The following is a 55,609-nucleotide window of genomic DNA, read 5'->3' as shown; positions in this document are numbered from 1 at the left end:
GTCGCGAGTCTGGTTTCCCTTTGAATCCAATATCTCCGACTACCTGCCCGTCTTTTGTCATGACGTGCCAACTTCCCCAGTACAGCATCAATGGATCTGACGCGAGTAACGTCAAGTGATGCTGTACTTCAGGTCCGTTCTCGTATTGCTGTTGTTGTAAACGCGTTACGTCTGTCGCTGTGCATGGATAAATCGTCAATCGTTCTGTTTGAAGGGTTACCATCGCTTTCTCTCCTTTTCCGTTACGTCTGCCACCACTGTTGTAGATAACGTTGAACATACCAACAGACGATAAAAAAAACTCGTTGCACTAACAATACTGTAAAACACTGGAATCCCTAAGCGAATGAGCCAATACAAGACAGCTAGCAATAAAAATGTCGCCGGTAACCCGAGTAACACACTCTTTAAAAATGTACTAAGCTCGGTCCGTTCACTTCCTTGTTTGACGAGCCAGGCAAAGCTGATCAGACTAACGACCGGCAACGCGGACAATACGCCACCTAGTGACGGTGAACGACGGGCAACTTCCGTGACGAGACCGATGACCACTGTGCTTGACAATACCTTAACGAGAAAAGCAATCATCTGCAGCCTCCCGCAATAATCGAAACGCCTGTTCAATCGTCTGTTGGTCTGTTTTTGACATCGTAGCAAGCACTCGATTCAACCGTTCAGGATCAAGTTCTGTGTGACGCCGAACGATGGTATCTCCATCGTTTGTTAAATCGATCGTTACTTGACGTTGATCTTCCGGATTCCGTTTTTTTCGAAATAACCTAATTTCTCCAACTTTTTGACGTGCTCGGACGTCGTATTATGTGAGAGGCGAAATGCCTCGGCAATCTCCTTGATCGTCGGATTCGTCGCAAATTGAATTTGTTGGAGAATACGTACACTCTGGTGAGATAGGTTTTCTTTGAACCGTGACTGTAGTCGGTTGTAAATTTTTTTCAAAATCAGATGAAATCATGATGCTCCCCCTTATATCGCATAACCCGAATATATCGAAATTACGATATATAACTAGAAAAAGAGGTGTGTTTCATGAAAAAAGTTTTAGCTACTACAATGTTAATTGTTCTTTGTCTCAGTGGATGCCAGGAAGAGACGACGATTACAACGACAGACCTCATCGCGGCTGAAGCCATCGAACAAAATCAAGATGTGATCCGCTTAAATGACCGTGTTTATCGACTCGATCAATTAGTAACTGTCTCGGATCTCTCCTTAACACCTGGTCCACGTATCAAAAAAATGCGATCCGAAACGATACTCAAGGACGGCATGGCGAATCGACTTAAGAGCGGTACGGTCATCTATCAAGAAAAAGATGATACGATGTTTTTATATGTGCAGCGAAACAAGACCTGGTATCGCTATCAATCAATTCCTGAAGGATGAGGAGGAAAACAGATGCAGTATCCAACGACATTTGGCACGAAAAATGGCTACATCCACAATCCAACTTCCGCTGAAGCAATTCCTGTCCGTTATCGTACCGTGATTCGCGACGTCGTCGCCTATGTACAAACCTTATCCGCGTTTCATGGCGTGTACTTGTATGGCAGCGTTGCAAAAGGAACGGCTCGTCCCTTTGAATCCGATCTCGATTTTACACTGATTTTGACAGAACCGTTGACGGAAGAAGAACACATGCAGTTAGATGAACGGACAGAACATTGGCTGACGAACTATCCATTTGTCACCAAAATCGATTATGACATCGGTCTGCTTGGCGACGTCATACGGGATGACGAAGCACTTCGCTGGGGCGTCTGGTTGAAGTCCGTCAACTTATTTTTGGCAGGCGAAAATCTCCAAAGTCGATTTCTGTTCCTTCGTCCGACACGCGCTCTTGGTTTCGCGTTAAACGGTGGGTTATGCGAACAGTTGAAAACGGATTTATTTCTCCTAGAAACATGTCAGATCACTCTGCTTGATTCGGATTCAATCGTGAAACGGATTGTTCGGAGCGCCTATCACCTCATCTTAGAGAAAGATCAAAGCTTCGTGCATGACCTAGAGACACTCCGACCGATCCTGTTTCATTATTTTCCTGACGAACCGCGCTTTTTGTCATTGTTCGCCGCATACGATACACACCAAATCGTCTCGCTAGAGGATATCCACTACTTTCTAGACTGGTTTACGTCTCGAATGCCGGACGAATCAATCCTTTAATCGAAACAGACCAGTCCACAGTCCAGCCTGACCAAATAATGCCTCTGGATTGTCGACGGGTTTCATTTCTGTTAGTTCGATGACGTTGAATGCATCGAATATGGAGAGTAATCGCTCTTTCGTATAGCCAAGTCCACCTTGGAGACTATTTTCCTGACAGACTTCCCAGTCCGTCAACGTCGATCCGCCAAGCGGTCCGCTCGCAATAAAACAGGTCAGCCCAAAATATCCTCCTGGTCGTAGCATCTCTTTCAGTCGCGTCACGTAGGTCAAACGTTGATGTGGCGCCATATGGTGAAAACAGCCTGAATCGTAAATGAAATCATATGTATTCTGTTCTGTCGTCTCTAGAAAATCTTGCTTTCGAAACGCAACATGCGCTCTAGTCTGTTGTGCTTGTTCCGTTGCCCATTCTAACGCGGTTGCTGAAAGATCCAGTCCAGTCACTGAGAAATCGTGTGTTGCGAGATAGATCGCATTTCGCCCCGGTCCTGTACCGAGATCGAGTGTGTCTCCCGGCGAGATCCAACCCTGTTCGACGTAGCGAACTAAGTTCTCGTCCGGAATGTTCTAAAAAAAACAGGACCGGTTTCGACCGATTTTCATAGAACTTGTCCCAAAACGGTTCTGGTTCACGCAATCGTGCGTCGAGCATCTTTAAAATATCCTCCATCGTATCAATCGTCTGTGTTTCTGTCATTGATTATTTCCCCCTCTTTTCTTCTATAATATTGTATTCGTTTTCCCTCCCTGATTCCCCTGTATTTCCTGGATGAGAATGCGCTATTTTTCTTACCTTACGATATTGTTAGTATGTTCGCGAAATCGCTCATGCTACACTAGCCTTTAATTGAAACAACCATTCAAAAGGGAGATATTTTGCATGCGTCAACATCCGACTTCCACTTCTACCTTAGCAACGGATGAGAAGATCATCCGCTTGATTCAAGGTCTTCATCAAATGCACCATTCACCTATGAAAGCTACCCATTATCAAAAGTTAGCGGCTCAACTTCCTTACCCATCACTTGAAGAAATCAATGCACGATTCGGCTCGTGGGCACACCTTTTAGAGAAAGCTGGCATCGTCAAGGCTTCTCACTTATCGACGAAAGACCGGATGACGTTGAATCGCCCGCCTGCGGTCAAACGAACGAAACGGTGGTCGATCGAAGAAAGCGTCGCCTTTTATGTCGCACAAAAAGGAACGAACATGACGATTCGCGCCTACACGGAATTACGGGATTTACATTCAGAGATGTTAAGTGCGAATACGATCATTCGTCGGTTCGGTACGTGGAAAAATGCTTTAGCACACTTCGACCTCACCTCGAACGGTTTCTTCACTGATCAAGACTGCCTAGAAGCACTTAAACAAGCGGCAGAAACTCATGGACCGCTACTGACGAGTCAACAGTATGCTAAGTGGGCACGTGCACACCAAGCACCTTCACTGACATTACTGATTGAACGTTTTTCAAGTTGGCGTGAAGCTTTGCGTCGTCTCGACATCGAATAAAAAGGATCGTGCCCGCTGATTGATTCGACGGGACACGATCCTTTTTGATTATTGTTTTGGCAATCGTAAGAGCTCATGATCCGCTCCTTCAGCGCATTGACGTAACGTATAGACCGACTGTTCCTTCTCGCTTGTCTTGACGAGTCGCTTACAGACTTCGTTTTTACGATCATCGTCTGTTGTACCGAACTGATCACGCGATGAATCGGACGTGTATTGATACGACTTACCATCATACTTGACATCATACAACACCGTGTCTCCTTCAGTCGTAAACGACGTGATTTGAATCTGATCCGATTTGCCTTGCGTTGACTTCTTTAAAAAGGACTCGAATCGGTCGCTGTTCGTAATACCATTCTGGACGATGATGTCACCATTCTCCTTTGCCTCTTCCATCGTGTACTTTCCGCAACCAGCTAAACAAAGCATACATACCACAAGACAGAGCTTCCACATCCCTTACCGACTCCTTCTCACTATTTCGCTAATAGACGATCAAGGCGATACAGTTGCGACGTAAAGCCCTCCTTCATCCCCATACCAAGTACTTCTTGCACAGCTGCTTCCGTTTCGTAGGTCGATTCAAAGACAATCAAGGTCGTTTCTCCATGGTCAATGAATGTCGTGACATTTTCACTACCTGGTAAATTTTCAGAGATAGCTCCTGACGCGTCGGAGAAGTAATCGGCATGACTATAGGTGTTTGGGGCATCGATATGTCTAAAAATTGCTTTCCCCCACGACTCCATACCATAAAAATCACCTTGTGTCGGATCGACACACCGCATGCAATAATGCCAAACGCCGTCCGGTTGAAATTCGAACGTCTTGATTGTCGTCTCCCAGCCTTCTGGTCCCCACCAGGCTTCGAGTTGCTCTTTTTCCGTGAAGGCGGCAAAGACGCTATCTCGCGGCGCCTCACAAACCCATTCCATTCGTAGCACCTTACCATCAATCGATGTCTTCAGTTCCTCTTTCATTCGTCTCGTCTCCCCTCGCGGATGATTGCATCCGCTGCAAATGTTCATCTAGACGATACATGCGTGCTTCCATCTGAGCCATTGTGTTACTCCACGTGACAAGTTCTCGAAAAGCTTCTGGACGAAGGCTATACAAGCGACGATTCGCCTGTCGCTCGACAGTGATTAGTTCTGCGTCAAGCAACAGCTTTAAGTGCTTCGAGGTTTGCGGTTGGCGTAAGTGTAGTTGATCGGCTAACTCATTGACGGAGCGAGGACCATTTCGTAATGCTTCGATGAGTTGTAATCGTATTGGGTCGCCGAGTGCTGAAAATCGTGCGGACATCCGCTCGTTCATATCCGTTCACCTCTTTATTTTATATATTCCCAATTCAGAATATTCCAAACCAAGAATATAAAAAGTGCAAAATGATTGTCAGACGCGTTCAAATAACGTACGTTCTAGACAACCTGTATGAAAAGAGCGTGAACCAATGAAGACCGAATGGATGGAAGCATTTCTCGTCACTGCAGAAACCGGAAGCCTGACGAAAGCAAGTGAAGTACTGCATATGACGCAACCGGCATTAAGTAAACAAATCAAGAGTCTTGAGAGTGCGCTCGAAGTCTCGCTGTTGCATCGATCAGCACATGGTGTCACGTTGACGTCTGCAGGCGAAATCGTCTTTGAAGAGAGTCGTGAACTGCTTGACCGGATCGATCAGATGAAACGACGAATCGGTACGATCGACGAACGGACGACCCTGACGCTCGGATCATGGCCAAGCGTCGCGATGACGTATCTCCCCCGTCACGTCTCGCGTCAAGCGACGGCCCCGGATCTCAAGTTGAAGACGGCGCATACGACGATCGATTTGATGCAAGGTCTTGAAGAACGCCGATATGATGCTGTCTTACTCGACGATCGTCACCATGTCCATCCGTATCATACGACGCATTTGTATACGGAGAATTTTTTGCTTTACGTGCATCAAGACGATGAACGATTTATAGGCTGTACGTCTGTGGCGTTTGAGCAAATTCGTGACGCCTCTTTCTTATCGCTTCCGATCGATTGCGATTCGACGAACATCCTAAAGGACGCGTTCATCGAGCGAGGTGCCGTCTATCAAGCAGAAAACGAGATGGAATTCGGATCGAGCGTCCTCGGTTTCATCCGTGCAGGACTTGGTATCGCTCTATTGCCGGAGATTTTTCAAGACGGACTGTCACCTGAAATCAAGACGTTACCGGTCGACGGGCTTGATGTCGTCCGCAAATTGTCACTCGTCTCACGAGACGCCTCCCATCATGCGATCCTGCTTGATTTACTCGGTCAGTCGCGCTGAAGGTGCACTTGTAGTTCATGTCTTAGATCATCGACCTGATCTTGTGAAATCTCTGAATCCGGTGTCTCACCGTACCGGACGAGATGATAGATCGATGGATCGAGCGTGACATCAATCCGCTGTAACCATTCGCCGACCGTCTCTTCAGAGCGGCGGCGTTTTTGTCGTGTCAGTTTTCGATCGAACGTTTGTAACAGACGGCGAATCTCTGACTCTGATTTTTCACTAACAAGTGTTTGTCGTATCGAACGATTTGGGGAAAACACTGGCGGCGGCTCCATTAAATCGTCGATTACATTCTCTCGTCTGCGTCGTTTTTGCAAACGCTTCAAGAAGTAACGTACACTGAAGAGGACGATCAGTAGTATGACAAGACCGACGACACCGTAAAAGGTAACAACTCCTAATGCATCCTTATCCGCAAATCCCCCGCTTTGAATGTCGATTTTTTGTTTGGTCGGTTTCCCTTCTTCTTTTCCGCTTCCATCAAACATAAATCTGGCTTGATAGGTTGCCGGATCATAAAAGAAATAACGATAGACTTCCGTACCGACCAGTTGAATCGCAGCAAGGCTTACGAGTGCTATACATAATGTCACAACTAACCCACGCTTCATCCTATCCCTCCTTTTCAATATTTTACCATCTATACTGTACCACGAAGTGATTTTTCTTTCTTTTCAGTCAATTTTTCATTAGAGTAAGTAGTGACTCTCATTTAAAGGACGTGACATCATGTATCTTCCAAGTTTTTCGTTGACCGATCAGACATTTCTTATCACAGGAGCTGGTCGAGGCATTGGACGCGCGCTCGCCATCGGGATGGCAGAAGCAGGTGCGAACATCATTCTCGTCGCCCGGACAGAAAGGGACTTGAAGGAGACGGCACAAGAAATCGAACGACTCGGTCGAACGGCTTACATCTTCCCGTGCGACATCACTGATCGGAAACAAGTCGTCGAGACGGTAGCTCGTGCCTACGAACAAGTACCGCAGATTGATGGGCTCGTCAACAATGCCGGAATGAACATTCGCTCGAAGGCACTCGATGTAACAGAAGACGAGTGGGAAACGATCCAACAGACGAATCTGAAATCCGCCTTCTTTTTCGCTCAAGAAATTGGGAAACGGATGCAGGAAACAGGTGGAAGCATTCTGAACATCGCCTCGGTTGCTGGTCACGTCGCCTTACGGACCGGCGTCGTGTATGCGACGACGAAAGCGGCAATGATTCAGATGACGAAAGTACTGGCGCTTGAATGGGGACCACAAAACATTCGTGTCAATGCGATCGGACCGTGGTATTTTAAAACACCGCTGACGGAACCCTTACTAAAAGATCCTACATACCTGCAGGACATCGTTGACGTGACACCGCTCGGTCGGGTCGGTGAATTAGAAGAACTGGTTGGACCAACTGTCTTCTTATCGTCTGCTGCAGCCCGTTACGTGACCGGGCAAACGCTTTATGTCGATGGTGGAATGACGATTAAAGGCTTTTAAAGACAGAAGAAGACGGATGCGCATCTGCCCATCCGTCTTCTCGTATCTGAAAGGAGTTTCATCATGTCAAAACGGATTGCACTCGTCGCTGGCGCCTCCCGTGGTGCCGGACGTGGCATCGCTTATGCCTTGGGTGACGCTGAAACGATTGTCTACGTCACCGGGCGGAGTACGAACGAACAGACAACGGACAACCGTAGAGAGACGATCGAAGAGACAGTTGCTGGTGTCACAGCACGCGGAGGACTTGGCATCCCCGTCGTTTGTGACCATACGAATCAAACGGACATCAATCGTCTGATTCAGCAGATTCAACACCAACATGGTCGAATCGATCTCCTCGTCAACTGCGTGTTCGGTGGTTCGGAAAGCCACTTGCCGTCTGGAACCGGACGACGGTTTTGGGAGCGACCACCAGAACATTGGGACGCGATGATGTCTGCCGGACCAAAAGCGTATTTGTGGACGATTCGGGCTGCGATGCCATTGCTACAACAAAGTCCAGCCGCGCTCGTCATCAATCTGACGTCATTCGCTCCAGATCAAGTGGCAGGAAACCTCTATTATGATTTGGCGATGCAAACGATTAATCGAATGACACACGTCATGGCGCAGGAGTTAGCTCAGACGACCATTTCTGTCATCGCGCTCTGCCCCGGTTTCATGCGAACGAAACGGGTCGTCGATGCTGGATTCGCGAGTGCCGCGACAGAATCGACGACCTATATCGGACGAGCCGTTGCAGCGCTGATGGCGGATGACGCCGTTAGCCGTTATTCTGGACAAGCCATCTTCGTTGCCGATCTCGCGAAGACGTATCAATTTACAGATCAGGACGGGACGCATCCACTACCGTTTTAATTGCTTTACTCGATGGATTAACTAGTTTTCAATCACTCACTTCCGTTCCGGTCGCGCTGGATCAAAGACCTTTTTCGCATCAAAGAATGGATCGAGGACACTCGTCTTTCCAGCAACGGCTTGACGTAAACGAATCCCATCAACGTTGATTCGAGCTTGGCGGAAGTAGTCGGGTCCAACTTGTTTCCACGCATGTTGACTCGCATCCACATTGAAGAAATAACGGAACCCACTATCGATAAGCAAACGATATTTCTCACCCGAATAATCGTGCCAATCCCCGACATCACTGCCGTACGGATAAATCAATTGCGTCGTTTTTCCGATCAGCGGTGCAACGTCCTGTTTGTAGCGTTTAAGATCAGCGCGAATCGTCGTGACTGATTCTTTCCCGACCCAAATATGTCCGTACGTATGACTCGCGAACTGCCAGCCGTCTTGTTTTAACGCGACAGCGGTCTGTTTCGCTTGTTTTCGAGCCGTTTCAACCTGTTTAATATGTCCGTATTGATTGTAAGAAGAACGATACCCGAGTACCCCGTTGTAACCTGTGATACCGAGCAACCCTTTTGCTCCTTTATAGGAAAAGTCAGGATGAGACTGGACGAACGCATCGACGAGCGGTACAAGATCATAAGCACCATCCGGCTTTCCGACCATCTCGTTGACGATTTTACCATCCTTCACTTTCAAATTCTTCGCAAATCCATCCCCTTCCATGTATTCATAATAATTGACGTCGTCCTGAGAAAGAACGAGCGGTTGTTTTCCTTTTGGTAAACGGACGGGTGTCTCGACGATCTTGCCGTTCATCTCTTTTGCTAAATCCGTCGGTCGAATGAGTACGTAATCGTTTTTGTATAACGCATCTAAGATTCGTTCGAACTCCTGTTGCGTCACCATGTAATCATCGTATCCTGCTTCCTTCCGGTCGCCGTCAAATGCTCGTTTTGGATCGGCAATCAATGAATGGAAAAAGAGATGCGGCACAGGTTTCGTCACAGGCAGGAGCGCCTGCTTTTTCTGTTCGTATTCTTTCGTTCTTTGTATCGTCTCTTTTGTGCGTACAGGTTTTAATACCTTGATTGCTCGCTCATAATCGTACTGGGCAGCGTAACGCCCGGCACGCTGTATCGTCTTTTCTATGTATGCTTGCTGAGTAGCTTGCCTTTTTTGTTCAGTTTCTCGTGGTTTTTCAGACTTTTTCTCGGCGACTTCGCTTCCCCCACATCCACTTAGTAGAAGGCTCATCGTCATACCGCCAATGATCCAGTTCCGTTTCATTTCTTTCGACCCCTTTATCAATTTTGACATTTTGATTCCCCATATATTGTATCTGTTCCCGATTATTCAGTCGATTAACTATTATGTTGAGTCATTCCGTTTCGTTATGACAGTCCATCCAAAGCGGAACTTCCGTTCACTCGTCTTGAGGTGTTTAATAAAGAACGTAACGAAATTCACGGAGGTGCAACAAGATGATTGAAAAGAACTTAATTAATGGTGAATGGTATGACACAACAGAAACGATTCCGGTATACGACCCAGCAACGAAAACGTTGCTCGGACATGTTCCGGCAAGTTCAGCGGAAGACGCACAACGTTCCGTTGATGCAGCGAGCGAAGCATTCGTGAAGTGGTCAAACGAAACCGCAGACATACGTGCGAATTTAGTCGACGCATGGTATCGCTTGATCAATGAACACCGCGAGGAACTCGCCCGAATCATGACGACGGAACAAGGGAAACCGTATGTCGAAGCGCTCGGTGAAGTCGATTACGGCAATCAATATGTCCGTTGGTACGCTGAAGAAGCACGTCGGATTTACGGTGAAACGATTCCGGCTTCCGTTCCAGGAAAGCGACTGTTCGTCGAAAAAGAACCGGTTGGTGTCGTTGCAGCAATCACACCGTGGAACTTCCCGGCAGCGATGATCACACGTAAACTCGCACCGGCTCTTGCAGCGGGTTGTACGATCGTCCTTAAACCATCGGAAGAGACACCGTTTACGGCACTTCGCCTCGTTGAACTAGCAGAAGAAGCAGGTATCCCCAAAGGTGTCATCAACGTGCTAACAGGTGATGCAGCAACCATTAGTGGCGTCTGGCAAGCAGATTCCCGTGTTCGCAAAATCACGTTCACAGGTTCAACAGCCGTCGGGAAATTGATCATGCGCCAAGCAGCCGATACGATGAAAAAATTGTCACTTGAACTCGGTGGTCACGCACCTTTCATCGTCACTGAAAACGCAGATCTCGACAAAGCCGTCGAAGGTGCGATGCGCTCGAAATTCCGCAACGGTGGTCAAGCGTGTGTCGCAACGAATCGTTTCTACGTGCAAGCATCGGTTCTTGACGCATTCACAGAAAAGTTCACAGCTGCCGTCAAACAATTACAAGTCGGGAACGGCATGGACGCTGATTCGACAGTCGGTCCATTGATTAATGCGAAAGCCGTCGCGAAAGTCAAAGCACACATCGATGACGCTGTCGCAAAAGGGGCAACAATTTTGACAGGTGGTACGATTGACGAAACAGTCGGCTATTTCGTTACACCAACGGTACTTGCCAATGTCACGGAAGACATGCTCTGCATGCAGGAAGAAACGTTTGGTCCGCTCGCACCGATCTCTATTTTTGAGACACTCTATGAAGTCATCGAACGGGCGAACAACACACCATACGGACTTGCAGCTTACGCGTTCTCAGAACGCATCGATGAAGCGTTGCTACTCGGAAAACGACTCGAATACGGAATCGTTGGTCTGAACGATGGCGCACCATCTGCTGCACAAGCTCCATTTGGTGGCTATAAAGAGAGTGGTCTTGGCCGCGAAGGTGGCGTCTACGGCATCGAAGATTATCTCGAGGTCAAATACTTGTCACTCGGTTAATCGATTAAAAATTTCGCTTGAAACAAACGATCTTTGCTCATAGGTCACCCCTCATTTCTATATCGAAATGAGGGTTTTTGTACGGCTGATGCTTGCATACGACATTTAAGGTATGATTGACATCGAACAATTTTAGGGGAAAGGAGCTACGGAAAAATGGATGTCATCACTTTCGGGCAGAAAGAACAGAATCAACACTACATCACGAGATCTGCTGTTTATGCGGTCATGTGCGATCCTCAAACAGATAAAATCGCCGTCATTCAAAAAAAGGACGGCAAGTTGTTTCTTCCGGGTGGCGGTATTGAGGCCAATGAGACGCCAGAAGAATGTTTAAAAAGAGAGGTACTTGAAGAAACGGGAATGGACGTCAATATCGGTGATTTCATCGGACGAGCCAATCAATATTTCTATTCACAAAATGAAACGACATATTATTTGAACGAAGGGCAGTTCTATCGTTGTGATGCTGGAGAGGAAGTACAAAGTCCAATCGAGGATGATCATGTCTTACAATGGATCGATCCGGCTGATGCAATCGATCATCTATTTCATGAACATCAAAGATGGACTGTTCAGAATGCACTAAAGAAAAAATATAAAAGTGTGCAAAAAAAGTAAAATCAGGGACTATCAATTGGCTGTAAATTCATGATTGCTCCGTAGTATTGAGATGCTGTACAAAACGTAATGAACGCACATAATTCACTGATTTCTGGAATAGTAAATGTTTCATTCATGAGTAAAAATATTGAATCAGGGATATTTCCTTTCACCTTTAAAAAAAGATCTGCAAATCCAGTTGCTAAAATCATTTTTTCATCCATCATTTTTTTCTTCGGCTTTCCTTTTGCCTTGCAATATGCACATCCATTTGATTGCGCTAATGTTCTTCTAACTTGTTCTTTCACATCCGAACTTAAGGCTCCCTCTTCAATCAAATCTTTTTCTAGCCTTGTCCAACTGGATAAGATTTTAGGATTATGACCTAATAATTTTTGAAATGGTGTTTCTCCTATTTGGGATAAAGGTATTTTTGTCATTTTATTCACTCCTTCTACAATAATTTTATATAATGATTAAAAATTATCACATTTCATTTAAAACAAATATTGAACTAATACTTTATATCCAACAACTTATTTTGAAGGAGGATTTACATTTGAAAATCGATATGATTGATCGACAAATATTAAATGAACTGGCTCAAGATAGTCGACTGTCGATGCGTTCATTAGCTAAACGAATTAATTTATCAGCTCCTTCCGTAACAGAGCGTGTCCGACAAATGGAATCTTTTGGACTCATTAAAGAATACAGTTTAAAAATCGATTACGAAAAGTTAGGTTCCCCTATTGAATGCTTAGTAGAAGCAACCATTAAAGAAGGGCGCTATGATAGATTCAAAAAGTACATACAGCAACTTTCGAACGTTGACTTTTGCTATCGAATTTCTGGTGATTCTTGCTTCATGCTAAAGTTACATTTCCAAACGTTCCAAGAGGCGGAATTTTTTATTGAACAAATCCATCCATATGCCCATACGGTTACTCGCTTTATTTTTTCAGAAGTAGATACTCGAGTCACTTTATAAAAAAAGACAAGAAGAGCATTCAAAGATTGCTCTTCTTGTCTTTTGATAAATATTATTCAACGTATTCGTAGAGAACGACACTCTCGATGTAGTGAATGAAGCGGCGTAACTCCTTCTCCTCTTCCTTCGAGAGATCGCCTTCTTTTGACATATTGGCGATTTCAAGACGCTGAACTTCGATTGCTTTTAAGCAAAGTTCTTCTTTTTGTTGATCGACGTCCTTGCCACCGATTGGTGACGACCAGCGCGTATGTTTGAAGCGGAGTCGCTTATAGAACTCAAGCACACTTTGAACGACGTCTGGCGGATAAGACGTGCGGCAATTCTCGAGACGTTCGATGACTGTGCCCATCACCTTTTCATATAGTTCATGCTCGACTTGCGTCATTTGAATCAACGCGTCAGATGACATGTTCGATCGTTTCCGTTTCCACCAGAGTTTACGAATCGGTTGGACGATCTGGAAGCGCGAATCTTTGCCGATCGCCTTACGACGGTTTTCGATTGAGCGGAAGACATCCTTCTTCAATAAATCCGGTACCTTATGCTCAGCAACGAAGCGTTTCGATTCTTCCTTCTCCCACTGAACTGCTTCAAGACGTAGGGCTTTTAATTGATCATTGAACTGGTTTAGTTCTTCCTGACTCTTCTCCTGCGCTCGCAATAACCGAAGCATAACATGATATTCATTAAGGAGATCAAACGCAACGACTGCATTGTCTTCGTCCGTCACTTGTTTGATTTCTGAGATTGCCCGGCGAATCATCCGTTGTTTTTGAGCGTTCAAGTCGAGTGCGATTGGTGTTGACGCTTCGCCCCGGTTCAAGACCGGTAAAAGAATCGTCGCGAGAACGAGCGTATAGATGATGACACCCGCTGCAAGGAAGATGATTAGCGAGCGTTCCGGGAAGGCTTCACCGGACTCCGTCAGGAATGGTAATGATAACACCCCGACCATCGTGATCGTTCCGCGAACTCCGACTAGTGTCGTAATCAAATCTTGCTTGAATGATGGTCGACGGTGTTCCCGGTCCTCTTTTTTGAAGAACCGATGATCGAACCAATTGAAGAACATCGTCCAAACGAGACGGATCGCAAGAATGAATGAACCGATTTCGATGACATATAACATGAGACGCCAGTTGTTGATCGCGTCATCCGCAAAAATCTCGCGTGTCGCTTCTGGCAATGTCAAACCGAGCAATAAGAAAATGATCCCGTTTAGCGTATACGCAATCATCGTCCAGATGTTATCCGTCAACGTCTGCTCTTGCGCAAAGAACGTTTCTGTTCGTTCTTTGATCAAGGCGTGCAAGATACCACCTGTGACGACGGCGATGACGCCTGACGCATGAAACCCTTCTTCAGCGATGAAGAAAATGATGAACGGCGTCAAGATTTGCAGCAAGGCATAAAAGACAACGTCTTCAATGCCGGCGCGACGCAAACGAACCTTGAGAAAGTTCATGGCGAGTGAGATCGTCAATCCGATCACCGCTCCGACGATGAACATGTAGAAGAACTCAGTCGTCGCACTTTGAAGCGAGAAGTACCCCGTGACGACAGCAGCAACCGCATAACTAAACGCAACGAGTCCCGATGCGTCATTAATCAACGATTCTCCGCGAACGAGCGTCAGAATCTGTTCTGGAATCTGGACACGTTTCGCGATCCCGTTGACGGCAATCGGATCCGTCGGCGATAAAATTGCAGCCAAAGCAAACGCAGCAGCGACTGGAATGACCGGAATCAACCAGTTGATGAAGTACCCTCCGACGATCGTCGTCAACAAGACGAGGATGATTGCGTTCCCGAAGATCGCTGTCCGCATCCGCCATAAATCTTCTCGTGGGAAGTGAGAACTATCGTTATAAAGTAATGGCGCAATGAATAAGAGGAGGAACCACTCGGATTCGACCTCGATCGTCAAACCACTCATTAGGAGAGCGGCGACGGTTCCGGCAATGATTTGAATCAATGCCGTTGGGATGAAACGGATGTAATGTCCGATGACTTGCGTCAATAAGATGAGGGCAAGCATCAATAAAATCAATGATAGTGTTTCCATGGAAGACCCCTTCCTCTATTGTTTCTTTCTACCTATATCCTAACATAGTTTTTTAATCAATCCTGTCCGAGCGCCTTATCGGACCGCTGCACAGCAATCATTTCTGCTGCTTGACGAATCAAATGCTCCCTAAGTTCGAGTGGTTCAAGGACTCGCACTTCCGGACCGAGCCGCATCAATTGGCGTCCGAGATACGGCAGTTCGGTTTCCGGAACCAACCATGTTCGTTCCGACTGAATTGGTAAAATCCCCTCTAGCAACCGTTCGCCTAATGGTGATACTTCCAGTTTCACCGTCGTCATCGGTACACGTGTCATATCTTGTTCCAAATCTGAAAAAGTTAACTCGGTTGCTGGCAACTCATGAAGCGTCACGTCTTTGATCCGATCAACACGGAACTGGCGATACCCTCGATTCGTCTGTCCATAGAAGTACCAGCGATTCTGTTCGAACGATAAACCAATCGGATCTACGACGATCATGCGTCGTCCTTTTGTCGTCTCATAGAGAATATTCCCCATCCGTCCGCTCTCTAACAAGTCGAGTAACGCAGGATTTTGCGGCGACGGTGGTGTATCAACCGCTTGAAAGCGAAAGCGGTCTTTCCATTTTACGATCTGTTGCTCCGTCATTTTCGGTAACTCGTTCGCATAGCGTTCAGCGACTTCCTGACGAATCGTTCCGAATGGAAAATCAGGAATCTGACTAATCCATTCCAGAAGGATGAAGAAGACAATCGTCTCTTCATCCGTCAAAACGAGTGGCGGCATGTTCCGATGTGGCAACATCCGGTACCCCCCTGCTACGCCAGGTTCGCTATAGATTGGATAACCATTTGCTTCAAGTACCGTCATGTCTCGTTGAATCGTCCGGATCGACACCTGACATTCTTCCGCGAGCATCCGTGCAGAGAAGTGTTCGCCCCGGTTTAACAAGCGTACTAAACGCTATTGTCTCGTATTCATACAGTTCCTCCTATAATGGCGACATCTTTTGTCGTCATTATACGCTAAGATGAAGTCACACGATGCAAAAGGAGGAATTATGGATGTCACAACCTACGACCGTTCTTTATATCGCTTGTAGTCTTGATGGAAAAATTGCCAGACACGATGGTTCACTCGACTGGTTATTTGCTGTTGCTGGAGACGGTGATAATGGTTATCAAGCTTTTTATGAACAGATTGGTGCCGTCATCATGGGTCGAAAAACGTATGAGGAAGTCCTTCAACACAGCGAGACGTATCCATACGCGGATATTCCAAGTTATATTTACAGCCGGACGCAACGAACGTCAGAGACGGTCACCTATACGGATGAACCGCTCGATCAATTACTTGAGCGGATCACACCGACAATTGATGGCAAGGTCTGGCTTGTTGGTGGTGGCGAATTGATTCAAGAAGCGCTACGGTTACAGTGCGTCAGTTCAATCGAACTCGCGATTGCCCCTGTCATTCTCGGAACGGGTATCCCGTTATTCCCAGAAGGAACCGTTGAAACGAAACTTCACTTGAAGGGCAGTCGTCAATCGGGACAATTCCTGATGGCGACATATGATGTCTTGACTTAAACAAAACAACAGCCAGTTCGAGAAATCCGAACTGGCTGTTCGTTTACATCGTATTACGCATTTTTCTTTGTCTTTTTCTCTTTTGGTTCCGTCCATTTGAAGATTTTATTCATGACGTTGTAAATGCGTTTCGATTCCTTCGTCATCAGTGGTCCGAGAATCGCGAGAATCAAGACATACAGAGCCGAGAATGGGGACAAGATGTCCATCAATCCACCAGCGATTCCGAGATTTGCGACGATGATCGAGAATTCTCCCCGCGAGACGATCGTTAAGCCGATGTTCGATGAAGCTTTATGCGAAAGTCCTGCTTTGCGTCCTGCAATCATTCCCGCGACATAGTTTCCGACAATCGTGATGACGACAGCACCAAGTGCGAGCCAGACAGCATCTAAGAGCATCGTCGGATCGATACTCAATCCGAAACTAAAGAAGAAGATGGCGCCGAAGAAGTCACGGAACGGTACGACAAGATGTTCAATCCGCTCTCCTTGATCGGTTTCCGAGAAAACGAGACCGAGTAACAAGGCACCAATTGCTTCTGCGACATGAATCGTTTCCGAAAAACCAGCAACGAAGAACAGGGAAGCAAAGACGACGATGATGAAGACTTCATCCGAAGCTATTTTTAGCATTTTGTTCAAGAGTGGTGTCGCTTTTCGAGCAATGATGAAGAACAACAACATATAACCAAGAGCAATCAAAATCGATGTGACAGAAGACATTAAGGTTGTTCCGTCACCAAGCAAGAGTCCAGATAAAACAGACAAGTAAACTGCTAGGAAGATATCCTCGAACATAATGATCCCAAGGATCAATTCTGTTTCCGTATTACCAGTCCGACGTAAGTCGACTAAGACTTTTGCGACGATCGCACTCGATGAAATCGTGATGATTCCAGCGATGATCAACACTTCGTAAAGTGGGAACCCAGCGATGAATCCATAGAGTAGGCCACCCGTAAAGTTAATGGATAAATAAATCGTTCCACTCGTAACGATTGATTTCCCAGATCGGATCAATTTACCAATCGAGAACTCGAGTCCGAGATAGAATAAAAGGAACAGGACGCCGATTCGTCCGAGAAAACTGATGAACTCAGCACTTTCGATGAACTTGAAGTCTAGTATCCCGATTGTCGGAGCGTGCGGTCCAACAATCATTCCTAAAACAATTAAAAACGGAATGATCGAGAAGTTAAGTTTATTCGCGAGCAATGCCGCGATCGCCACTAAGATAAGCGCGGTACCGACTTCAAATATGAGATGATCCATATATTATCCGCCTCCTTCGATTGAGAATAATGCTTTCGTGATGTGACGGACGTTTTGACGCTCACCTGATAAGACGATCGTATCTCCCACTTCAAGACGCGTTTCTGGTCCAGGATTCAGCGATTTTGAACGGTCATGCTTGAGCACGGCAATAATCGAGATATCGTACTGGTTGCGGACATCGAGTTCCCCGATCGTTCGATTGTTGACTTTTGAATCCTGACCGACTTTAAACCATTCGATCACAAGATCATCAAATGCTAATTCGATTTTTTCGAGATCTTTCGGCTTATAAGACAGTCCTCCGAGAATTCCTGCCATTTGACGAGCTTCTGCGTCATTAAACGTCACACTCGAGATGCTCTCATCAAAATCATCGTCATCATAATGATGGACCTCTCGACGTCCGTCGTCGTGAACGATGACGACCACCTTATCTCCTCGTGTCGTGATGCCTTCGAACTTCCGCCCGATTCCTGGTAAATCCACTTCTCGCATATCCATGTTATATTTCCTCCTATTTTTAAATTTTACAAATGGTGATTCGCTTTGTGGATGAGCGCCTTGAACGTCTCATCACTCAATATATCTTGAAGATCATGCAGCTGTTTCAAATCCGCTTTCGCCATGATGACAAATCCGTCCTCCTCAATGAATGCCACGCGATCTCCTTCCTCCACTTGCAAGGCTTGCCTAATTTTTTTAGGGATGGTGATCTGTCCTTTTGACGTTAACTTTGATAGCTCCATTACGAACTTCCTTCTTCCTGTGTTTTTCTTGTATTCCTTACTTCCTTACTTTTCTTATTTCCAATATAGCATACATTTAAACTTATTCCGAGTATTTTGCTTTGAATTAAAAATTTAAAAAAATGAATAAAGAAAAAACGCATCTTATGCTGAGTGGATGCGTTCGTTCTTCATATCGTTCTATTTAGAAGGAATCGAGCAGGCTCAATTTACGGTAGTAACATAATCAATCATTGTCCGATATAGGCATGCATTAGCCGTGAACCCATCTCTTACCTTCCTTCATAATCACTACGTGTGATCGCATAAATCTTTAAATCCCAGAAACGCTCTTTAACGTACAAAGCACTCCGAGAGACGCCTTCAAATGTCATGCCGATCTTTTCCATGACACGAGCTGATCCGTCATTCGCAACAAAACAGCGTGCTTGAATACGTTCAAGACCGAGCGTCTCGAAACCGTACTGCACAAGACGCGCTGCTGCTTCCGGTATCAAACCCTTTCCCCAGTAGTCGCGCGACAGCGCATAACCGAGTTCTGCTTGGTGTTGCTCAAACGAGACTTTGATGAAATCAATCGTTCCGATGACCCGTCCGCTCGTTTTGTCTTCGATTGCCCATGGTGCCGGATTCCCTAGTTCGTATTGGCGAAGGATGTGTTCGACGAATTGTTCAGAATCCGTAAGGCTTTTATGCGCATGCCAGCTGACATATCTTGCTGTCTCTTCATCTTTCGTATAGGCATAGATATCTGCTGCATCTTCCGTGCGAACTGGTCGCAAACGGAGCCGTTCCGTTTCAAGTATAGGCAAAGCTTGATATAAATCGATGGTCGTTAACATGATCGAACCCTTCTTCCTTTCATTTTTTCCAAGTATACCCACTCTTTCTTAAAAAGTATAGAGATATATGAAAACGTTATCTGAATTTTCTGGTATACTATTGGAAAATGATGTAAGAAAGGATGCTGTGATGTCTTCTCGTGAACGGACGCTTCTAAGTGCTCTCGGTATCTCGCAGTTTGGCGACTTCATTTATCTCGTTGCGATCAACGTTCATATTTATCGCTTAACCGGCTCCGCATCCGCTGTTGCTGCGCTGTGGATCATCAGTCCAGTCGTCTCTCTCGTCATCAAGTCGTTCGCAGGAAGTTGGGTCGACCGATCCGACTTACGTCGACTGTTGATTCAGACTGATTTGTTGCGTGTTTTCTTAATCGGTATCATGCCATTTCTACCATTATCGTTGCTTTACATCGATTTGATTGCCTTAGCTATCATCAAAGCGGTCGTTGAACCGGCAACGTTGACCTACATCACGACGCTTGTTCCGCAAAACGATCGGACGTCGTTTAATGCCTATCGTAGTCTGATCACGTCTGGTGCCTTTTTAGTTGGTCCTGCTCTCGCTGGAGGACTGCTCTATGTTGCTTCTGCCGACGTTGCCATTTGCCTCAACGCTGTCTCGTTTCTTGGTTCAGCCGTCCTGCTGATGCGCTTGCCGCGTATTACCGCTTCAGTCGAACGAGGGATGCGGCTGCAAGACATCATATCCGATTGGCAGCTTGTCTATCAGTTCAGCAAAAGCGCACGCTACGTGACGGGATTATATATCCTCGCGATGCTAATGATGATTGCGACGCTTGCACTCGATACGCAAGAAGTCATCTTTTTACAGCGAAGCATCGGCTTATCGGAAACCGACTACGGCTTACTCATGAGCCTGACGGGGATTGGTTCTGTTGCCGGTAGCTGGATCGTTGCTCGTTTCGCTAAAACCCTTTCCGTTCGGACGATGCTGACGATTGGCTATACGTTTGTCGCTATCAGTTATATGCTGTACGCAAGTGCAAATTCGTTTTCAATCGTCTGTACTGGTTTCTTGTTGCTCGGAGGTTTCCACGCATTTGCAGGAACCGGTTTTCTGACGTTCCAACAGACGAATATTCCGCTTCATTTGATGGGACGCTTTACGAGTCTTTACGGTGTCGGCGTCAGTCTGCTACAGATTCTAGCAATCGTCAGCATTGGTCTACTCGGCGATATTTGGTCGATTCGCTTCAGTACGATTCTATTTGCCTGCCTCCTCGTGATCGTGACAATCTGTTTTCTCGGATTGGTTCTCCTCCCGCACAAGCAACAGTATTTTACAACGGACGAAGTGAAAGAAGAACAACATGCCTAAAAAACAGGGAACCCCGTCAACGCGGTGTTCCCTGCTTGAGTTGCTGCTCTAACTGCCTTTTCATCACTTCTGCATGCGCGACTAGCGGAAAAGACCCGTCTTGTAGTTGGTTCTGGAGTTGCTTTGCTTCTGCCCAAGCGAGCGCATAGTCTGCTTGTGAGACCGTCTCTTGCTCCTGCGCTGCTTCCAGTTCGTCCGCATCGACTAATAAGACTTCTCCTGATGGCAAAACGATCAGATCGAGAAACAGATCCTCCCAGTAGACTCGTCCGTCCTCCACTCCGGTACGAAGACAAATATCGATATAGGTTTGTACCAACTGACCTGTGGCGTCAAACATCGAGGTCACGGCATGATGAGCATCGCTTGGGAATTGTTGTACCCAGACGTAACCAGCGTCAGCGATTCGAATCGTTTCGTCACCATAACGGACATCTAACGGTGAAGCGACTTCAATCAGTTGAAGAAGTGTCACATGTCCGTTAAACACTTCGTTTTCTACTTGTTCATGAACATAGTGTCGTTGTGTGATGCGACGCCAGTCATGTCGATCGGCATAGCGTTTTTTGATCATTTACCGGTCCCCCGTTTTTTCCTTAGTGTGCCATACCCCACTACTTTTTCATTCTAATTCTTAAAAAAAAGAGGCAACGGATTTTTTCCGTTACCTCTTACATCATCATTTGGCCGTCTCTGAACCGTATAACGCAGCACCGTTCGTCTCGATGACGTGACGATACCAGTCAAACGAATCCTTCTTCATCCGTTCCATTGATCCGTTGCCCTCGTTATCCCGGTCGACATAGATCATGCCGTAGCGCTTTTTCATCTCTCCTGTCGTAAAAGAGACAATATCGATGACGCCCCACGGCGTGTAGCCGATCAATTCGACGCCATCTTCGAGCACGGCTGCTTTGAACGCTTCGATATGCGCACGCAAGTAATCGATTCGCGCCGTGTCATGAATTTGACCATCCTCGATCGTATCAATCGCACCAAAGCCGTTCTCGACGATGAACAACGGAATCTGATAGCGGTCGTACAGACGATTCATCGCATAGCGCAGACCAACCGGATCAATCGCCCAGCCCCAGTCGCTCGACTGGATATATGGGTTCTCGACACCATTCGCGAGACCACCGTTGACGATGTTGCCCGTGTTATTGACGACAGCATCATGTTTGACGGTTGTCGACATGTAGTAACTGAATCCGAGATAGTCGACCGTACCGTTTCGCAAGATTTCTGAGTCACCGTCTAGGAGCGGAATATCATACCCTTCCCGTTTGAACTCATTCAACGCATAAGACGGATAGTAGCCGCGGACTTGGACGTCCGGGAAGAAATAGCGCTGACGCATCGATGTCTCAGCAAGTAGAATATCTTCCGGATGCGATGAGTACGGATATATCGGTACGTGCGAAACCATTGCTCCGATTTCGAAGTCCGGGTTGATCGCTTTCCCTTTCGCGACGGCAAGTGCACTCGCTAGCAATTCATGGTGTCCCGTTTGATACATGACTTCCATCGCGTTCTCATTAGGGTCAAGGAGGACACCGGAATTCGTCCAGAGGAATAATGGATTGCTGACGTCCATCTTGTTGTTAATCTCATTGAACGTCATCCAGTACTTGACCTTGTCTTTGTAACGCGTGAAACAGACTTCCGCGAATTTTTCGAAGAACAGCGCTACTTTCCGGTTGCGGAATCCACCGTATTCACGTGCGAGGTGGAGCGGCATCTCAAAGTGCGACAGCGTGATGATCGGTTCGATGCCGTATTTCAGTAATTCGTCGAAAACGTCATCATAAAACTTCAGTCCTTCTTCGTTCGGTTCTGCCTCGTCTCCGTTCGGGAAAATCCGACTCCACCCGATTGACGTCCGGAGACATTTCAGTCCCATCTCAGCGAACAAGGCGATGTCCTCTTTATAACGGTGATAAAAATCAATCGCCTCGTGATTCGGATAGAATTCATTCTCCTCTACCTGATCCGTGATGCGCCGTGCTACACCGTGTGCTCCTGCCGTCAATACATCAACGACGCTCGGTCCTTTTCCGCCAGCATTCCAGCCGCCTTCGAATTGATGCGCTGCTAACGCACCGCCCCATAGGAAATCATTTGGTAATGTCTTCATCTTCATGTCCTCCTTCTATTTCTCTTACTTGATGATCGTCAAGATCTGTGTGTTTGCCGTCGTGACCGTCTCGTCCGTCGGTAGGATTTGTGCATAACTCTGAGTGTTCGTGATAATGATTGGCGTGATCGTCTCGAGTCCATTCGCTTCAATCGCTGTCGCATCAAACGTTACGAGGAGCTCGCCTGTCGTCACGGATTCGCCTTCTTTGACGTGAAGCGTAAACGGTTTACCGTCGAGCGTCACGGTCTCAAGACCGATATGGATCAAAACTTCGACACCACTCGTCGAGCGTAATCCGATCGCGTGACCTGATGGGGCGACCATGACGACAGTACCGTCAAACGGAGCCGTGACCCGGTTGTTCGTCGGACGAATCGCTACCCCTTGTCCCATCGCACCGGAAGCAAATACAGGATCCGGTACATCTAATAAAGCAACAATCGTTCCTTCAAGTGGTGCGCGAAGCGTCTCTTCATTTGTCAGAGTTGCGCTGACTTCTTGTTTTGCAACTGGTGTCGCTGTACTTGCAGGCGCTACGACCGGAGCAGCCTGCTCCCCGAAGCCGAACACTTGAATCAAGACGATAGGTAGAATCAAGGCAATCGCCGTTCCGATCAATAAGCCGATGATCGACGATGGATAGTCGGAATCGATGCCGTTGACGAGCGTCAATGGTCCCGGTAATCCAGCATAGGCAAAGTAATATGGTTTAAAGAAACTTGCCGTGACAGCACCGATTGCTCCCGAGATACAGCCATAGATGAACGGTTTCTTAAAGCGGAGCGTCACCCCATAGATAGCCGGTTCCGTGATACCGAAGATACCTGTCAGTCCGGCCGAGACTCCGACTTTTTTCGTTTCTTTGTTGCGTGCTTTCAAGATGACTCCGATGACGGCACCGATTTGGGCGATGACGGCAATCGTTTGGTAGGCCTGGAACGAGTCGCGTCCATATTGTTCAAAGTTCGCGAGCACCATCGGCGTGACACCCCAGTGGACACCGAAGATGACGATGACTTGCCAGAATCCACCGATGATGAGACCAGCAACCGCAGGAGCATTCTCCGCTAAGTAGTTATACCCGTTTGCGATCCCTTCTGCACCAAGTGTCGTGATCGGTCCGATCAAGAGAATCGTAAGCGGCACCATCAATACCATACTGAAGAATGGAACGAACAACGGACGAATGACTTCATGAATCGTCTTGTTCAGGAATCGCTCGACATAGGACAAAATCCAGACGAGGAATAATGGCGGTAAGACCGATGACGTATACGTTGTACCGGATAAAGCGATTCCTAGGAACGTGATGGATTCACCAGCCGTGATGCGTGCTGCGATATCTGCCCATGTTGGACTGACAAGTGCCGCAATACAGGCGACCGCGATGAAGGCGTTGACCTTAAAATGATTCGCTGCCGTGATGGCAATGAAAATCGGCAAGAACGTAAATGGTGCCCATGAGATGAAGCTGAAGACTTCATAAGTACCTGTCTTCGCGAATGCCGGAAGCAAGTGTCGCTAAAATCAATGTTCCCTGCAGAATCCCTGCTGCAGCTAAAATATAAACGAACGGTGCAAAAACGGCTGACATCGTCGCTATGATTCGGTTAAGGACCGTCCCTTTCGGTGCCTCTTCCGTGTCCGGTTGCTCTAGATCGACGAGTTTCACAAATTCTTGATGGACTTCTCCAACGTGTTGACCAATGACGATTTGAAATTGCCCGCCAGACTCAACGACCGTAATGACGCCAGGTAATGCACTGACCGTTTCTTTGGCTACTGGATCTGAACGTTTTAAGACAAGACGAAGTCGTGTAGCGCATCGAACAGCACTGATGATATTCTCTTCTCCTCCAACCGCTTCTAAAATCGCGTGCGCCAGTTTTTGATAATCGCGAACCTTGCCCATATGGTGTACCTCCCCTGAATATGACGCGTTGAATACCCTTTTATTTTAATTGTACATGCACAATTGTTCAATACATAAATAATTAAATTTACCATGTTATTAATCAAGAAATGGCTTATGCTATACTGAAGAAAGAAAAAAGTTCGCAAGAAAAGAAGGTGTCCTATGCTGAAATACCAACAGACAGCCGATGAAATCGAACGGTACATAGAACAACATCAGTTGAAACAAGGGGACAAACTCCCGATTCTCGAAGAGTTGATCCGGCAGTTCGCTGTCAGTAAGACGACGATGACAAAATCACTTGAGTTACTTGAACGAAAAGGAATCATCTTTCAAGTCCGTGGAAGCGGGATTTTTGTCCGGAAGACGAATCGGACTGGCTACATTCGCCTGTTCTCGACCCAAGGATTCAAGCAGAATCTCGTCGGTCATACGATCGAGTCGACCGTTCTCGCACTCGAATCAATTGCTGCAACCGATAACATCGCGAAGAATCTCGGGATCGAGGCAGGTGAGACGATTTATTACGTCAAGCGAATCCGCTACATCGACGGCAAGATCCTCTGTCTCGAAGAGTCTTACTATCGTCAATCGATTGTTCCGTACTTAAATCGTGAAATCGTCGAGCAGTCGATCTTCGAATACTTAGAGACGGCACTCCAATTGAATATTGGGTTCTCGGATATGTATATGCACGTCGGGAAGTTAAGCGCTGAGTCGGCTCGTCATCTGGGGCTCACCGAGGGCGATCCTGGATTAACGATTGAGACAGTATTTCATTTGACGAACGGTCGTCCGTTCGACTATTCCGTCATCACATACCACTATGAACATTCACAATTCGTCGTTCAGGCAAACGGACTATATCTTTAACAAACGAAAAAAGTAAAAAAGCGAAGTCTGATGATCGTCTTCATTTTACTGAAGACGTTGCATCGGATTTCGCTTTTTCTTTTAAGAAACTAACTAAAATTAATATACAAAACGGATAAATCGCTAAAACGACAATCAATAATAAGCCAAGAACTGGGCTCGGAAAATCAGTAGGATACATGACTGGGAACCACTGACTCAATGCATACGACATGAAGACAAAATACGGTATCCAACTAAAGGAAAACGACCAAGTAAGTCGACTTCGAACTATTATCCCCTGCATCAGACGAATAAGTGTAAAGAATAGGATCATACACACCGTGATCAATAGAAAATCCATTAGGTAAAAAAACTGATATGATGTTCCCGTTATGCGGATAATACGTTCAATGTTTAATGTCATCTCAACAGGAAGAAAGAGAATCAAAGCGAAAAACAGACTCCATCCGTTCCATTTTACAAATAATCGCATGCTTTAAATACCGATCTCTTCTTTACTCGAATTTTCGAGATACAGTTCCCCATCAAACGTCGTCAAGGCAATCACTTTCCTGTCTTTTTCATACCATGCCGTCGCTCCTTCACGATCGAGCTCTTTCCAACCGGCTTGGCGAATCCGAGTTCCATAGAGTAGACCCGGTCCATCGGTTTCCGAGACAAGACGCGTTTTGATTTTCCACTCGCCTTGTTTTTCAACTGCCGTAGCAAATCGTGGCACTGGAAAACTGGATACCTTCGATTCTTGAAATCCAGCATACCAACCACCGACGACTAAAATGAGCCCAAGACATATAATGGCGATCCATCTCTTTTTCATAAGCATTCTCCTTTACTTTCCACCCTCATTTTAAAATTACCAAAATATAGTTTTATTTCCCTCATCCTAAAGACGGATTACTGATTTTTTCGTTGTGAAAACACATGAAAATTATTTCGAATTTATGAAAACACCCAAAAAATTTTCAATTTTTTTCATAAAAAATGCACACCTTTGTTCGTCCTTAGAGTCGCAACGGTTTGACAACTCCAGGCACAGAGCCATTTTCAATCATTTTCAAGTGGTTAAGCACATTAGCAACTTGACTTCATTTCCTGCTATGGTACGATACGAACTTATCAAAGGGAGTGAACAGAACTTATGAAATTCAGAAAAGAAAAAGTCAATGTCGTTGACATGAAGCAAACCAAAAAAAGTGTCTACGCGACCGGAATTGGGAATGTGATGGAATGGTTCGATTTTGGTCTTTATTCCTATCTCGCAATCATCATCAGTCAAAACTTCTTTAGCGCTGTTGAAAATGATGAACTGAAGCTCGTCTTTACATTTGCGACCTTTGCGATCGCTTTTTTAATGCGACCAATCGGCGGAATCGTCTTTGGACGAATTGGAGATCGACTCGGGCGGAAGGTCGTCTTAACGACGACGATCGTCATGATGGCTGGTTCGACGCTCATCATTGGACTATTACCTACCTATGATCAAATCGGAATTTGGGCACCGATTCTGTTATTGTTAGCCCGTATTTTACAAGGATTCTCGACTGGCGGTGAATACGCCGGTGCAATGGTCTACATCGCTGAGTCATCACCAGATAACAAACGAAGTGCTCTCGGAAGTGGACTTGAAATCGGTACACTCGGTGGATATATTCTCGCCTCATTACTTGCTACAACACTTTTCGTCACCTTTTCGGATGATCAAATGGCATCTTGGGGATGGCGAATTCCCTTCATTCTTGGGGCACCACTCGGTTTATTTGGTCTCTATTTACGTCGTCACTTGGATGAATCACCGATCTTCGAAAATGAGATCAATGAAAATACAGAAGAACCCGCGACATTCCGCGAAATCCTGCGTGACCACAAACGTGATATCATCGTTTGTTTCATCGCTGTCGCCTTCTTCAACATTACGAACTATATGCTCTTGTCCTACATGCCATCGTACCTCGATGAAGTCATCGGTATGTCAAGTTCGACAAGTACGATTCTAATTACTGGTGTCATGGTGATCATGATTCCGCTCGCTTACTTCTTCGGGAAGCTTAGTGACAAAAAAGGCAATCGCAATATTGTTCTTTTCGCGTTAGCCGGACTATCGTTGCTTTCAATCCTGTCGTTCTTCTTGATTGGTCTTAAACCACTCTTGTTCGTCGGGATCGGAATCTTCATCCTTGGCTTCTTCTTGGCGATCTTTGAAGGAACGATGCCAAGTCTTCTACCGAGTATCTTCTATACGGATGTCCGTTACCGGACGCTATCCGTGACGTTTAACGTCTCTGTCTCGATCTTCGGTGGAACGACGCCACTCGTTTCGACATGGCTCGTTCATACGACACAAAACCCGCTCGCTCCTGCTTTCTATCTAACAGCAGTCAGCGTCATCGGCTTCGTCACGTTCTTCTTCTTCTTTAAGAATACAGCTGGTAAGGCACTGAAAGGGTCGCATCCGACTGTATCGAGTGAAAAAGAAGTCGCGTCGATCGCGAAGAAACCAGACGATGCTCTCTGGTGGGCAGAATAATCGCTATAAGTAAGAGCCGTCTTCCACAGAAGACGGCTTTTTTTAATAAACAGCACTCAACTCTTTTACGACGCGGTCCGCGACTGCGAGTTCCTGCTCTTGCGCAAAATCGAACTGACAACCGATTGCTACCAGTCCGTTCGCATGCGCCGCTTTGAAATCAGATAAGCGGTCACCGACAACGTAGCCTGACGAGATGTCGTGCGTCTTACAAATCTCCCGTACGAGTGCTGATTTATCACCGGAACGGATGTCTTCGATACTATAGACATGATCGATATAGGCTTCGAGTCCATACGTCGTCACGATCGCTGATAGGTAGGACGGCCATCCGTTACTAGCGACATAGACCGAGTGACCCGCTTGTTTCAAACGAGCGAGCAACTCGACCGTTCCTGGATATAGGCAACCGTGCCCAGTCTTGACTGCCTGCTCTATGCTACGACGAAACTTTTGATCCGCAGCCTGTTGGTCTATGGGTGAAAAGTCCGGTAGTAACGTCTGCCAGACTTCCGGTAACGAGACGCCCATGATCTGCTGATAGAGGGCGACTGGTGTCTCTCCTTCCCAGCGCCCCGTCTGACGCAACTCATGAAAGACATCTTCTAGCGCATGCGCAAGCACGGCATTCGTTTGAAACAACGTTCCATCCATGTCAAAAATATAATGTGTCATTCAATCTCTCCCATCTGCTCTTGTTCTATCATTTGAATCACGGATGCTATCGATCTATTCTCAGCAATCAGACGATCCGTTGGGCGGTGATCCCGATCAATCCACCAGCGTTTCATATCCGTCTCAGAAAACTCCGTCGGCTGGCGCATCGCATGGCGACGAATGGTTTCTTCGAATGAGACGTCAAAATAATACGCCGCGTAACGTGACGTAAAGCGACGTTCCAACCGGTCAATCATCTCACCGTACCAGTCCTGTGCAAGAATGCCTTCCAGCAGAATCGTCGCGTGGCGTCCGTCAGCAAGTCCGACCAACTCCTCGATCCAGCGAATCGCCGGATTTCCTGGTCCATCTTTTACGTTCAACATCTCCCTGCGGATAACATCTTGTGAAAACAGGATACTATCAGGTAAGACCAATCGTAATGCCTTAGCTAGCGTCGTTTTTCCACTACCGGAGTTTCCACGGATGACGATCAAGCGCGACTTCATGTCGTGAACCACTCCCCGTTCAAGGCAGCAATGTACCGCTCTGCAGAGCGTGCTACTGCTTCAGACGCGCCGGTTTCGATTTTCCGATGAAAGGCGTCATATAATTTTTCAAAGTGAAGCGGGCGTATCGCTTCTGCCATACGCGCGACCGTCTTTGCCGGAAGCGGAATCATATTCGGATAACTGTACATGAAACTGACCCATGCCCGATCAGCAACGATTCGAATGATGTCTCCTGTCAACAAAAGTCCTGCTGACGCATCTTTTCGTTCACAAATGACTGCTCCTTTGAAGTGACCACCGATGCGATGTAACATCACATCTTCCGCCAATTCCAAGCATTCACCACTCCAGAAGACGATGCGTTCGCTTGGTCGCGTCACGAACGATGCATCATCTTCATGAATATAGATCGGCACGTCAAAAGTCTCCGCCCATTCGACTTGTGTCGCGTAATAATGCGGATGTGATAAAGCGATCGCCTGAAGCCCACCTAATTCGTCAAGCTGCTCTTTCGTTGCGGAATCAAGATATGTAATGCAGTCCCATAACAGGTTGAACGATTTTCCTTGGACGAGATATGCCGTCTGACCGATGCCGAATGCTGGTGTCGTCTGAATCGCATAGACACCTGCTCCGTCGTCCGTAATGATATTTTGGTACGTTCCTGACGCTTGCATCGCAGCGAGTGTCGTCCATGTTTGACCGGTTGGATTGACATACTGTCGCTCCTCTAAACAAATCAAACACGTTTCGCGATGCGGATTAATTTGTTCGACTCCACACGTCGTACAGATGATGGTTTCCATATCATCATTCCTTTCCAATTCGTAAATGATTTTCCTGATATATCATAACATATTCCAATTATAGGGATTAAGATGTGCTCGCTGAAATGAACATGTATGAAAAATGAAGCATGAGATTATTATGTCGATTTCGTTTCCTCTCATTGTGCACTGTTTGAACACTGTCTTTTAGATGTAAGACGTTTCGCCGCTTGGTATCACTAGTTACTTCAGCTGCCGTTTGATTCGTTATGTGTCACGTCAACTGTCTATAATAATCTCTTCGAAGGTCCAACTCGTTTAACGCTCGATGATCACACGAATGACGCAATAGATCGACATCCTCCTTCACCACATGCCTTGTTTAATTATTTTCGACGGACATTGATGCATCTTATCAGTTCGTCCGACCACTACAAGCATTTATCATTTATGACATTAAATGTTTCGATGATTTTGCTTACTTTATTCCAACGGCAACGTCTTAATGCTCTGCAGAAGATAAGACAAAAGCAGGTCGAACCACTGATGTGGCTCGACCTGCTTTATTTAATAAGACGTTCGATCGTCATTTATGACGCTTTGAAAATGTTCTGTGAACCGATTGATCGCTTCTTCTGTATCAAGATTTCCAGAAAACCAGATCTTTTTGTCTTCCGAAAACGTAAGATGCAATGACCCTTCTATTGTTGACTCCACTTTAAGTGTAGCAATCGTATCTGACTTCATTAATGTCTTTTGTGATAGAGTGACCAGTTCATTCGTCAATGTTTCGCGTGTATCTTCTGACGTCTTTTCCTGGAGAAGATCAACTGTCTTATGAAGCAATACGGCTTTTGAGACTCGCGATAGATTCAACTCTCGAATTTCAAACATGTAGGCGTTCTCATGTTCATGCTGACGCTGGACGATGAATCGTGGAGAATGCACTAAATGTTGAACGAAGTGAACGAACATTTCGATGGTCATTTCGGGCATACCGAAACCCTCCCTTTTGCATGGATCAACGGACGAATGCCTTTAATCCTTTATGTGAATGGACAGTAAGAGTCCTGTATGAAATCAAGCAGGTGAATTGGAAAAAAACCTCCCTTCTGTAAAGTTATACCACAAAAACAAGTACAAAGTGTACATGTTTTTGTTTCAAAACTAAGATTCGAATAGAGTCCGAATCTTGTTTATAGTAACATAAAAGATACTAGTTATAATCATATTTAATATGATCATTTAATAAAAATCTGCATGACTGGAATATGTACACGAATAAAGAGCCAGAGATCATCTATTCCTCTCTGACTCTTCCATCAATCGTTCATCGTTGGCGGGATTAAATCTTGTAACGTATATGCCTGCAGCGCGTCTATAAAGGACGTGAATGCTTGATCGAACGCTTGTCGTGTGTTTTGCAAACTACCATTTTTATTTGGAACTGTCACATTTTCAAGATAGGATACTTCTTCAAATAAATGAACGATTTCTCCTAACGTAATCGTTTCTGGGGATTTTGCTAATTTGAACCCACCATTACGACCTTGTACAGAAATGATGAGACCAAACTTGCTCAATGAATGGACAATCTTCATCAAATGATTTTTAGAAATATCATAATGGGTTGCCACTTCCTGAATTTGCACGAGCCGAGTCGGATGCGACGCTGCGAAAATAAGCACACGAATGGCATAGTCCGTAGAGCGAGTCATCTTCATCCATTTCACCTTCTTTTTCTTTCCTTTATATAAACATAGTACAGAAGCTCACTCATTTTCACAATCAATAGTATGTTGTAAACTATCATCTAAAGTGATTTTGCACATATGTATATCGTTTATCTTAAAGGATATGAAGTGTCAAAATCTAGATATTTTTTCAGAGAGAGGCAAAATGACACTTCAATTCGATGAAGCAAATTATTCAGATTGTTTAATGTTTATGATAAAATTTTTCTAAACATGTATCCATAATGTTTGTTTGTATTTCCTTTTTAGAAAGAGGTTTCGTCATGAAGTGGCTCTCATCAAGTATATTTCATCGCTTTTATATCCTATTGCTTTCGAATTTCTTAATTTTTGCAAGTATTGGCGTCTTAACATTTTATTTTGCTCAAAAAGAGCTAGAGCAACACCGATCTTTATCACAGAAGATTACATCACAAAAAACGCAAGCTCGCACGCTTTGGAATGAAGCCCAACAAGTCAATCTTCAAGTCCAACAAATCGATTTTAATGATCAAGATGATCTTAAGCAAGTCCATAAAAAGTTGGGACGTTTACAAAAAAACGTCGAATCGTTCAGTCAACGTTATGCAGATCCATCAGACGAACGATTTTCGCGTCAAATCGTTCAATTTTCGAGATTTTTGGAACAGGAAGTCACTTTGCAAATACTCACGGATAATCAAAAGCTGGTTCAGCAGTCTGACTTCGTCGTTAACGACTACTTTCGACTGATTCATAGTGAAGAGAAAAACGCACAACAGTCGCTACAACAAAGAACCGTTGAAGTATTACGCTACGCTTTTGGTGTGATGATCATCGCTTTTTGTCTTCTCAGTTACTTGATTTTAAGACTTGTACGGTCTTTTCAAACAGATTTACTCGATCTCGTCGATCAAACAAAACAGCCTGATCGATTGGAACAGAATGATTTTCACAATCGTCACGATGAGATTGGTACACTTGGGCGATCGATGCAACAAATGACAACGTTGCTCGCATTTGAACACCAGCAAACACAAGTTGCTAATTTACAACTTCAAGAGTCTTTATACCAACAAAAAACAATCAAGCGACAACTTCAATTTCAAAACCAGTTAGCCACTCAAATTTTGCGTCATCAATCTGCTTCAGGGCTTCACACGTGGCTACAAGCAATCGGTAGTCATTTTCGGGCGGCTCATATCTATTTTTCACCGCAGTCGGAGAGTTTTGAACCTATCCATATCGCACTATCAGACGAACCCATTTATGACCAAGAACGGCTGGAGTTAGAAGCGAAGACCGAGCTAGATACATCCATTCATCTAGTAGAGAAGGAGCAATTGACGTTGTGTGCTCTCCCTTTACACAGTTCGTCAAAATTCATCGGGACATTGACATTACAATTTCATCATCGTTTTACTGAGACTGTCGCACTTCAGAAAACAACTCATTTATTAAATATCGGGTTGATGCGATTGCTTGATGACATCCGTATAAAAGAACACCATCAATTGATTCAGCGCATTTTAAATGGTCTACGAGAAGCTATCTTGTTCGTCGATGTGACGAATACGAATATCTTTACGAATCGCGTGTTTCATCAATTATTTCCGAACTGGTCACCTTCTGAAAATCAATCTGAAAACCTAGCATTCGTTATCGAAGCCTTCGAGTCATTGATTCTCGAAACAGATGCATTATATGCGTATGTCGAACAGATCAAAGTGGGTTTTGAGCATACATCAGTTGTTCCTGCTCAGGACTTTTCGATGCCAGACGATCGTCATCTTCGACTATATGCAGAATTTTTACCCGAACGACAAGGTATTCTGTTTGTTTTTCGTGAACGCACAGTTGAAGTCAACCATGCTAAAAAGGAGCAAAACTTCATTTCGGTTTTATCTCATGAGCTTCGAACGCCGCTTGCATCCATTGAAGGGTTCAGTGAACTGATGTTACACCGGTCGTTGTCTCCTTCAAAACAGCGAAAATATTTAGAAACCATGCGGAGTGAGACACAACGACTCAGTCAACTGTTAACCGAATTCCTTGATTATCAGCGACTCAGTCATCAAAAAGAATCCTATCAGTTGGAATCATTTTGCATTGAACATATGCTTATCGAGTTGACGGAATGGTTGAATGTTGCGACATCGACGCATCATTTACAAATCCAAACCGATGGTCCATGCTTGATTACGGCTGACCCAGAAAAAATCCGGAGGGTCTTATTAAACATCTTGAATAATGCGATAAAATACTCTCCTGTCGATTCAAATATCCAAGTCTCGTTAGCGTGCTGTGAAGCGGAAGTCGTCATCACCATTAGCGATGACGGATATGGTATCCCAAAACAAGATCTCCCCTACCTGTTTGATCCATATTACCGTGTCGAACATGCAGACCACCTCCAAGTTCAAGGAACAGGTCTTGGTTTACCGATTTGTAAGGAAATCATCGAAGCGCATGGCGGACGGATCACCGTTCATTCAGAAGTCGGGAAAGGGTCTGACTTTTTTATCCGTTTACCTCGTGATGAAGAGTGGAACACAACCAATAACATGTATAAAAGCAGTATGAATAATCTACAACTAGGAAGTGAAGAACGTGGAAGCTGATTTAAATCAAATCGTTCACTGTTTAAATCAAGATTTTAAACAGCAAAAAACTGTCTTCAGTGCCATGGCACTGAAAGAAACCAACCCCTGCATCGTCTTGATGGAGGATCACCGCAAAAGACGGTTGAATGATGCTTTGTATCAATACCCGGATTTCATCGCAGAGTTGGAATCTCTTATTTATCGCTGTTTAATTGATGTCCGGGGAGCTCGTGAATCCGCCTCCCCTTCCGAGATTTTTATCTCTAAAGCCCAACTTTATTCGCCTTATCATTATTTGATTACTTTTTTATGAGAGGAGTCCACCATGACTGTTCAAGAAAATACAGCATTGTTGATCATTGACGTCATTAATAAGATGGATTTTGAAGGAGCTGAGCAGTTAATGCAACAAACGCTCCCTATCCTCTCACCACTCACAAAATTAAAACGACATTGTAAACGTCAAAATATTCCCGTGATTTACGTCAATGACAATTTTGGTCTGTGGCAGGAAAATGTCAATCAAATCATTGATGAGTGCCGCGGGGGTCTTGGGGATGTACTCATCGAAGCACTCCATCCAGAAGAGGATGATTACTTCATCATCAAACCCAAGCACTCAGGTTTTTTCGGTACTCAGCTCGATATTTTATTGAAGCATTTGGATGTCTCGCGTCTTATCATTACCGGTCTAACGACCGACATGTGTATCTTATTTACAGCAAATGACGCCTATATGCGGGAATATGCCATTCATGTCCCTGCAGACTGTACGGCAGCAGAAACCGCTGTCGCAAAAGATCATGCCTTAGAAATTCTCAGTTCGACATTATCACTGGATTGCTCCTCGAGTTCATGCTTGATGAATAAGGAGGAATAACCATGCTTCATTATTTTTCTGGAACGTATGAATCAGCACGCGAACGTTTCAATGAGACTGCACAGTGCATTCTTTCTCAGCATTATCCGAAGCTAACGCATGATTCACTGGAACAACAAGCGTCACTCTATTCCGATTGGTGGCACGGCCAGTCCGGTAATAATTCAACATTACTGATCTTAACCAGTGGATTACATGGAATCGAAGGGTACGCAGGGAGTGCCATGCAGCTCCAGTTTTTATCAGACCATATGAAACAGGTAAATACGGGAGAAGTCGATATTTTGCTGATCCATGGTATTAATGCATATGGGATGAAACATCATCGAAAAGAAACACAACATAACCTCAATTTGAATCGAAACGCGATTCACGATTTTTCAAAGGCAGATTTACGCAATCCGGGTTTTGATGAGTTGCAATCTTTGTTTATAAAACGGTCAGGTTCAGGACGGCGTCTGGATTATATACCGTTTACACTGCATGTCTTATACGACTTGCTTCGTCTAGGTCCACACGCTTTTTTAAAGGCTGCGACACTTGGACAATTCAAGCATCCGACCGGATTCTATTATGGCGGACATACGCAAGACGCTTACTTCTCCGATGTGTTAAGTCGGCTCGTCGATACACTATCTGCTTACCAACACGTCGTGATGCTCGACTGCCATACAGGTTATGGACCAGCGGGTCAAGTCCAACTCGTCATGTCGTCGGAAGATCCACGACACGCTAGGGAGGTAGAAGTATACACACGTTATCCGATCGTCGATCAACCACGAGATCAACAGTTTTATGCAATTGAAGGAGAATGGTTAAACTATCTGTATGAAGAAACAAAAAATCGACACATCGGTTTTTTAGGTTTAACATTAGAGTGTGGAACGCTTGGAAAGCATCCTTTTGCCCTACTCCGAACGTTAAAAGCAACGATTGATGAAAATCGTCTCTTTTTCAATCAAGCAGTTGCCCCTCGACGGATTAGAGAGCGATTCGATGCACTTTACATCCCTAAAAATAAACAGTGGCGACGGTCCATCTTGAACGAGACATCCTTCATCTTTAACAACATCACTGAATGGATCAATGATCCTAAAAGTCATTCTTTGATTAAACGTTCACTTCAACCTATCGAAAAATAAGGTAAAACAGGTTTGAAAGAAACTGATTAAGGTATATAACATGTGTAAATCGCATATGTTTAAAACTTAAAGGGGGTTCTTTTCATGTTTCGCCATCAAAAAGAATTACAATTCGAAGTCAAGGTTGATCGACCCGATCCAAAGCTTGCTCGGGCCGTGCAAGAGGTACTCGGTGGACAATTCGGTGAGATGACGGTCATGATGCAATATCTTTTCCAAGGCTTCAATTGCCGTGGTGAAGAAAAGTACAAGGATATGCTGATGGATATCGGGACGGAAGAAATCGGGCACGTTGAAATGCTGTGTTCCCTCATTTCTCAATTGCTCGACGGGGCGTCACCGGATGATCAGGCAGAAGCTGCCAAAGATCCAGCGACGGCAGCAATTCTCGGGGGTATGAATCCACAGCATCTTCTTGTCAGCGGTCTCGGTGGACTGCCATCGAACGCCAACGGCATTCCGTGGAACGGATCTTATATCGTCGCGAGCGGTAACTTATTGGCAGACATGCGTTCGAATTTACATGCTGAATCACAAGGTCGTCTTCAGGTCGCTCGCCTCTATCATATGACGACGGATGAAGGCGTTCGCGCTACCTTCCGTAAGATGCTCGCTCGCGACCGGTATCATCAGTATCAATGGATGGCTGCGATCGAAGAACTGGAGACGAAAAATGGAGTTGTCGTGCCTGCTACTTTCGCACCGGAAGATGAAATGGAAGCGCAACCGCATGCTTATGAGTTCTGGGACCTATCGGAAGGCACAGCTTCAAAAGAAGGTCGCTGGGCTCAAGGGGAAGCGCAGGATGGAACCGGTGAATTCGTTCATCTAGAAAATCCTGCACCGCAAGGAAATATTCCGAACATGAAGGTACCGGCACACAAACTTCACCACGACCTAGCAGAAAAAACAGGAATGCAAAACGTCAAAGATACTGTCAAACGTATGTTACATGATAAGGAGTGAGATCGATGGCTAAATCACCACTCGCAATCCATGAAACACTCGAAATTCATTAGCCGTCCCAGTAAAAAACGCGGACGAGTTGATTGCGACAGACTTCTTGATTAGCAGCAAATCACTTGTCCGCGCTTATGCTGTTGCAATGACGGAAACGGCTTCTCCTGACGTTCGAAAAGTCTTGACTGAACAGCTGAACAAAGCCATTCAGACTCACGCAGCAATCGCCGGATACATGATCGATCATGAGATGTATCACGCGCATGACTTGAAAAAACAATTAAAACACGATCAAGAAAAACTAGAAGTCGCTAAAGGCTTACTATGACGTTCCCCCTTCCCTTCTGATTTTGAAGTGGAAGGGGTTTTCTTTCAGAATTCGTGTAAGGAGCGATCAGTCTCATGATTGACATCAATCATATTCAAATCAAACAAAGTGGAGAAACTGTTTGTCTCACCTGGGAAGGGACAAGTAACGTCCGTCTCTTATTAAATAGTAGACCGTGTTTCATTCAGAACTCGAATAGCTATCAAACGGAGACACTTCCTTTATTTGAGCCTTTGTCATTCGAACTGATCGATTCAGATTCGAAGACACGTATCGTCACCGCTCTTGTTTCAAGTACAGATGATTTGTTCTGGAACCGAAAAATGACTGTCCTGATCCAACAAAATCATGCTGTCCGACTGTTGTGGGGTGAAATCCCAGAGGTATCGCATTATACGGTATTTCAAGATGGGCATCGATTAGGTCAAACTGCGTCACCCGAATGGAAAGGAACGATTAACCCTGAACAATTTACACGTTTTGAAATCCGGGTGCTCCGTCCAATTTCAAGAAAATCGATGCCGTTCGTACGGATGATCGAGACGTTCGCCCGCGTTACGAATCAGATAAAACAGGAACAAGACCGTGAACGAGAATTTGAACAATTCGTGCTCTATTTTTCTTTGTACCCGCTATCCGCTTCACATAAGAAGGTTTCTTCTTACCGATTGCGTGTACTGACGTTCATTGCTCCTCCAATTCTCATGAACCCGAATCCGTTTTCTCCGCATCGTTATTTCGAAGGCGATGCGCGACAATATTCGCCTTTTTCAAAAGAGTATCGCACCTTTACAGAAGTCCTGACATTTGATGGTGAAACCACTCATCAACTATCAAAACAAGCAAACCCTACCCGATCTTTTGATGCTCGTCATCAGTTATATCGAGAAGATGTAGCGTCGACTCAGCGGGTCTATTTATCAGATCAATCAAAAGCACGATATACGCTCCACCACTCTGTCGGCAATCCGCTCGTCGTCTCACCTAATATCGACTACGAAATCAAGGTAGCGCATCATGCAAATCTTTGGCGTATCGCAGGAACACATCTCCAATCACCGCACCATGAAGTATATCTGGATGAAGGAGACGATTGTTTTGAAACAATCCACCAAGCCCATGATTTAGGTTTAAGTTTCCTCGGCAATCCGTTGCCAAGTTGTAACTGGTTGCATGTGACTAACTAATGAACAGAAGAAAACCGCGACCGATTCGTCGCGGTTTTTCATCTTTAGTCGTGAAATCGAGCTCGCGTCTCCGGAGACGGCAGTGCACACTGCTGCTTTTGTCCAAACCAACGATGACGATTGTTTGCAACGAAATCATAGACGCGATCCCGGAGTGAACGTGGAACAATGCGAAGCACTCTCAACAGACGCCATCCACCTCGTAAATGACGGGCAATTCGTAACGCAGCATCCGATTTGATATACGGTACACCTCGGTCAATTACAACGACACTGTCAATCGTTTCCGGGAGATGGTGGCGCTTTACGAGTTCTTGCCCTGTCTCCCCTTGTAACGATGCAAAATCATGGTACCCCTGGTCTCGTTTTAAGATGAACTGGACGCTCGCGTCACAGAGATTGCATTCTCCATCGAATAAGACGATTGCTTTCATGATTGATTCACCCTTCCCTACCTGTTTAACGAATGATTTTGTACACTTTTCCTTTACCACACTTTGGGTATAAACATGCAATTATTTAGTATGTTAAATCATGATAACGCTTTCTCTTCTTCTCTTCATTCCGTTATACTGATTCTGTAAACATTTGGTTTTTACAAATCCATCTACTTAAAAGGAGCATATATATGACAAAACGATCGATTGCCATCGTGACCGGTGCCAGTCAGACACGCGACATCGGAGCTGCAATCTGCCGCCAACTTGTCTCTTCCGGACATGACCTGGTCTTTACTTATTTTAAAGCAACAGCGGATTGGGCGGATAGTTTTACAACCGAACTCGAAAATCAAGGTGCCCGAGTCCTTGCGATTGAAATTGATTTAAGTCAATCAGATGCTGCTGACGAGTTATTCGCACGCATAGAAGATGTTGGAGCACCAAGCATCCTGATCAATAACGCTGCTCATTCGACAATGACAGATTGGCAAACGCTCGATGCAGCAAGCCTCGACCAACACTATGCCGTTAATCTCCGGGCACCGCTATTACTCGCGACACGTTTTACAAAGCGATTCGCTGAAGCACATCTAACGTCCGGTCGTATCATCCAATTGACGTCCGGACAAGAACTCGGTCCAATGCCTGACGAGATTGCGTACGCTACGACGAAAGGTGCATTGTCAACATTTACGAAGACGTATGCGGCAGCCGTAGCACCGCTTGGTATCACCGTTAATGCCATCAATCCGGGTCCAACTGACTCGACTTGGATGGATGAAGCAACACGGACAGCGCTTAAACCTAGTTTTCCATTTGGGCGAATCGGTGCGCCGGAAGACGTCGCACGATTGATTCAATTCCTCGTTAGTCCAGACGGTGGCTGGGTGACCGGACAAGTCATTCATTCCGAAGGCGGATTCGAACGCTAAACGTGTAGCATGCAAAAACATCCCTCTGACGTCAAAATCAGAAGGATGTTTTTCATTATCGAAAGACCGGACCCGGTTCCGTCAAAAAATCGTTCCAGGCGGTTTGATGCAGTTCACTATAGAGTTTTGGCATTTGGTATCTTTCAAAAAAAGCAACATCGAGTGATTCATCGGCATCAATCGTCAATTGCCCCCCATTGATTCGGCAAACGAAAAAATGGACGATCGGTTGGGCGACATCCCCGTTCGGATACATCTCTTCGTACTTCGAATAGACACCACTCAAACGTTCAATCGTGACATGAAAACCGGTCTCTTCGAAAATCTCACGCTGTGCGGCTTCGACAATCGACTCTCCCAGTTCCAGTGCGCCACCGGGAAAGCCCCATGCTTGTTGCTCTCGCCGTTTTTGAAGAAGAATGCGCCCCTCCTCGTCGAAGACGATCCCACCGGCAAAGTTCAACATCACTTTTTCTTGACCGACCTTACTGCGAAGAAAACGTATGTACTCCATCTGTCGCCCCTTGAAGTTTGACGTGCTTCAGCCATGCAATCAGTTGCTTGATCATGGCATCGGTCACGGTATGATTGACACCTGGAAAAACGTCTAATACGGTCGTTTGTGCCATACCTGCTTGAACAGCTGTCCCGTGATAAAACTGCTGGATCGATAGTGGAATGATGTCATCGGCATCGCCGTGCAGGAGCAATCGCGGACGCTCATCCATCACACTGATCGGATCGAGCTTCCATGGTACATCCTCCTGTTTGATGGCAGGTCGCCCGTCACGAACGCGGAATTGACGTTCCGCTTCAAGAAAGGCACCGCCCCCATTGATCGCAACAAGCGCTTTAATCGGCTGACGTGCCATGATCCCATGGGCAATGAACCCACCCATCGAGACGCCGGTTGCCATCACATCTGAAACATGCCAGCCTGATTGTTCGATGATAGCTGTCGCTTCCGTAATCGATTGTTCGACGACCGTCCAAAAATAGGTCTTCGTTATTTCTGGATCAAATGGATGACCAAGCGGTTCACGCTGGTCGTGTCGAAGAAGTTCCGGGATGAAGACATCTTATCCTTCTTCAGATAATTGTCGCGCAAACTCTAGATAAGAAACAGCCGTTCCGCCCCAACCATGATAGAGGAGGATGGCTCCCGTTGGTTGAGAGGCACGGACACTATGGACATGAAAATCAAGCTTCATTTTTTAGCTTCTCCTGGTTCAAGCGGACGATCGTTTTCGCGAAGTCATCCTCCGGTAATCGTTGTCCGTTCTTGAGAAACGGTTTCCAGTACGGTTGAATCTTAAATAGTGAGACCGTATCACGATAGACTGTTCGACGGACGATTTGTTTTGTCGTCAACGGCAATCCATTCTCGCTTTCAACCTGGATGCCGCAAATCTGACCACCAATCGTTTTTCCGTTCAACAGTTTCAATTGCGCGACTTCTCCTAGAAAACTGATCGTCGGTTGTGTCACGACGGCGTGAACGACTTCTGACTTCACACGTCGTAACACCGTTTTTTCGATGACGAGAGAAAGTCCGAAATAAACAGCTTGGTTGATGATATACGCACCGATTCGTCGTTTTGTCGTTGAATGCATGGATGGTCCTCCTTATATGTTGAAATAGACGACAGCGCCAAGTCCACTGACGGCAATCAAATAAAAGACGATCGCGAGTCGTTTGTTTGCGGCAGAGATATCCTTTCGGACGAGGATCTTACTATACCGATACGTCAAAAATGCGAACACGAGCAATGCCAAAATTAATAATGGTGCCATTTGATTCCCCCCTTTTCTTTCTTATTCTACATCATTACTAGTTTCGAATTGTTATATTTTACAAGTAAAGTGGTATATGCTTGATCCATATATCATCAATCCAACAATGAAATGAGGTTTACATGTTGAACACTACAACGATTTGCTGTCTTGTGGAGTCGAAGACGCCTGGTTATCTTGTTCGGGAACTGCCGCCGCTTGGCATCTATGACGTCCACGTCCGCACTCTAGCCGGTGCCATCAGTATCGGTGCCGAACTTCCCCAATGGCTGGAACAAGACATGACCGAAACCAGCTATAACTATCCGCTCGAGACCGGATATGAAAGCTACGGCGAAGTGCTTGCAGTTGGTGACGCCGTCCAAATCGTCAAGCCCGGTGATCGGGTCGTCAGCTTCTATGGTCATCAAGATCAGGCGATCGTTCCTGTATCGAAGGTCATCCCGGTTCCTGCTCATATCTCACCGCGCGAAGCCCTACTGTTGATTCTGTCCTGTGACGCGGCAAAAGGCGTCCGAAAGCTGACATTGACACCCGACACAAGCGTCTTAGTTTCTGGAATGGGTACGCTCGGTTTGCTGACGGTACATTACTTACGGCATTACGTCAACGTTCGTCAGATTGATATCCTCGAGCCAATTACGTCCCGAGCAGAGTTAGCGTGTCAATTAGATGCACGTGTCGTCACACCGGATTCAAGTATGTATGACGCCGCCATCGAATGTTCCGGACGCCAAGCGGCCTTTGCCGAGCTTCAGTCCGCTGTCCGTCCTCATGGTGCAATCTGCGTCTTATCGGACGGCAACCGGGAAGCCTTGACGTTGACGCCCGCGTTTCACGCAAAAGAACTTCAGATCGTTGCATCGAGTGACGGCTGGGACTACCGCAAGCATGCAGACTGGCTCTTTTCCAACGATCGTCATGCGACATTGCCCGCTTTGTTCGAACACGAGACTTCGTTTTCGAAGCTTGCCAGTTGCTTCGCTAGCTTAATGGAAACACCAGATCTCCCAATCAAAGTATTCGTTGATTATGAGCAGACGAGCTGAACACCGTTCGGATCCGTACCTACGAGCGATACGTCGGAAAAGACTGCTTCTTGTAAGACGGTCTTCTCTCCGCGGACGGTTTGGATTTGTGAAATCGGTCGATCGAACAGTTTCGTTAAATCCGCCTCTAATCCTTCGCGCGGTGTCGTTAGAATTAAACGCTCAAGTGTCGTTCCATCAGTATCCGCAATTGCATCTTCATGGACTTGCAGTTCAATCCGTAATCCGTATGGTGTCTGCAAGAACGTCCGCCGCTCGTTCGCTTGGACCGTGAACGATAACGTTTCTGCGCGATCAAGAATCGTTTGCACGTCACCAGGCTGAATCAAAAATCCGATGTGATCGAAGCGAACCGTTTTTCCGAATCCGATCGTCACATTGACCGCTCCCCGTTTCATTTCAATGATTCGGAATAAAATTTGATCTGCTCGAAAATCATCCCATGATAGAGGTGGATTGAACGACGAAAATTCTCCGTCTTTCTTCCCGATCCGCTGGGAAACGTGAAATCCGCGTGCCGTGTACCATGCTTCTGTTTCTTCCAAATGTGGTGTCCAAATATGGTAGTGAAATAGCATTTACATACACTCCTTTTTGTTGTTCCAATCGTTCCACGTCATCACTTCGACTTGGTTCGATTCATTCAAATATTGTCGTAATAACGGGAGGTGCGCAGCACCGTACAAACAGACGATTCGTTTGTTCGCCTGAGCGAGGTGCAGTAAACGATTTGCGATCTTTTGATTGCGGACTCGCCAGTAGCGTTCAACCCAAATCCGACCGCTCTCCAGTCGTTCGATTTGATCATAGATTCTAGCCGACGCTGCAATCGTTTCTTCAGCGTGCAATCGATCGAGCCATTCGGAGAAGGATGACTGCTCCATCGCGTGCACTAACTGTTGGGTCCGATTCATCTCAGCCGCGACAATCGTCTCAAAGGCTTCCGGATGATGTGAACGGACGATTCCTAAATCCGGTACGCCGGGTACGATTTCGTTCCAATCGACCCCATGGAGAGCTGCTACTCCCGCCATCCGGGCTAATCGAAAGCCAATTTGTTGCCGTTCATTTTCGGTTAAATCGCTCTCATGTTGATAGGTTTCATATGTATGTTGCAGGTCACTCATGCGTTCAGGTGCCGTCTCTAGGGCAACGCCTGTCGGTCGAAATGCGTTCAATCGAGCAACGACTTCTTGAATTTCTCGTTGCCTTCTCTCTGACGCGACATCAAAAATTGCTGGACGAATCATGTCACCATTGGTCGGGCAATCGAGATGGAACATGCCCAACAATAAAATCCGAGGTTTCATCTATCTCCCTCCTTTTCCTGATTTTACCTTATACTTGGTAAAGGAAGCGACTTTTACCTATCATGAATTTACATTACTATTCAACGAATACTTATATAAGGAGGTTCCGATGAAAAAGATATTCGTCATTGTGTTCATCGGATTTTTATTCGGATGCAATCAAACCGGTATAGAGGATGAAACAAGTTATGCCATGATCGTCATTGTGAACAATAAAGAATATAACGGAACAGAAGCTGAATTGGACGCATCTAAAAAACAAGGAGAAAAAATTAGTACGATATTAAAGAAAACAAAAGCTCATGAAATGCCCCAAGCGAACAGTCAATCGAATCTCTTTTCAGTCGGGTCCACCATCTATGCTGTTAAAGGAACAGAAGATTTTATCATCGTAAAAGACAAAGAAAATAAAAAATGGCTTTTACAAAAGGGAAGAGATATCGAAAATAATTTGAATGACTGAGGTAATCTAACATACCCTTAAAGTGGTACACCTTTAGAAGTACTAATAACGCGTGTATTTTAAAATATATGTTTAAACGAGGTATGATGAGAAATAATTAGAAGGTGGACAGCTGGTAGAGAAATAGAGGAAAGCGATTGTAGATTACTCTTTGATACCCATGTCCTCGTTACTTTACGATACCTGCTATATCTGACAGGAATAGAACAAAATCAGGGAAGAGTAAACCCTGACAAATTGTGTTTGCCTTGGACAGGTCAGTTGCTCATTGCACCAATATACTAAAGACAAGGAGGTGACAAGATGTGGCTCGAATCCATTCAACGCGTCATCGATTATATCGAGGATCATTTAGAGGAACCGCTTGATCTCAACGTTTTAACAAATGTTGCTCAGATACAGGCATATCCTTTACAACGAACGTTTTCCTTACTTGCGATGATGACCTTTCCTGAATACATCCGGGGGCGACGTCTGACGCTTGCTGCACAACATTTGACACAGACGGATGAAAAAATTATCGATCTCGCCTTACGTTTTGGATATGAGACACCGGAAGCTTTCACAAAAGCTTTCAAACGTCAGCATGGTTGTTCCCCGACGTTGATGCGAAGCGAGCGACGTCCGATTCACGCCTATAACCGCCTGAGCATTCAGGTGACCTTGAAGGGACTGGAGCAAATGGATTATCAACTCATTGAACGACCGGCTTTACAGATTTCAGGATGGCGAAAACATTTTCCAACGCAAGATGGTGCCCAACAACAGCTGATTCCGTTGTTTTGGAATGATGTCAACGATTCTGGACAAGACGCTGTCTTGTTCCAACAAAATGATGGACAAATCGAAGGTGTCGTTGGTGTCTGCTCCAATTTCACCGAAGCATCGATGGATTATTGGATCGCGACGACAACAACGGAAGTCCTACCCGGTCAGGAAACGATGACGATTCCTGCTGGTCTTTGGGCGACGTTTCCGGTCGTCGGTCCAATGCCACACGCCATTCAAGAGATGTGGCAGCGTATCTATCAAGAGTGGCTTCCTTCACATGATTATGAACCGTTACTTCATGCAGAACTCGAAGTCTATTCGGCAGGCGACCCGTCTGCCGCCGATTATCAATCTGCCATCTGGATTCCGGTGCGTCCGCGCGACTGATGGTTTCAGGACATATGAAAAGGCGAGATCATCGGTGATCTCGCCTTTTCGTGTGTCATGCATACTGTTGTTTAATCAGTAGTGTCTTTCCACTGATTTCTTTCGGAATTTCCGGTACCGCGCGCATGACGACATTCAATTGTCCGTCAAACAGTCGGTCTAGAACAAAAAAGAGTTTCTTCTCGTGTTCTTTCTCGAAGCATCGTTCATCCGGAACATATAATAAAACAATCTCGTCCCGTGTCTCTTGAATGTATTGTACGCGTTCGATACAGTTCGGGAACGCCCGAACGATTCCCGCGAGCTCCCCTTCAAAGACACGGTGTCCATTTCGTAACTGGATGAAACTTCGTCCTCGTCCGTCAATCGAAGCGATGATCGGACCTTGATGACCACAAGGACACGTTTCCTGACTGAACGTCATACGATCGCCGACCCGGTAACGGATGAGCGGTGTACCATGTGTATCGAAGCTCGTCACGAGAATTTCGCCATCCTCATCGCGTTCAATGATTCCCATCTCATAATGTAAATGTTTTTTGCCATACGGACATTCGGCGACGATCGGCGCCCCTTCTGAAGACGCATATTGATCATATATGGGCGCATGGAAAACATCCTCGACAAGTGCTCGCTCATCTGCCGTCATCATCTCAGCCGTCGGAAAAATCGCTTTTGGACGAAACGTGCAAGTCATGCCATATTTTTTAGCATATCGTGCAACTTCGATCATTCCTGAAGGCAAACCATCAATCGATTCCGGCTGAAACCGATTGAGCTGTTCAATATATGCGGCTGCGGTTTTCGGATTGATGTTTTTGATCGAGAACAACATTTGATTGATGACTTTATTCGTCCGCCAATAAACCGGTGCCTTTTGTTGTGGTGAGGCAAGGGTTTGACCGGTAAAACTCGCGCGGCGCATCCCTTGATCGACGCCATGTGTCCATTTGAAAAAGTCGAGATGCGCCATGCGGATTTGCATGTCTTCTTTCGTGTAATGGACTTGAATCGATTTGCCGGTCGTACCGCCCGTTTTCCCGAGAATCGGAGCATGGACGCGCGCATGGACATCCTCATTTTGTTGTCGTAAGATTTCTTTCGTCAAAGGAGGAATTTGTGTTAGTTCGTCAATCGATCGTAGAGGGAGCTCTAACGCAAGAGAGGAAAACAATTCCTGATAATACGGACTATGCGTTTGGCAAAAAGAAAGGAAGTCGTTTAATCGATGCAACTGTTCCGCCCGTATGTCATTCGGTCGTCCTAACTTCTGCTTCAGTTCTTGTAGGCGTTGTTGATAGGCTGGACCATATCGTTCGTGGAACAGGCGACGTCCTTGTAAAGTCGTCAACAAGTTTTGGATGAAGATCGGTGAGTGAAAGTAGATCGATTCTTTGAGCTGCATGATGTCACTCCTTCCATAGATAAACCACCTTTTACTGATACTTTCATCTTATTTCCAGTCGTCGCCCACCTCAATTAGTTCTTCGTGAATAAACTTAGCTTTTATTTTCAGGACGATTTATTTTATTGAACTCTGATTTACGAACATCTTCTCATCGATTCTTGAACTTACAACTTTTCTTCCATCATAAAAAATCCGACCGACGAATCAGGCAATTTCTTCGTCGATCGGATTCATATACGTGTACCATTACGATTTCGCGACTTTTTGTAACATCTGACATCCGTAAGCCCGCAATTTAATCGCTTCGAGTACGAGCGACATCTGTTGTTCATCCAATCGTTCAATCAACTCGATGATCGTGATCGTCGTTCGCCCATTATATAATTGTACGATCAAGTGGATGATTGCTTCTAACGCTGGACTTGGATAGGGTTCAGCTAGAAATTCACGATCAAAAAACTCACCACTATCCGGAAAGAAATAATCCGAGAATCGTTCGAGCACTTGTGGCTGTCCTGTTGCGAGATACAGCATCGAGACCATCGCTGCATCTTCTCGTTGTTTCGGCTTTAAGCGTCTCCACAACAGATCGAATCGTCGTTCATGTTCCGCTTGCATGAATTGTATCGTCTGCATGGTTGAAGCCTCCTTTGTTTTTCATTCTTCCTGTTGATTCTTTTCCTTATATTTTTATTCCCTATTCCATCCAACTGAATCATCTCAGCGTATCCTCTTGCGATTGAACTGACACGATTGGGGGTACATTACAACAGATATAAGAGAGGAGTTTACATCCATGCCAACGCGCCTAGCTTTAGCCGGAGCTACCGGTTACATCGGTCACAATCTACTGAACGAACTGAAGAAAAAATATGACGTCATTGCCCTTTCTCGAAACGGCGATGATAAGGATAATGAGGAACGTGTCGAATGGCGATCGTGCGATCTCTTTTCTCTAGACGATACGATTGCTGGTATGAAAGGAGCGGACATCGCTGTCTACCTCGTTCATTCGATGATGCCTTCTGCTAAATTGACACAAGGATCGTTTGAGAACATGGACTTATTGTTAGCCGATAACTTTGCCCGTGCAGCAAAAGAAAATGGTATCCGACAAATCATTTACTTAAGTGGTATCATTCCTGAGGAAACAGAAAATCTATCGCGTCACTTAAAGAGCCGACTCGAGGTCGAACGCGTTCTTGGTGCTTATGGCACACCGGTGACGACGATCCGTGCCGCATTGATTGTCGGTCCAAAAGGCTCATCTTTCCCAATCTTATCGAAGCTCGTCAAACGCCTCCCCGTCATGGCACTCCCACGATGGACACGTAACAAGACACACCCCGTCGCTTTACCGGATGTCATTCATGCACTTGGTGAAAGTGTCGATCGCGATGATGTTAAAGACCGGGCAATCGATATCGGTGGACCGGAAGCGATGACCTATAAAGAGATGATCCTTCGAACTGCTGACATCATGGGAAAACGACAACCGACCATCGATATTCCTTTATTGACCGTTAAATTATCTCGACTTTGGGTGACGCTCGTGTCTGGAGAACCAAAAGAAACCGTCTATCCACTCGTTGAAAGCATGGTTCATGAGATGGTTGCAGATCCAGAAAAAATGGTTCCAGGGATCAGTGACGGAAAAATTACATTCGAACAATCGGTCCGTGATGCGCTAAAAGAGGAGGAAGAAAAAGAAGGTTCTTCTTCTTCGTCGTCTTCAACACCAGACGCCCTTGACGTTCGTTCAGTTCAACGTGTTCTTTTGCCGAAGGATCGCGATGCCGACTGGGCAGCTGACGATTACATGGATTGGTTATCTTCGTTTGCGCGTCCTTTCCTATCATCAACTATGAAAGATCAAGTCGTTGGAATAAACATTCCATTTTACGAACAACCCCTACTTGAATTGACGAAGGAATCGGTTCGTGATCGACAAATGGCGACATACCGGATTACCGGCGGACTGTTCGCAAAAGTCGAGGAAGATAGCCGGGGTCGGATTGAATTTCGGCAAATTCCCGGTACACAGGAATGTATCATTGCCATTCACGAATTCGTCCCTGCTTTACCGTGGATACTCTATAAGGTGACGCAGGCGAACGTTCACTTGCTCGTCATGTATCTCTTTAAATTACACTTATTGCGTCGAATTCATTCGACGGAACAAGAATCAACACACGCAGACGAAATCGTTCCGTCATCTTGATCCCGATTAAAACGATCCGCCTCTTCCTTGGCGGATCGTTTTTTGTCGCTTGCAGAAGGATGACGAAACTAAAAAAATCGTGATACACTGAACGATGACTGAAAGAAAGGGGTTTCATTGCATGCGCTCATTTGAGGAACGATTATCGAACCAACTCGAAGCGACAGCTTCACTCGCCACGTTGATTCAACCTTCAACGGATCAACTCCGTTTAGATAAACTAGATAAATTCGCTATTAAACTATTGAAACGAGAGTTCACGATTGCTTTCGCTGGTCATTTCTCGGCTGGAAAGTCAAGCATAATCAACGCCTTGACGGGTGAATCGGTCTTACCGACAAGTCCGATTCCGACGAGTGCGAACATCGTGACACTTCAACAAGGGGACACTGATTCAGCGATCGTTCACTTTCATGAACAGCCGTCTGTTCGTCTGACAGCAACAGAGCAAGAGGAGCATCTTAAAACACTTGGGAAGAGTGGTGATGTCCGTCAAATCGATTTGACGCATGCTGCGTCCGATCTGCCTCCTGGTCTCGTCTTGATGGATACACCAGGCGTCGACTCGGTCGATGATGCCCACCGTGTATCAACGGAATCCGCCCTTCACTTGGCTGACATCTTGTTTTACGTCATGGACTACAATCATGTTCAATCTGAATTGAACTTCATGGTGACGAATGAATTACAAGCTGCCGTACCGGAACTATATTTAATCGTCAATCAAATCGATAAACATCGTGAAGATGAACTATCATTCGACGCCTTCCGCCGCTCGGTCCATGCATCTTTCGCTGAACATGGTGTCGCGCCGAAAGGGATCTTCTTTACGAGCCTGCGGAAACCCGATCATCCGTATAACGATTTCATGGAAGTCGAACAGCTCGTCAAACAAAGCATTCGTGATGCTCAACCGAAGTTGTTGGCTTCTGCCGCTTTAACGCTTGAAAGTCTTCATCAAGAGCATACACGTTATCTCACACGTCTCGTCTCAGAAGCCCACGAGACGATGGCTGAACAATTGAATGACGCTGAACGACGTGATCCAGAGACGATCGAAACCGAATTAGCCCACGTTTCGCAACAATTAGAAGCACGTCAGCCGGACCGCTGGGTACAGACGTTTTCGTTGCATCGAGATCAACTATTGAAAAATGCGACATTGATGCCGTTCGAATTACGCGAGAAGATGCGCCGTTTCCTCGAGTCACGCCAACGCGACTTCAAGGTCGGATTGTTCCGAAGTACAAAAAAAACGGAAGCGGCTCAAGCAGAGATTGCACAAGATGTGTTGCGTGCCTATCAGACGGTGACCGCTTCCGAGATTTCGCTCCATTTACGTAACTTGATGAAACAATCGTTACGCGACCTTGGTCTCCTGCAGGATATGCATATCGTCGCGATCGATCAGCTTTCACTCGCCCCGCCGCTTTCCGTACTCGAGAGTGCCCTGCCGACTGGCATTACGATCACGGGTGAATCGGTGCTCCAGTTCACGAATCGTGTCGCCGAACAGACACAAGCTTGGTTCGTCAAGCAAACGAATGCATGGCGTGAGCTTATTCGTCAAGAATTGACGACAACTTTCCCGAAAGAGCAATCTGAGCTATTGCAGCAACAGACGTCACTACAGCATAAATGGAATAGCGTTCAAGCATGGCAACAAGCTACCGTAGCACTCGAACGATATGAGCATGGCGTTGCTAGTCCATCCGACCAACAACTCGAACAGGCTCGGACGCAAGTTTCAATCTGGGAGGAGCAATTGATTCAGCAAGAAGCGGCAATCGTCTCCTTTACCGGGTATGAATCGGTGACAGAAACTACTGCGTTTGAAATTGCGACGACGATCAGTGAGCAACAAGCCGTCCGTTATGCACCGGAAGACGTCGCTCGAATCCGTCAGCAGATGGATGGTCTACAGGGCTTTGAAGAAGCCGTCGCTTATTTAAATGACAAATTGGATCGACTGACACACCAATCGTTCACGATTGCCTTATTCGGTGCCTTCAGTGCCGGAAAATCATCGTTTTGCAACGCTTTGCTCGGAGAGAAGGTACTACCCGTCTCTCCGAACCCAACGACCGCGTCCATCAACCGGATTCATCCCGTTGACACTACACACCCGCACGGCGTGGCAGAAGTCACATTCAAGTCGGAAGCAGCGATGCTTGAAGACTTAAATGAAGCGATGGTCGCAACGATGACGTTCGAGTCAACGAAACAGGCATACGATACGCTCTTACCACGTGCCGCATCGCTGACGGATCCGTTCTTGCGTGCCTTCTTGACAGGATTCCCAACCGTTCAATCATTCATCGGTACCGTCCAGACGGTCGATCAAGAAGCTTTTAAACAATATGTCGCACAGGAAGAACGAAGCTGTTTCGTCGATGTCATCGACTTCTATTATGATAGTCCCTTAACTCGTCTCGGCGTGACACTCGTTGATACACCAGGAGCGGATTCAATCAATGCCCGTCATACCGATGTCGCCTTCGATTACATCAAAAATGCGGATGCAATCTTGTTCGTCACGTACTTCAATCATGCCTTTGCTCGCGCTGACCGTGAATTCTTGATTCAACTCGGTCGTGTCAAAGATGCGTTCGAACTCGATAAGATGTTCTTCCTCGTCAATGCGATTGATCTCGCTGCTTCAGAAAGCGAACGTCAAGATGTCTTGAACTATGTCGCTACGGAACTGCAACGCTTCGGGATTCGGTCGCCCCGACTGTATGGAGTCTCGAGCTTACAAGGTCTCACGGAAAAGCAACAAGAGCGATCGGATTCAACTTCCGGTTTACCTGAATTCGAGGAGGCATTCCATCACTTCCTAGCTGAGGATCTGACCGGTCTCGCCAAAGTATCGTTGTCTGAGCAGACGGAAAAGACCGTCCAGCGACTCGAACGATTTATCGCTGCGACTGAAGCGAATCTGTTGCGAAAAGAAGAACGGTTGGCTGAACTGTCTGCTTTAGAACAGCAGGTCACGGATCGTTTCGAAGACAATCGCGCCGCTTTGATCGAACCTGCACTCAAAGCAGAGATCCATGAGCTGTTGCACCATGTCGTACAACGCATTTATTACCGTTTCCCTGACTTCTTCAAAGAAGCCTATAATCCCGTTCGTTTTGCTCAGACGAGTAAAGGAGTAGCACTACAGGAGGCCTTGACGGAACTGTTGACATTCCTCCGGTTCGACTTTGAGCAGGAGCTCCGGGTCACGCATTTCCGCATCGACCAATGGCTTGAAGCGGCCTTAGTCCGTCGTCAGCAAGAGGAGCAACAGTTGCTTGAGCAATGGAACGAATCCTTCCAGCTGGCGCCTGTCACGGTCTCTCGGTTGAACGAAATGACGTTCGACGGACCCTTCGAGGATGCAACCCCTTATATTGGTGTCAAACGCCACTTCCGGAATGCGAAAGCCTTCTTTGAGAAGAATGAGAAAGAACAACTGAAGGAAGAACTGGCGACGTTAACTAAACAAGAAGCACTCGCATACACTACTGCTCAAGAAGAGCGTTTGCTGACAGTCGCGACGGCACATCTAGATGTCTCTTTAACATCCCTTTCAGAGTACCTGTTACGCCAAGCACTCGAACAACTCGAGAGTGAACGTGCGACGTTACAGGCACAAGAGACACTGACACCTTATAAACAAGCTGCCGCAAAAATTCGCAATCTGACGCAGCACGTCACGTCATGAAACATGATCAATCCATACAAAAGACCGGAGCGCGACGCGTTCCGGTCTTTTGTATTTTCTTCACCGCACAGGCGTTGGCCAGAACGATTGAAAATAGTGGACGATGTATTGATGGACGTGCCGGACGACTGGGCGTAATTCTGTCCCGACAAGTCGGTTCAACGAGACATCCCATAACATCGGCGGCTCGAACGGGATGATCTTAATGTCATCCGCATGATGAAACCGCAGAATCGGTTCCGGTAGGATCGAGATGACGTCGAGTTCTTGAACCATCCCGATCAACAAGTCCCATGCACCAGACATGAAGAAGATATTCGGTTCTTGCTGCACTTTGCGAAACTCCGATAGTATTTGATGATGTAACATGAATCGATCATTTAAGATGACGAGTGGTTCATTTCCGATATCACTATAAGATAGAGCTTCTTTTGCTTGAAACGGATGATTTGGGCGAACGGCAACGACGACTTCATCTTCAATCAATCGAAAACGTTCAATGCCATAGGATTCACCTGGTTCGATCAAAATGGCCAAATCGAGTTCTTCAAGTAACAGTCGACGTTTGAGTTCAAACGCCCCTTCTTCGATGATTTCGAGTTCAATCCCAGGATGTTCCGCCATAAACTTCGGGATTAACTGTGAAAATAAAACAGGGAGAATGACAGGCGGGATTCCGAGACGGACTTTCCCTCGGACGACGTTTGAGCGTTCGCGCAGATGCCCCATCAATGCTTGATGACGTGTCAGAACGATCTTCGCATCTTCATACAATTGGCGTCCCGTTTCCGATAACCCTGTCAACCGTCCGTGCTTTCGAATGAATAATTCCACTTGCTCCAGCTGTTCGAAGTCGCGAATCATCTGACTAAGCGCCGGTTGCGAAATCGACAAGTGTTTCGAAGCACGCGTTAAGTTATAGCCTTGCTCGACAATTGTCGTAAAAAAAAGTAACTGTCGAATATCCACTTACATCTCTCCTTATTCATCAAACCAACGATTTTTTTTGAAGAACAGAATCATCCCTAAAGCAAGGAGTCCCATTGCCCCTAACGTCACGAAATAACCATACCGGGTGGTCAGTTCTGGCATATGTTCAAAATTCATGCCATATATACCAGCGATGAACGTCAACGGCATGAAAATCGTCGTAAAGATCGTTAACGTCTTCATGATGCTATTCATCCGGTACGAGTTGAGGGAAATGAAGTTATCCCGAAACTCAGATGTCATCAATCGGTTGTATTCAATCATTTCGGATAACTTTAGTAAATGATCATACAAATCGCGAAAGAATGCTTGCTTCTTCGGATGAATCGATAACCGCTTCGATTCGACGACCCGATACAATAAGTCCCGCATCGGCATGACCGTCCGTGAGATTCGAAGTAACTGCGCTCTTAGTTCGAAAATTTCTTCCATCAACCGACGATCGTTTCCGCGTGATCGATAGCGTTCCTCAAGCGCAAACAATTCATCTTCTGTCGCATGGACGATCGGAAAATAACCGTCGACGATCTTATCCATGATTTTATGTACGAGATCGACCGTTTCTTGTGTGTGTAGGCAATGACTGTATTGTTCAAACACGACGTCAATTTCCGGCGAGGATTGCTCATGGTAGCTAACAAGATGCCGATCACTTGCGAACAAATTGATCTCTCGACTCATCAACGTTCCTTCATCAAGTGCATGAAGGACAAAAAAACTATGATCCGCATAGTACTCGAGCTTCGGACGTTGTAAATAATGAAAACAGTCTTCAATCGCCAGTGGATGAAAATCAAAAACCTCAATCAATTTTTGCTTCTCTGCGTCTGTCGGTTGATCGAAATCAACGAAATAACGTTTGATGCCCGACTCCTGTATCCGACTTACATCATCGGTCAAAATGATTGTGTCATCCGCATCGATCAGTATACAACGAATCAACTTTTTCTCCGCCTTTTCCTATGTAAGCGTACTATATTTTTTCGTATGCAACAAAAAAAGGATTCCATCGAAGAGAAATCCTTTCAGATTGTAGACAAATGAACTGACTCAAAAAATGACACACCTTTTCACGCCCTTTCCTCAGGCGAGACACAAGCCAGTTTTTCTGCTTCATTCAAGCAGGAAAGCGGGTCTTGTTTGTCTCTGACAGCGCATAATGCGCTTTTTCCTGTAGGAGTGGCGTGTGACGCGTCATTCTTTTTGTTAAAAGATAAG

At 45.8% G+C, this 55,609-nt stretch carries 61 protein-coding genes and 2 pseudogenes (1 of these 63 cut by a window edge); 26 read left to right on the top strand and 37 right to left on the bottom strand.

Translation table 11 applies throughout. From position 1 onward, the window contains the following. The 3 genes from B3M90_RS09170 to B3M90_RS14545 all read right to left on the bottom strand — a co-directional run. Positions 1-223: the start of a GNAT family N-acetyltransferase gene (locus B3M90_RS09170; RefSeq protein WP_290783637.1), read on the bottom strand. 227 nt of this gene lie to the left of the window's left edge; the window shows 223 of its 450 coding nt (coding positions 1-223); the start codon lies at positions 221-223; its stop codon lies beyond the left edge, outside the window. After that, the gene (locus B3M90_RS09165; RefSeq protein ID WP_290783634.1) at positions 217-588 is read right to left on the bottom strand and encodes a DUF3147 family protein; all 372 of its coding nucleotides are present in this window, start codon (positions 586-588) and stop codon (positions 217-219) included. Before B3M90_RS09165 ends, B3M90_RS09170 begins: the two co-directional genes overlap by 7 nt. Positions 589-735: 147 nt before the next feature. After that, a complete protein-coding gene (locus B3M90_RS14545; RefSeq protein ID WP_414655228.1) occupies positions 736-957 on the bottom strand; it encodes a winged helix-turn-helix transcriptional regulator in 222 nt (73 codons plus the stop codon). 90 nt (positions 958-1,047) lie between these two features. Here B3M90_RS14545 and B3M90_RS09160 point away from each other — a divergent pair, with 90 nt between their 5' ends. Together B3M90_RS09160 and B3M90_RS09155 are read left to right on the top strand one after the other, a co-directional pair. Further along, positions 1,048-1,404, top strand: a complete 357-nt coding sequence (locus B3M90_RS09160; protein ID WP_290783631.1) for a hypothetical protein — start codon at positions 1,048-1,050, stop codon at positions 1,402-1,404. 12 nt (positions 1,405-1,416) lie between these two features. Continuing rightward, the gene (locus tag B3M90_RS09155; protein WP_290783628.1) at positions 1,417-2,184 is read left to right on the top strand and encodes a nucleotidyltransferase domain-containing protein; all 768 of its coding nucleotides are present in this window, start codon (positions 1,417-1,419) and stop codon (positions 2,182-2,184) included. Here the strand turns inward: B3M90_RS09155 and B3M90_RS09150 are convergent. Further along, positions 2,173-2,884: pseudogene (locus B3M90_RS09150) on the bottom strand (SAM-dependent methyltransferase). The gene B3M90_RS09155 and the pseudogene B3M90_RS09150 overlap by 12 nt on opposite strands. A gap of 183 nt (positions 2,885-3,067) precedes the next feature. Here B3M90_RS09150 and B3M90_RS09145 point away from each other — a divergent pair. Beyond that, positions 3,068-3,703: a homing endonuclease associated repeat-containing protein gene (locus B3M90_RS09145; protein WP_290783625.1), complete on the top strand. Its 636-nt coding sequence runs from the start codon at positions 3,068-3,070 to the stop codon at positions 3,701-3,703. Between the two features lie 48 nt (positions 3,704-3,751). Here B3M90_RS09145 and B3M90_RS09140 read toward each other — a convergent pair whose 3' ends face one another. The 3 genes from B3M90_RS09140 to B3M90_RS09130 are packed head-to-tail and all read right to left on the bottom strand — an operon-like array spanning position 3,752 to position 5,011. Next, positions 3,752-4,162, bottom strand: a complete 411-nt coding sequence (locus B3M90_RS09140; protein ID WP_290783622.1) for a DUF4362 domain-containing protein — start codon at positions 4,160-4,162, stop codon at positions 3,752-3,754. Between the two features lie 20 nt (positions 4,163-4,182). Then, positions 4,183-4,686 carry an SRPBCC family protein gene (locus B3M90_RS09135; RefSeq protein ID WP_290783619.1) on the bottom strand — a complete coding sequence of 168 codons (504 nt, stop codon included), beginning with the start codon at positions 4,684-4,686 and terminating at the stop codon, positions 4,183-4,185. Next, the gene (locus B3M90_RS09130) at positions 4,658-5,011 is read right to left on the bottom strand and encodes an ArsR/SmtB family transcription factor (RefSeq protein ID WP_290783616.1); all 354 of its coding nucleotides are present in this window, start codon (positions 5,009-5,011) and stop codon (positions 4,658-4,660) included. The genes B3M90_RS09135 and B3M90_RS09130 overlap by 29 nt, the downstream gene beginning before the upstream one ends. A 148-nt stretch (positions 5,012-5,159) precedes the next feature. Between B3M90_RS09130 and B3M90_RS09125 the strand changes: the two genes are divergently transcribed. Then, positions 5,160-6,014, top strand: coding sequence for a LysR family transcriptional regulator (locus B3M90_RS09125; RefSeq protein ID WP_290783613.1), 855 nt, complete (start codon positions 5,160-5,162; stop codon positions 6,012-6,014). Here B3M90_RS09125 and B3M90_RS09120 read toward each other — a convergent pair. Beyond that, positions 6,002-6,631 carry a hypothetical protein gene (locus tag B3M90_RS09120; protein WP_290783610.1) on the bottom strand — a complete coding sequence of 210 codons (630 nt, stop codon included), beginning with the start codon at positions 6,629-6,631 and terminating at the stop codon, positions 6,002-6,004. The genes B3M90_RS09125 and B3M90_RS09120 overlap by 13 nt on opposite strands. 118 nt (positions 6,632-6,749) lie before the next feature. Between B3M90_RS09120 and B3M90_RS09115 the strand changes: the two genes are divergently transcribed. Both B3M90_RS09115 and B3M90_RS09110 read left to right on the top strand, forming a co-directional pair. Then, positions 6,750-7,517, top strand: a complete 768-nt coding sequence (locus B3M90_RS09115; protein WP_290783607.1) for an SDR family NAD(P)-dependent oxidoreductase — start codon at positions 6,750-6,752, stop codon at positions 7,515-7,517. A gap of 63 nt (positions 7,518-7,580) precedes the next feature. Continuing rightward, complete coding sequence (locus tag B3M90_RS09110) at positions 7,581-8,378, top strand: SDR family NAD(P)-dependent oxidoreductase (protein ID WP_290783604.1); 798 nt, start codon at positions 7,581-7,583, stop codon at positions 8,376-8,378. A gap of 36 nt (positions 8,379-8,414) precedes the next feature. Here B3M90_RS09110 and B3M90_RS09105 read toward each other — a convergent pair whose 3' ends face one another. After that, entirely contained in the window at positions 8,415-9,662 is a 1,248-nt protein-coding gene (locus tag B3M90_RS09105; protein WP_214854140.1) for a polysaccharide deacetylase family protein, read from the bottom strand. A gap of 194 nt (positions 9,663-9,856) precedes the next feature. On the opposite strand from B3M90_RS09105, the gene B3M90_RS09100 reads away from it, so the two are divergent. Both B3M90_RS09100 and B3M90_RS09095 read left to right on the top strand, forming a co-directional pair. Continuing rightward, positions 9,857-11,272: an NAD-dependent succinate-semialdehyde dehydrogenase gene (locus tag B3M90_RS09100; RefSeq protein ID WP_290783600.1), complete on the top strand. Its 1,416-nt coding sequence runs from the start codon at positions 9,857-9,859 to the stop codon at positions 11,270-11,272. 156 nt (positions 11,273-11,428) lie between these two features. Then, positions 11,429-11,893, top strand: a complete 465-nt coding sequence (locus tag B3M90_RS09095) for an NUDIX hydrolase (RefSeq protein WP_214728194.1) — start codon at positions 11,429-11,431, stop codon at positions 11,891-11,893. A 2-nt stretch (positions 11,894-11,895) separates the two neighbouring features. On the opposite strand, the gene B3M90_RS09090 is transcribed toward B3M90_RS09095, so the two are convergent. After that, positions 11,896-12,315, bottom strand: a complete 420-nt coding sequence (locus B3M90_RS09090; protein ID WP_035407609.1) for a carboxymuconolactone decarboxylase family protein — start codon at positions 12,313-12,315, stop codon at positions 11,896-11,898. Positions 12,316-12,434: 119 nt separating this feature from the next. Here B3M90_RS09090 and B3M90_RS09085 point away from each other — a divergent pair, with 119 nt between their 5' ends. Continuing rightward, positions 12,435-12,866, top strand: a complete 432-nt coding sequence (locus tag B3M90_RS09085; protein WP_290783596.1) for an Lrp/AsnC family transcriptional regulator — start codon at positions 12,435-12,437, stop codon at positions 12,864-12,866. A gap of 52 nt (positions 12,867-12,918) precedes the next feature. Here B3M90_RS09085 and B3M90_RS09080 read toward each other — a convergent pair whose 3' ends face one another. Next, positions 12,919-14,934: a Na+/H+ antiporter gene (locus B3M90_RS09080; RefSeq protein WP_290758821.1), complete on the bottom strand. Its 2,016-nt coding sequence runs from the start codon at positions 14,932-14,934 to the stop codon at positions 12,919-12,921. Positions 14,935-14,990: 56 nt separating this feature from the next. After that, entirely contained in the window at positions 14,991-15,869 is an 879-nt protein-coding gene (locus tag B3M90_RS09075; RefSeq protein ID WP_290783593.1) for a helix-turn-helix transcriptional regulator, read from the bottom strand. A 113-nt stretch (positions 15,870-15,982) separates the two neighbouring features. Between B3M90_RS09075 and B3M90_RS09070 the strand changes: the two genes are divergently transcribed. Next, the gene (locus tag B3M90_RS09070) at positions 15,983-16,507 is read left to right on the top strand and encodes a dihydrofolate reductase family protein (protein WP_290783590.1); all 525 of its coding nucleotides are present in this window, start codon (positions 15,983-15,985) and stop codon (positions 16,505-16,507) included. Positions 16,508-16,560: 53 nt separating this feature from the next. Here B3M90_RS09070 and B3M90_RS09065 read toward each other — a convergent pair whose 3' ends face one another. The 4 genes from B3M90_RS09065 to B3M90_RS09050 all read right to left on the bottom strand — a co-directional run bounded on the left by B3M90_RS09065 (position 16,561) and on the right by B3M90_RS09050 (position 19,372). After that, on the bottom strand, positions 16,561-17,781 hold the full coding sequence (locus B3M90_RS09065; protein WP_290783587.1) for a cation:proton antiporter: 1,221 nt from the start codon (positions 17,779-17,781) through the stop codon (positions 16,561-16,563). 3 nt (positions 17,782-17,784) lie between these two features. Continuing rightward, entirely contained in the window at positions 17,785-18,285 is a 501-nt protein-coding gene (locus B3M90_RS09060) for a cation:proton antiporter regulatory subunit (RefSeq protein ID WP_214728206.1), read from the bottom strand. Positions 18,286-18,311: 26 nt separating this feature from the next. Next, a complete protein-coding gene (locus B3M90_RS09055) occupies positions 18,312-18,530 on the bottom strand; it encodes an AbrB/MazE/SpoVT family DNA-binding domain-containing protein (RefSeq protein ID WP_035407592.1) in 219 nt (72 codons plus the stop codon). A 272-nt stretch (positions 18,531-18,802) separates the two neighbouring features. Next, the gene (locus B3M90_RS09050) at positions 18,803-19,372 is read right to left on the bottom strand and encodes a GNAT family N-acetyltransferase (RefSeq protein WP_290758839.1); all 570 of its coding nucleotides are present in this window, start codon (positions 19,370-19,372) and stop codon (positions 18,803-18,805) included. A 130-nt stretch (positions 19,373-19,502) separates the two neighbouring features. On the opposite strand from B3M90_RS09050, the gene B3M90_RS09045 reads away from it, so the two are divergent. Continuing rightward, a complete protein-coding gene (locus B3M90_RS09045; protein WP_290783584.1) occupies positions 19,503-20,714 on the top strand; it encodes an MFS transporter in 1,212 nt (403 codons plus the stop codon). Between the two features lie 16 nt (positions 20,715-20,730). On the opposite strand, the gene B3M90_RS09040 is transcribed toward B3M90_RS09045, so the two are convergent. From B3M90_RS09040 to B3M90_RS09030, 3 genes and pseudogenes are all read right to left on the bottom strand, one after another. Beyond that, entirely contained in the window at positions 20,731-21,288 is a 558-nt protein-coding gene (locus B3M90_RS09040; RefSeq protein WP_290783581.1) for a DUF402 domain-containing protein, read from the bottom strand. Between the two features lie 105 nt (positions 21,289-21,393). Further along, complete coding sequence (gene bglA / locus B3M90_RS09035; RefSeq protein WP_290783578.1) at positions 21,394-22,851, bottom strand: 6-phospho-beta-glucosidase BglA; 1,458 nt, start codon at positions 22,849-22,851, stop codon at positions 21,394-21,396. 24 nt (positions 22,852-22,875) lie between these two features. Then, positions 22,876-24,766, bottom strand: a pseudogene (locus tag B3M90_RS09030) (beta-glucoside-specific PTS transporter subunit IIABC). Between the two features lie 165 nt (positions 24,767-24,931). Here B3M90_RS09030 and B3M90_RS09025 point away from each other — a divergent pair. After that, positions 24,932-25,642 (top strand): GntR family transcriptional regulator, encoded by a 711-nt coding sequence (locus tag B3M90_RS09025; protein ID WP_290758850.1) that lies wholly within the window; start codon positions 24,932-24,934, stop codon positions 25,640-25,642. Positions 25,643-26,120: 478 nt separating this feature from the next. Here B3M90_RS09025 and B3M90_RS09020 read toward each other — a convergent pair whose 3' ends face one another. Then, positions 26,121-26,462 carry a hypothetical protein gene (locus B3M90_RS09020; protein WP_290783575.1) on the bottom strand — a complete coding sequence of 114 codons (342 nt, stop codon included), beginning with the start codon at positions 26,460-26,462 and terminating at the stop codon, positions 26,121-26,123. A gap of 321 nt (positions 26,463-26,783) precedes the next feature. Here B3M90_RS09020 and B3M90_RS09015 point away from each other — a divergent pair, with 321 nt between their 5' ends. After that, the gene (locus B3M90_RS09015; RefSeq protein WP_290783571.1) at positions 26,784-28,169 is read left to right on the top strand and encodes an MFS transporter; all 1,386 of its coding nucleotides are present in this window, start codon (positions 26,784-26,786) and stop codon (positions 28,167-28,169) included. A gap of 42 nt (positions 28,170-28,211) precedes the next feature. On the opposite strand, the gene B3M90_RS09010 is transcribed toward B3M90_RS09015, so the two are convergent. The 5 genes from B3M90_RS09010 to B3M90_RS08990 form a co-directional block, all read right to left on the bottom strand. Continuing rightward, positions 28,212-28,844: an HAD hydrolase-like protein gene (locus B3M90_RS09010; RefSeq protein ID WP_290783569.1), complete on the bottom strand. Its 633-nt coding sequence runs from the start codon at positions 28,842-28,844 to the stop codon at positions 28,212-28,214. Continuing rightward, complete coding sequence (locus B3M90_RS09005) at positions 28,841-29,335, bottom strand: AAA family ATPase (RefSeq protein WP_290783565.1); 495 nt, start codon at positions 29,333-29,335, stop codon at positions 28,841-28,843. The genes B3M90_RS09010 and B3M90_RS09005 overlap by 4 nt, the downstream gene beginning before the upstream one ends. Then, positions 29,332-30,144, bottom strand: coding sequence for an MBL fold metallo-hydrolase (locus B3M90_RS09000; protein WP_290783562.1), 813 nt, complete (start codon positions 30,142-30,144; stop codon positions 29,332-29,334). The genes B3M90_RS09005 and B3M90_RS09000 overlap by 4 nt, the downstream gene beginning before the upstream one ends. A gap of 528 nt (positions 30,145-30,672) precedes the next feature. Continuing rightward, complete coding sequence (locus B3M90_RS08995; RefSeq protein ID WP_290783560.1) at positions 30,673-31,101, bottom strand: hypothetical protein; 429 nt, start codon at positions 31,099-31,101, stop codon at positions 30,673-30,675. 326 nt (positions 31,102-31,427) lie between these two features. After that, on the bottom strand, positions 31,428-31,823 hold the full coding sequence (locus B3M90_RS08990) for an RrF2 family transcriptional regulator (RefSeq protein ID WP_290783557.1): 396 nt from the start codon (positions 31,821-31,823) through the stop codon (positions 31,428-31,430). Between the two features lie 299 nt (positions 31,824-32,122). On the opposite strand from B3M90_RS08990, the gene B3M90_RS08985 reads away from it, so the two are divergent. From B3M90_RS08985 to B3M90_RS08955, 7 genes are all read left to right on the top strand, one after another. Then, positions 32,123-34,438: a HAMP domain-containing sensor histidine kinase gene (locus B3M90_RS08985; protein WP_290783554.1), complete on the top strand. Its 2,316-nt coding sequence runs from the start codon at positions 32,123-32,125 to the stop codon at positions 34,436-34,438. Further along, entirely contained in the window at positions 34,428-34,733 is a 306-nt protein-coding gene (locus B3M90_RS08980; protein WP_290783551.1) for a hypothetical protein, read from the top strand. The genes B3M90_RS08985 and B3M90_RS08980 overlap by 11 nt, the downstream gene beginning before the upstream one ends. Positions 34,734-34,745: 12 nt before the next feature. Next, on the top strand, positions 34,746-35,300 hold the full coding sequence (locus B3M90_RS08975) for a cysteine hydrolase family protein (RefSeq protein WP_214854181.1): 555 nt from the start codon (positions 34,746-34,748) through the stop codon (positions 35,298-35,300). Positions 35,301-35,302: 2 nt separating this feature from the next. Continuing rightward, positions 35,303-36,442, top strand: a complete 1,140-nt coding sequence (locus B3M90_RS08970) for a M14 family metallopeptidase (RefSeq protein WP_214854184.1) — start codon at positions 35,303-35,305, stop codon at positions 36,440-36,442. Positions 36,443-36,526: 84 nt separating this feature from the next. Continuing rightward, entirely contained in the window at positions 36,527-37,408 is an 882-nt protein-coding gene (locus B3M90_RS08965) for a manganese catalase family protein (RefSeq protein WP_058264888.1), read from the top strand. Between the two features lie 79 nt (positions 37,409-37,487). Beyond that, a complete protein-coding gene (locus B3M90_RS08960; RefSeq protein ID WP_290783547.1) occupies positions 37,488-37,730 on the top strand; it encodes a spore coat protein in 243 nt (80 codons plus the stop codon). A 74-nt stretch (positions 37,731-37,804) separates the two neighbouring features. Beyond that, entirely contained in the window at positions 37,805-38,917 is a 1,113-nt protein-coding gene (locus tag B3M90_RS08955) for a hypothetical protein (RefSeq protein WP_214854190.1), read from the top strand. A gap of 44 nt (positions 38,918-38,961) precedes the next feature. On the opposite strand, the gene B3M90_RS08950 is transcribed toward B3M90_RS08955, so the two are convergent. Further along, positions 38,962-39,351, bottom strand: a complete 390-nt coding sequence (locus B3M90_RS08950) for a thiol-disulfide oxidoreductase DCC family protein (protein WP_214854193.1) — start codon at positions 39,349-39,351, stop codon at positions 38,962-38,964. Positions 39,352-39,539: 188 nt separating this feature from the next. On the opposite strand from B3M90_RS08950, the gene B3M90_RS08945 reads away from it, so the two are divergent. After that, positions 39,540-40,289, top strand: a complete 750-nt coding sequence (locus B3M90_RS08945) for an SDR family oxidoreductase (RefSeq protein WP_214854724.1) — start codon at positions 39,540-39,542, stop codon at positions 40,287-40,289. A gap of 55 nt (positions 40,290-40,344) precedes the next feature. On the opposite strand, the gene B3M90_RS08940 is transcribed toward B3M90_RS08945, so the two are convergent. The 5 genes from B3M90_RS08940 to B3M90_RS08920 all read right to left on the bottom strand — a co-directional run bounded on the left by B3M90_RS08940 (position 40,345) and on the right by B3M90_RS08920 (position 42,083). Continuing rightward, positions 40,345-40,803, bottom strand: coding sequence for an NUDIX hydrolase (locus B3M90_RS08940; protein WP_290783541.1), 459 nt, complete (start codon positions 40,801-40,803; stop codon positions 40,345-40,347). After that, the gene (locus B3M90_RS08935; RefSeq protein WP_349679690.1) at positions 40,775-41,206 is read right to left on the bottom strand and encodes an alpha/beta hydrolase family protein; all 432 of its coding nucleotides are present in this window, start codon (positions 41,204-41,206) and stop codon (positions 40,775-40,777) included. The genes B3M90_RS08940 and B3M90_RS08935 overlap by 29 nt, the downstream gene beginning before the upstream one ends. A 162-nt stretch (positions 41,207-41,368) precedes the next feature. Continuing rightward, positions 41,369-41,500 carry a hypothetical protein gene (locus tag B3M90_RS08930; protein ID WP_290783536.1) on the bottom strand — a complete coding sequence of 44 codons (132 nt, stop codon included), beginning with the start codon at positions 41,498-41,500 and terminating at the stop codon, positions 41,369-41,371. After that, a complete protein-coding gene (locus B3M90_RS08925; protein ID WP_290783533.1) occupies positions 41,490-41,903 on the bottom strand; it encodes an RDD family protein in 414 nt (137 codons plus the stop codon). Before B3M90_RS08925 ends, B3M90_RS08930 begins: the two co-directional genes overlap by 11 nt. 12 nt (positions 41,904-41,915) lie before the next feature. Continuing rightward, positions 41,916-42,083, bottom strand: a complete 168-nt coding sequence (locus tag B3M90_RS08920) for a hypothetical protein (RefSeq protein WP_290783530.1) — start codon at positions 42,081-42,083, stop codon at positions 41,916-41,918. A 122-nt stretch (positions 42,084-42,205) separates the two neighbouring features. Here B3M90_RS08920 and B3M90_RS08915 point away from each other — a divergent pair, with 122 nt between their 5' ends. Beyond that, positions 42,206-43,132, top strand: coding sequence for a zinc-dependent alcohol dehydrogenase (locus B3M90_RS08915; protein ID WP_290783528.1), 927 nt, complete (start codon positions 42,206-42,208; stop codon positions 43,130-43,132). Here B3M90_RS08915 and B3M90_RS08910 read toward each other — a convergent pair. Both B3M90_RS08910 and B3M90_RS08905 read right to left on the bottom strand, forming a co-directional pair. Then, positions 43,114-43,710 (bottom strand): hypothetical protein, encoded by a 597-nt coding sequence (locus B3M90_RS08910; RefSeq protein ID WP_214805088.1) that lies wholly within the window; start codon positions 43,708-43,710, stop codon positions 43,114-43,116. The genes B3M90_RS08915 and B3M90_RS08910 overlap by 19 nt on opposite strands. Beyond that, positions 43,711-44,442 (bottom strand): DUF5694 domain-containing protein, encoded by a 732-nt coding sequence (locus B3M90_RS08905; protein WP_290783524.1) that lies wholly within the window; start codon positions 44,440-44,442, stop codon positions 43,711-43,713. Positions 44,443-44,551: 109 nt separating this feature from the next. On the opposite strand from B3M90_RS08905, the gene B3M90_RS08900 reads away from it, so the two are divergent. Both B3M90_RS08900 and B3M90_RS08895 read left to right on the top strand, forming a co-directional pair. Next, on the top strand, positions 44,552-44,905 hold the full coding sequence (locus tag B3M90_RS08900; protein ID WP_214854205.1) for a hypothetical protein: 354 nt from the start codon (positions 44,552-44,554) through the stop codon (positions 44,903-44,905). Between the two features lie 303 nt (positions 44,906-45,208). Further along, entirely contained in the window at positions 45,209-46,063 is an 855-nt protein-coding gene (locus B3M90_RS08895) for an AraC family transcriptional regulator (protein WP_290783521.1), read from the top strand. Between the two features lie 55 nt (positions 46,064-46,118). On the opposite strand, the gene B3M90_RS08890 is transcribed toward B3M90_RS08895, so the two are convergent. Further along, complete coding sequence (locus tag B3M90_RS08890) at positions 46,119-47,468, bottom strand: phenylacetate--CoA ligase family protein (RefSeq protein ID WP_290783518.1); 1,350 nt, start codon at positions 47,466-47,468, stop codon at positions 46,119-46,121. Positions 47,469-47,717: 249 nt separating this feature from the next. Continuing rightward, positions 47,718-48,107, bottom strand: a complete 390-nt coding sequence (locus tag B3M90_RS08885) for a hypothetical protein (RefSeq protein WP_214854211.1) — start codon at positions 48,105-48,107, stop codon at positions 47,718-47,720. Between the two features lie 160 nt (positions 48,108-48,267). Here B3M90_RS08885 and B3M90_RS08880 point away from each other — a divergent pair, with 160 nt between their 5' ends. Both B3M90_RS08880 and B3M90_RS08875 read left to right on the top strand, forming a co-directional pair. Continuing rightward, entirely contained in the window at positions 48,268-49,692 is a 1,425-nt protein-coding gene (locus tag B3M90_RS08880; RefSeq protein WP_290783514.1) for an NAD(P)H-binding protein, read from the top strand. Between the two features lie 121 nt (positions 49,693-49,813). Beyond that, a complete protein-coding gene (locus B3M90_RS08875; protein WP_290783511.1) occupies positions 49,814-53,401 on the top strand; it encodes a dynamin family protein in 3,588 nt (1,195 codons plus the stop codon). Positions 53,402-53,461: 60 nt separating this feature from the next. On the opposite strand, the gene B3M90_RS08870 is transcribed toward B3M90_RS08875, so the two are convergent. Then, positions 53,462-54,370, bottom strand: coding sequence for a LysR family transcriptional regulator (locus tag B3M90_RS08870; protein ID WP_035407494.1), 909 nt, complete (start codon positions 54,368-54,370; stop codon positions 53,462-53,464). A 12-nt stretch (positions 54,371-54,382) separates the two neighbouring features. After that, positions 54,383-55,333, bottom strand: a complete 951-nt coding sequence (corA, locus tag B3M90_RS08865) for a magnesium/cobalt transporter CorA (RefSeq protein ID WP_290783507.1) — start codon at positions 55,331-55,333, stop codon at positions 54,383-54,385. Positions 55,334-55,609: the final 276 nt, after the last annotated feature.

Source organism: Exiguobacterium sp. UBA6309 (genome assembly GCF_002439205.1).
In the GTDB taxonomy this organism is placed as follows: domain Bacteria; phylum Bacillota; class Bacilli; order Exiguobacteriales; family Exiguobacteriaceae; genus Exiguobacterium_A.
The sequence above is the reverse complement of the archived record's forward strand: the minus strand, read 5'-3'. Positions and strand labels throughout refer to the sequence as shown.

What these genes read in the sequence shown, in the direction of transcription:
- B3M90_RS09165 (WP_290783634.1), bottom strand. Translation starts at nt 588, where the DNA reads ATGATTGCTTTTCTCGTTAAGGTATTGTCAAGCACAGTGGTCATCGGT.
- B3M90_RS09160 (WP_290783631.1), top strand. Translation starts at nt 1,048, where the DNA reads ATGAAAAAAGTTTTAGCTACTACAATGTTAATTGTTCTTTGTCTCAGT.
- B3M90_RS09155 (WP_290783628.1), top strand. Translation starts at nt 1,417, where the DNA reads ATGCAGTATCCAACGACATTTGGCACGAAAAATGGCTACATCCACAAT.
- B3M90_RS09145 (WP_290783625.1), top strand. Translation starts at nt 3,068, where the DNA reads ATGCGTCAACATCCGACTTCCACTTCTACCTTAGCAACGGATGAGAAG.
- B3M90_RS09140 (WP_290783622.1), bottom strand. Translation starts at nt 4,162, where the DNA reads ATGTGGAAGCTCTGTCTTGTGGTATGTATGCTTTGTTTAGCTGGTTGC.
- B3M90_RS09135 (WP_290783619.1), bottom strand. Translation starts at nt 4,686, where the DNA reads ATGAAAGAGGAACTGAAGACATCGATTGATGGTAAGGTGCTACGAATG.
- B3M90_RS09130 (WP_290783616.1), bottom strand. Translation starts at nt 5,011, where the DNA reads ATGTCCGCACGATTTTCAGCACTCGGCGACCCAATACGATTACAACTC.
- B3M90_RS09125 (WP_290783613.1), top strand. Translation starts at nt 5,160, where the DNA reads ATGAAGACCGAATGGATGGAAGCATTTCTCGTCACTGCAGAAACCGGA.
- B3M90_RS09120 (WP_290783610.1), bottom strand. Translation starts at nt 6,631, where the DNA reads ATGAAGCGTGGGTTAGTTGTGACATTATGTATAGCACTCGTAAGCCTT.
- B3M90_RS09115 (WP_290783607.1), top strand. Translation starts at nt 6,750, where the DNA reads ATGTATCTTCCAAGTTTTTCGTTGACCGATCAGACATTTCTTATCACA.
- B3M90_RS09110 (WP_290783604.1), top strand. Translation starts at nt 7,581, where the DNA reads ATGTCAAAACGGATTGCACTCGTCGCTGGCGCCTCCCGTGGTGCCGGA.
- B3M90_RS09105 (WP_214854140.1), bottom strand. Translation starts at nt 9,662, where the DNA reads ATGAAACGGAACTGGATCATTGGCGGTATGACGATGAGCCTTCTACTA.
- B3M90_RS09100 (WP_290783600.1), top strand. Translation starts at nt 9,857, where the DNA reads ATGATTGAAAAGAACTTAATTAATGGTGAATGGTATGACACAACAGAA.
- B3M90_RS09095 (WP_214728194.1), top strand. Translation starts at nt 11,429, where the DNA reads ATGGATGTCATCACTTTCGGGCAGAAAGAACAGAATCAACACTACATC.
- B3M90_RS09090 (WP_035407609.1), bottom strand. Translation starts at nt 12,315, where the DNA reads ATGACAAAAATACCTTTATCCCAAATAGGAGAAACACCATTTCAAAAA.
- B3M90_RS09080 (WP_290758821.1), bottom strand. Translation starts at nt 14,934, where the DNA reads ATGGAAACACTATCATTGATTTTATTGATGCTTGCCCTCATCTTATTG.
- B3M90_RS09070 (WP_290783590.1), top strand. Translation starts at nt 15,983, where the DNA reads ATGTCACAACCTACGACCGTTCTTTATATCGCTTGTAGTCTTGATGGA.
- B3M90_RS09065 (WP_290783587.1), bottom strand. Translation starts at nt 17,781, where the DNA reads ATGGATCATCTCATATTTGAAGTCGGTACCGCGCTTATCTTAGTGGCG.
- B3M90_RS09060 (WP_214728206.1), bottom strand. Translation starts at nt 18,285, where the DNA reads ATGGATATGCGAGAAGTGGATTTACCAGGAATCGGGCGGAAGTTCGAA.
- B3M90_RS09055 (WP_035407592.1), bottom strand. Translation starts at nt 18,530, where the DNA reads ATGGAGCTATCAAAGTTAACGTCAAAAGGACAGATCACCATCCCTAAA.
- B3M90_RS09050 (WP_290758839.1), bottom strand. Translation starts at nt 19,372, where the DNA reads ATGTTAACGACCATCGATTTATATCAAGCTTTGCCTATACTTGAAACG.
- B3M90_RS09045 (WP_290783584.1), top strand. Translation starts at nt 19,503, where the DNA reads ATGTCTTCTCGTGAACGGACGCTTCTAAGTGCTCTCGGTATCTCGCAG.
- B3M90_RS09040 (WP_290783581.1), bottom strand. Translation starts at nt 21,288, where the DNA reads ATGATCAAAAAACGCTATGCCGATCGACATGACTGGCGTCGCATCACA.
- bglA (WP_290783578.1), bottom strand. Translation starts at nt 22,851, where the DNA reads ATGAAGACATTACCAAATGATTTCCTATGGGGCGGTGCGTTAGCAGCG.
- B3M90_RS09025 (WP_290758850.1), top strand. Translation starts at nt 24,932, where the DNA reads ATGCTGAAATACCAACAGACAGCCGATGAAATCGAACGGTACATAGAA.
- B3M90_RS09020 (WP_290783575.1), bottom strand. Translation starts at nt 26,462, where the DNA reads ATGAAAAAGAGATGGATCGCCATTATATGTCTTGGGCTCATTTTAGTC.
- B3M90_RS09015 (WP_290783571.1), top strand. Translation starts at nt 26,784, where the DNA reads ATGAAATTCAGAAAAGAAAAAGTCAATGTCGTTGACATGAAGCAAACC.
- B3M90_RS09010 (WP_290783569.1), bottom strand. Translation starts at nt 28,844, where the DNA reads ATGACACATTATATTTTTGACATGGATGGAACGTTGTTTCAAACGAAT.
- B3M90_RS09005 (WP_290783565.1), bottom strand. Translation starts at nt 29,335, where the DNA reads ATGAAGTCGCGCTTGATCGTCATCCGTGGAAACTCCGGTAGTGGAAAA.
- B3M90_RS09000 (WP_290783562.1), bottom strand. Translation starts at nt 30,144, where the DNA reads ATGGAAACCATCATCTGTACGACGTGTGGAGTCGAACAAATTAATCCG.
- B3M90_RS08995 (WP_290783560.1), bottom strand. Translation starts at nt 31,101, where the DNA reads ATGCCCGAAATGACCATCGAAATGTTCGTTCACTTCGTTCAACATTTA.
- B3M90_RS08990 (WP_290783557.1), bottom strand. Translation starts at nt 31,823, where the DNA reads ATGACTCGCTCTACGGACTATGCCATTCGTGTGCTTATTTTCGCAGCG.
- B3M90_RS08985 (WP_290783554.1), top strand. Translation starts at nt 32,123, where the DNA reads ATGAAGTGGCTCTCATCAAGTATATTTCATCGCTTTTATATCCTATTG.
- B3M90_RS08975 (WP_214854181.1), top strand. Translation starts at nt 34,746, where the DNA reads ATGACTGTTCAAGAAAATACAGCATTGTTGATCATTGACGTCATTAAT.
- B3M90_RS08970 (WP_214854184.1), top strand. Translation starts at nt 35,303, where the DNA reads ATGCTTCATTATTTTTCTGGAACGTATGAATCAGCACGCGAACGTTTC.
- B3M90_RS08965 (WP_058264888.1), top strand. Translation starts at nt 36,527, where the DNA reads ATGTTTCGCCATCAAAAAGAATTACAATTCGAAGTCAAGGTTGATCGA.
- B3M90_RS08955 (WP_214854190.1), top strand. Translation starts at nt 37,805, where the DNA reads ATGATTGACATCAATCATATTCAAATCAAACAAAGTGGAGAAACTGTT.
- B3M90_RS08950 (WP_214854193.1), bottom strand. Translation starts at nt 39,351, where the DNA reads ATGAAAGCAATCGTCTTATTCGATGGAGAATGCAATCTCTGTGACGCG.
- B3M90_RS08940 (WP_290783541.1), bottom strand. Translation starts at nt 40,803, where the DNA reads ATGGAGTACATACGTTTTCTTCGCAGTAAGGTCGGTCAAGAAAAAGTG.
- B3M90_RS08935 (WP_349679690.1), bottom strand. Translation starts at nt 41,206, where the DNA reads ATGGCAACCGGCGTCTCGATGGGTGGGTTCATTGCCCATGGGATCATG.
- B3M90_RS08930 (WP_290783536.1), bottom strand. Translation starts at nt 41,500, where the DNA reads ATGAAGCTTGATTTTCATGTCCATAGTGTCCGTGCCTCTCAACCAACG.
- B3M90_RS08925 (WP_290783533.1), bottom strand. Translation starts at nt 41,903, where the DNA reads ATGCATTCAACGACAAAACGACGAATCGGTGCGTATATCATCAACCAA.
- B3M90_RS08920 (WP_290783530.1), bottom strand. Translation starts at nt 42,083, where the DNA reads ATGGCACCATTATTAATTTTGGCATTGCTCGTGTTCGCATTTTTGACG.
- B3M90_RS08915 (WP_290783528.1), top strand. Translation starts at nt 42,206, where the DNA reads ATGTTGAACACTACAACGATTTGCTGTCTTGTGGAGTCGAAGACGCCT.
- B3M90_RS08910 (WP_214805088.1), bottom strand. Translation starts at nt 43,710, where the DNA reads ATGCTATTTCACTACCATATTTGGACACCACATTTGGAAGAAACAGAA.
- B3M90_RS08905 (WP_290783524.1), bottom strand. Translation starts at nt 44,442, where the DNA reads ATGAAACCTCGGATTTTATTGTTGGGCATGTTCCATCTCGATTGCCCG.
- B3M90_RS08900 (WP_214854205.1), top strand. Translation starts at nt 44,552, where the DNA reads ATGAAAAAGATATTCGTCATTGTGTTCATCGGATTTTTATTCGGATGC.
- B3M90_RS08895 (WP_290783521.1), top strand. Translation starts at nt 45,209, where the DNA reads ATGTGGCTCGAATCCATTCAACGCGTCATCGATTATATCGAGGATCAT.
- B3M90_RS08890 (WP_290783518.1), bottom strand. Translation starts at nt 47,468, where the DNA reads ATGCAGCTCAAAGAATCGATCTACTTTCACTCACCGATCTTCATCCAA.
- B3M90_RS08885 (WP_214854211.1), bottom strand. Translation starts at nt 48,107, where the DNA reads ATGCAGACGATACAATTCATGCAAGCGGAACATGAACGACGATTCGAT.
- B3M90_RS08880 (WP_290783514.1), top strand. Translation starts at nt 48,268, where the DNA reads ATGCCAACGCGCCTAGCTTTAGCCGGAGCTACCGGTTACATCGGTCAC.
- B3M90_RS08875 (WP_290783511.1), top strand. Translation starts at nt 49,814, where the DNA reads ATGCGCTCATTTGAGGAACGATTATCGAACCAACTCGAAGCGACAGCT.